This window comes from Actinocorallia sp. B10E7 (assembly GCF_039871655.1).
In the GTDB taxonomy this organism is placed as follows: domain Bacteria; phylum Actinomycetota; class Actinomycetes; order Streptosporangiales; family Streptosporangiaceae; genus Actinocorallia.
This window is the reverse complement of the sequence record NZ_JBDPLZ010000010.1, coordinates 1-57,197: the sequence shown is the minus strand read 5'-3', so window position 1 is coordinate 57,197 and position 57,197 is coordinate 1. Positions and strand designations below refer to the sequence as shown.

The following is a 57,197-nucleotide window of genomic DNA, read 5'->3' as shown; positions in this document are numbered from 1 at the left end:
GCGGGGGAAGGACTCCTCCCGCTCCGCCCGGGCGGCCCGGGGGAGCAGCTCCTTCTCGCACAGCTCGCGGGTCAGCTTCAACAGATCCTCGGCCTCAGAGCCGGGCAGCAGGCGGGTGGCGGGCATCGGTGCTCCTTTCGTCACTCGGACGATACCATTATGAGTACCAGGGAACCTGATCTGGTACCGAAAGGGCGGGGGCTGGTACCGTCCCGGGCATGGAGACGGTCACCAGAGCCAGGTCACGGCGGCGGGAGGAGCTGGTCGAACGGCTCATCGAGCTCTTTCTGGCCCGCGGATTCGCCGAGCTGGGCGTGGCCGACCTGGCGGCGCTCCTGCGCTGCTCGAAGACGACGCTGTACGCGGTGGCCGGCAGCAAGGAGCAGATCATCGTCACGGTGGTGCGGGCGTTCTTCCGTCGCGCCACCGCCCGCGTCGAGGCCAGACTCGAGCAGGAGAGCGACCCCCGCGGGCGCATCGAGGCCTATCTGCGCGCGATCTCCACCGAGCTGGCGGTCGCCTCCCCGGCGTTCTTCGCCGACCTGACCGCCTTCGCGCCCGCCCGGGAGATCTACCGCCAGAACACCAGCATCGCCGCGGCACGCGTCCGGCAGCTGGTCCTGGAGGCCGCCCCCGGACAGGACGCCGCGTTCGCGGGGGCCGTGGCGGGCCTGATCATGGAGGCCGTCCACCGCGGCGAGATCAAGGCGAGCACCGGCCTGGACGACGCGGCCGCCTACGCCGCCCTGGCCGACATGATCGTCGCCCAGACCGGCCTCACCCGCTGACAAACGGCCCGGCCAGCCGGGCTCACCCGAGGAGGATGATCGTGACCGGACCGTTGACGGGCCTGCGCGTGGTGGAACTGGCCGGTATCGGGCCCGGCCCGCACGCGGCCATGATCCTGGCAGACCTGGGCGCCGACGTCGTACGCGTCGAAAGACCGCAGGGAACACTCGACCTCACCGAAGGCGGCCCCGACCATCTGCTGCGCGGGCGCCGCTCCGTCGCGGCCGACCTCAAGACCCCCGAGGGCCGGGACCTGGTACTGCGACTGGCAGCCAAAGCCGACGTGCTCATGGAAGGGCTGCGTCCCGGTGTCGCCGAACGCCTCGGCGTCGGCCCCGAGGACTGCCGCCGGCACAACCCACGGCTGGTCTACGGACGGATGACCGGGTGGGGCCAGGACGGACCGATGGCCCGGCGCGCCGGGCACGACATCAACTACATCTCTTTGACGGGAGCCCTGCACGCCATCGGCCGTTCGGGAGAGCGCCCGGTTCCGCCGCTCAACCTGGTCGGTGACTTCGGCGGCGGCTCGATGTTCCTGCTGACCGGGATCCTCGCCGCCCTGTGGGAGCGGGAGCGCTCCGGCCAGGGCCAGGTCGTCGACGCCGCCATGGTCGACGGCACCAGCGTGCTGCTGCAGATGATGTGGACGATGCTCGGCCAGGGCACCTGGTCGAGCGAGCGCGGCACCAACCTGCTGGACGGCGGCGCCCCCTTCTACGACACCTACACCTGCCAGGACGGACGCCACGTCGCCGTCGGCGCGATCGAGCCCCAGTTCTACCGCGCCCTGCTCGTCGGTCTCGGCTTGGACGCGACCGACCTGCCCGACCAGAACGACCGCTCGGGCTGGCCCGTCCTGCGCGAGCGCATCGCCGCCGCCTTCTTCACTCGCCCGCGCGACCACTGGACGAAGGTCTTCGCCGACACCGCTGCCTGCGTCACCCCCGTCCTGGCCCCGGAGGAGGTGCCCGAGCACCCCCACCTGACCGCCCGCAACACCCTCATCCACCTGGACGGCCTGTGGCAGGCCGCTCCGGCCCCGCGCTTCTCCCGTACCGCCCCCGGCACCCCCACCCCGCCTAGACCGCCCGGCGCCGACACCAACACAGTGCTGGCCGACTGGAACGCGTGAAGGAGCACGAGAACGGCGGGGCATGAGACCCGCCGCCCGGTCCAGGAGGCAAGGGGAAACCGGTCAGCCTCCCCGGCCCACTCACCCATCACCACGCCAAGCGGTCTGGCCCGCCGCTCACGCGGCGGGCCAGAGCCCAAGATGTCATCGGTCCTTTAGGCGCCGGCTCCCACCACGCGGTAGTGGTAGCCGCTGTCGCCGAACATGGCGTCGATGGCGAGGAGGCGCTTCATGTAGTGGCCGATGGGGAGTTCGTCGGTCATGCCGATGCCGCCGTGGGTCTGCACGGCGGCTTCGGCGAGGGTACGGCCGAGTCGGCCGACCTGCGCCTTGAGGACGGACACCTCACGCCGGCCGGCCCGGCCCGCCTCGGCGAGCGCGGCCGTGTACAGGAGGGTCGCGCGGGCCTTCGTGAAAGCGATCTTCATGTCGGCCAGCCGGTGGGCGACGGTCTGGAAGGTCCCGATCGGGACGCCGAACTGCCGGCGGGTGACGGCGTACTCGGCGGTCTGGCGCAGCAGAACCCCCATCGCCCCGACCGCCTCGGCGGACAGGGCGATGATCGCGTCGTCCAGGGTCCTGGTGATCGCCTGGTGGGCGTCGGTCGTCAGGCAGTCGTCCGAGGAGAGCTCGACGGCGTCGAAGACGATGTGGGCGGCGCTCCTGCCGTCCAGCGTCGTGAAGGGGGTGATCCGCACGCCGGGTGCTCCGGGTTCGACGACCAGCAGCGCCAGTCCCTCCCGTCCGCCGGGTTCTCCCTCGACGCGCGCGGTGACGACCAGGACGTCGGTGTTCGCGCCACCGAGCACCAGCCGCTTCTCGCCGTCCAGGCGGTACCCGCCGCCCGTCGGGGTGCACCGCGCCGACACCAGCGCGGGGTCGGCCGTGCCGGCGCCCTCCTCGTGGGCGAACGCGGCGAGCGCCTCGCCGGCCATGAGCCGTCCGAGCCAGTGCTCGGCCCGCGGGCGCTCGCCGAACTCCGCCAGCGCCCGCCCTGCCAGCAGGATCGAGGACAGGTAGGGCTCGACCACCAGGTGCTCGCCGAACAGCTCGCCGACCGCGACGAGGTCGACGACCGAACCGCCGAGGCCGTCGAGGTCCTCGGGGAACGGCAGGGCGAGCAGCCCGAAGTCGGCGAAGGCCCGCCACGCCTCGGTCGAGAAGGGGCGGTCGGATCCTACGATCGCCTGGCGGTCCTCGAAGGTGTAGTTCTTCGCGAGATAACGGCCGACGCTCTCGCGCAGCATCGTCTGCTCGTCGGTGAAGGTGAAGTCCATCGTCGCTCTCCTGCGCTCAGCGGCTCATCATGAGGGAACGTGCGATCAGATCGCGCTGCACCTCGTTGGTGCCCGCGTAGATCGAGGCCGCCCGGCTGTTGAGGTAGTACGGCATGGCGATCAGGTCGAAGCCGTCGCCCAGCGGCTCCGTCCCGCTCCCGACCGTCAGGGCCTGGAGCTGGAGCGAGAGTCCCTCGAGGCCGCTCACCCGCGTCATCAGGGAGGTCAGCCGCTGGATCAGCTCGGTGTTGACGGTCTTGTTGAACGACGGAAAGGCCGGGTCGTCGGCGATGGGATGCCCGCTCATCGCGAGCTTCTCCACAGCCTCCATGGACGCGACGTCCGCCTCCAGTTCGCCGAGCTCCCGCTGGAACACCGGGTCCTCGGCGAGGGCGCCGCCGAACGGCGAGGGGCGCGTCGCGGCCGCCTCGCGGAGCATCCGGAGGAAGCGGTAGAGCCACGGGGCCTGCGACGAGCCGCCGCGCTCGTACTTGAGCAGGTGCTTGGCGACGGTCCAGCCTTCGTTCTCGGCTCCGACGCGGCCCGACTGCGGGACGCGGACGTCGTCGAAGAACACCTCGCACTGCTCGGGGAAGCCGTCGAGGCCGACGATGGGCCGGATCTCCATGCCGGGGTAGTCGACGCGGTCCAGGAGCAGGAAGGTGATGCCCTGCTGCTTCTTGCCTTCGCTGCTGGTGCGGACCAGCATGAACATCCGGTTCGAGTGGTGGGCGAGCGTCGTCCAGGTCTTGCTGCCGTTGATGATGTAGTCGTCGCCGTCGGCCGCCGCGGTGCAGTTGAGCGACGCCAGGTCCGAGCCGGCTTCCGGCTCGGAGTAGCCCTGCGTCCAGTAGTCCTCACCGGACAGCATCCTCGGCAGGTACTTCGCCTTCTGCTCCTCGGTGCCCAGGTCGATGATCAGCGGCCCGATCATCTTGAGGCAGTTGGGCAGCAGCGGCGGCAGGTTCCGCTTGCTGTACTCCTCGGCGAAGACGAAGCGCTCCTGCTCCGACCAGCCGGTGCCGCCGTACTCCACCGGCCACTCCGGCGCGGCCCAGCCCCGGTCGTTGAGGATCTTCTGCCAGGCGATGGTCTCCTCGAAGGGGGCGAAGACGCTCGTCGTCTTGCGCCCCGCCTCTCGAATGGCGTCCGTCGGCGCCGTGTCGAGGAACTCCGCGACCTCCCTGCGAAAGGCCTCGAGCTCCGGATTCGGTTCGATGTTCATCAGCGCGTCGCTCCTCTCTGGGACCGGCCGGTGAAGGCGGCGATCCGCTCGTGCATGTCAGGGCCGAACCCCTCGCTCTCGGCGACCTCCCACTGCAGGCCGGCGTCGAGCGGGCGGCCGTCGGTCGCCTCGAGCAGGCGCTTGACGGCCGTGTGGGAGAACGGCGAGTTCGCCGTGATCCGTCCGGCGAGCGCCTCGATCTCGGCGTCGAAGCGCTCGTACGGCACGGTGTACTCGGCGAGGCCGATGCGCACCGCCTCGTCGGCGTCGATCGTCTCGGCGGTGAACATGAGTCGCTTGGCGGTCGCGACGCCCACCCGGCGGGGCAGGCGCTGGCTCATCCCCCACACGGGGGTCAGCGCCCACTTGGCGTGCGTGTCGCCGAAGCGCGCGTTGTCGGCCGCGATGATGAGATCGGCGGCGAGCGCGACCTCCAGGGCTCCGGTGTAGCAGTGCCCGTGCACGGCGGCGATCACGGGCTTGGGCAGCCTCTCCAGCATCCGGAGGGTCTCGCTGTGCCAGCCGGGTGAGGGCACCTCCTCGCCCTCGGCGATGGAGGACAGGTCGTGACCGGCCGAGAAGCACCTGCCGGCTCCCCGGAGCACCACGCATCCGACGCTGTCGTCGTCACGCAGCTCGACCACATGGCGGCGCAGCTCCCCGAACATCTCCACGGTCAGCGCGTTGAGCTTGTCGGGCCGGTTCAAGGTCAGCAGGGTCCACCCCTGACGATCCGTCCGGCTCACGAGGTTCGTCATAGCAAGTCTCCTGATGATCAACTCATCGGAACAGCCTGGTCGCCGAGCACTGGCGCTTCCACTCCCGGGGGTGAGGAACCGCTCGCGCCTCTGGGTGAAGTTAACAGAACGCCATTCGGTTACCTCCGGCGAGTGCCCCCGCACGAAGCCGTGCGCTCCTCGGCCAGATGGATGGCGCGTCACGGAACACCGCGGTGCTTCGCAGAAACGGAATCGGTCATTTCCGCGAGACCTTCGGGGGGCCTTGGCCGACTGCTTCGATCCGAGGTCCGGGCCTGGGGCGTCTCAGCGCCGTCGGTGTCTGGGGGCGGAGCGCTTTTGCGGGGTTCGCTTGGGGGTGCGCTGTTGAGGGGTGCGCTGCTGGGGGGTGCGGCCGCGGGAGCTGTTGGGGGTGCGGCCGCGGACGATGCCGATCAGTTCCTCCATGAGGTCGCTCGTCGCGTTCTCGGGCCAGGCCAGGCCGATCTGGGATCGGGGGGCGTCCGTCACGGGCCGGTAGGTGAGGTCTTTGCGGTGGTGGAGGCGGGCCAGTGATTGAGGGAGCAGCAGCACGCCGGCCTCTGATGCCACCAGTTCGAGCGCGTCCGCTGTGCTCTCTGGACGGGTGAAGGCGGGCTGTCCGGGGCGGTCGGTCCAGTCCAGGACGTCGTCGAGCGGTTCGAAGACGTCTTCGTCGGCGAGGTCGGCGAGCTCCAGCTCGTCGACCGCGGCCACCGCGTGCTCTTTCGGCACCACGACGACGGTCGTCTCCACATAGAGCGGGATCACGTGCAGGCCCTCGCGGTCGGTGGGCAGACGCACGAACGCCGCTTCCGCGCCGCCGTCCCGCAGGAGGGGGACGGCTTCGGCGGCGGGCACCTGGACCAGCCGGAGCGGCACCTCCCGCACCCGCTCGGCCCAGACTCCGGCCCATTTCGCGGGTGTCACCCCTGGCGCGTAGGCCAGCCGGAACTCCGTCACCTCCCCAGCCTAACGGCGTCCGGACGGCCCTCTCGCACTGGCTACCCTTGACCTCATGAGCACGTCCAAGACGAAGACCCCGCAGACCATGAAGCCCGCGACCGCGGCCAAGAAGCTGGGGATCCTGCTGTCGGCAGCGCCCGCCGAGTTCCAGGAGGGCACCGTGTCCCGGGACGAGCTGAACGCGCTCCAGGCCGACCCGCCCTCCTGGCTCGCCGATCTCCGCCGCGAGGGCCCCCACCCCAAGCAGGTCGTCGCCGCCAAGCTCCGCGTCTCCACCTCGGGCCTGGCTCGCGGCGGCATCACGGGCCCCCTCACCACCGCCGAGATCGAGACCCTGAAGGCCGAGAAGCCCGAGTGGCTGGAGCGGGAGCAGACGACCCACACCGAGGTCCGCAAGGAGGCCCTCCGGCTCAAGCAGCAGCGCTCCGAGGCCTGAGCAGGCCACGGTCGCCATGCCCACGCCGTCGGCGGCGTGGGCGCGGTGGAACCCGATCAGGTCATGGGTGTGGGCTGGGAGTCGGGCCGCATCGCCGCGTCCGTGCCGCCGTCGACGTACAGGACCGCTCCGGTGGTGAAGCGGGCCTCGGGTTTGAGGAACTGGTGCACCCAGAAGGCGATGTCCTCGGGACGGCCGAAGATCCCCAGCGGCATCGGGGTGGGGAACTCCTCGACGTTCAGGTCCTCCTCCCTGCCGGTGGAGCCGAGCATGAGGGGGGTGAGGATCGCTCCGGGCGCGATCACGTTGAGCGTCACCCCCTGGCGCGCCCACTCGGGGGTGACGGCGGCGCGGCGGGCCCAGCGGGCGATCGCGAGCTTGGAGGAGGCGTAGGCGCCGATCGAGGGCACGATCGCGGTGATCTCGGCCGGCATCGCCGCCTGGGCGGCGTCGGCGTGCTCGCGGGCGCCCCCCTCGTCTCCGGCGAGGGCGAGTTCCACCAGCTTGTCGTCCACCAGCGGGACGGTGGAGGCCGAGTTGGAGCCGATCACCACCGCGCGTCCGGCACCCGAGGCGGCCAGAGCCGGGCGCAGCGCCTCCAGCAGGGCCACGGTGCCGAAGTAGTTGATCGACATGACCGCGGCCGCGCTCGGCAGGTTCGGACCCACGCCCGCCACCGCCGCGACACCGTCGAGCACTCCCCCGCTGAGCGCGAGGATCTTCTCGACCGCCGCGGCACGGCCCTCCGGCGTGCCCAGGTCGGCGATCACTTGCGCGTCGCGCAGGTCCACACCGATCACGGTGTGTCCCTCTCCCGTGAGCCGGGCCGCGGTCGCGGCACCCATGCCCGAAGCCGAACCGGTGACGGCGAAGACGGCCATCACGCACCTCCTCCCGATCGGCCCCGGACTCCCCAGAGGCCAATCATCATTCAATCAATGATTGGACGATGATTGCGCACGATGTGGTGCAATGACCAGATGTCCGATGAGATTTCCTCGACCCGTGACCGCCTGCTGGCCGCCGCCGAGCGGCTCTTCCTGAGCAAGGACCCCGACCAGGTCTCGATCCGCGCCATCAACGCCGAGGCCGGACTCAACCCCGGGGCGGTCCACTACCACTTCGGGTCGCGGGAAGGACTGATCGCCGCGCTGCTGGAACGCGAGCTCATCCCGGTCTGGGCCGACCACCTGGCGCCGGTGGTCCGACGCTCCGAACGCCCCGACGAGGACGGGCCGTTCTCGGTGGAAGACCTCATCACGGCAATCGTCGAGCCGTTCGAGGAACTGGTCCGCACCGAGAAGGGCCGGATGCTCTGCCACCTGCTGGCCCGCACGGCCCTGCCCCAATGGAGGATGCCGGCCTCCTCGCCCTGGTTCAGCTCGGCGCCGTTCGAGGTCATGCTCGGCCGGGCGATGCCCGAACTGCCGGTGAGCGAGATCTCCGAGCGGTGGCGGCTGGCCTTCGTCCTCCTCCTGAAGGTCTACGGCAACGCCTCCAACCGCCCTGCGATCCGTCCCGAGACCGTCATCGCCTTCCTCACCGCCGGGCTGACCGCCCCCGCCCGCTGACCGAGCCGCCGCCGTGTCCGGCCGCGGGTCAGTGGTGGGCACCGCCGTCGACGCGGATCTCGGTGCCGGTGATGAAGGCGCCGTCATCCGAGGCCACCATCGCCACCACCCCCGCGATGTGCTCGGGCTCCCCGAAGCCCCGGCCGATCGCCGCGTTGAGCTTGAGGAAGAGGTTCCAGTCGACGTCCTCGGGCACCAGCGAGGCGATGTTGTTCGTGATCCCGCTGCTGATACCGCCGGGCAGGATGTTCACCGCCCGCAACCCCTGCTTGGCGTACTCCTGCGCGATCGAGTGGGTGAACGACAGGATGCCGCCCTTACTGGCAGAGTAGGCCGCCATGTACGGGTGGCCGAACTGCGCGGCAGTGGAACTGAAGTTCACCACCACCCCCCGGCCCGACTCCAGCAGGGCGGGCAGCGCCGCGCGCGTCATCAGGAACGTGCCGGTCAGATTGATCCCGATCACCCGGTTCCACAGCTCCAGCTCGCACTCGTGGGTGTGCGCCCCGCGCAGCATCCCGGCGGCGTTCACCAGGACGTCCAGACCGCCCAGACCGGTGACGGCCGCGGCCACCCCCTCGTTCACCGCCGCCTCGTCGGAGATGTCGACCACCGCGGTGACCAACCGCTCCCCCACCCCGGCCTCCACGGCCAGCCGGACGGTCTCCTCCAGCCCCTCCTTGGCGACGTCCACCGCCACCACCCGTCCACCCTCGGCCAGCAGCCGCAGCACGACGGCCCGTCCGATGCCCGAGGCCGCACCCGTCACCAGCACCCGCCGGTCGGCGTAACGCTCCATCATGTTCTCCTCGTAGTACTTCCGTAGTGGAATCCGCCGCGGAGCGCGCCAGCCAGAACTCTCTGCGCACCCAGCACCTTCCTTTACAACGCAGATCTCTTACATCACGGGCAGGCACCGGACGTCACGGCTTCGCCGCGGCATCCTCGATGAGCAGTTTCCGTGTCGGGGCGGTCGTCCAGGACTCGAGCGGTCCGCGTCGCGACCCGTCCATTCCGAAGAGGCCCTCGGCATGAGGGCCGCCACCGGGCCGACGATTCCTACACGCATCCAGCACCCTTCCAGTCCCCCGACGCAGACGGTACGCGTCGAGACCCAGAGGGCGGCACCCTTGTCTCCCGATCAGTGGGACCCGTCTAAAGACAGAACGCGCCTGGAAGCAGGCACCGAGGTGGGACCGTGGCCGCCGACAGCGGTCTCCCGCGCCACCTGATGTCGCCCCGGTTTCACGGAATCACCCGCGAGGGGATCGGGCTCGGTGGCCAGGCCGACCGGAGGCCGCCGACGAGGGCGGACCTCCGGGGGCCTGGCCGGTGGAGGGTCAGGCGCAGTACTGGGCCTGCTTGCCGATGATGCGGTACGGGCAGTCGGCGTACTCCATCAGCCGGAGGACGGCCTCCCTGTTGACGGACGTCTGCGGGACGATCTGCTCGTCGGGCGGGTAGAAGCCGCCGCCGGAGCCCGACGGGCCCGGGTACATCTCGAACGTGTAGTTGAAGATCTTCTCCGAGCCCCACAGCCAGTCGTTGATCGAGCCGTCGGTGACGTAGAGGTCGGAGGCCTGCTGGGGCGTGTAGCCGTTGGTGGTCGCCATGTTCTGGCCGAGTGCGGCGTGCGCGTCCCGGTCGTCCTGGGTGAGACCCGGCCCTGTGTTGGCCGTCGTGTATCCGTACGGCCACAGAATGAGCTTGCTGTAGGTGTGGAAGTCGATGGCGGCCTTGATCTGCTGGACCCCGCCGACCCGGCGGCCGCGGACGAAGTCGGCGACCTTCTTCACCTCGGGCGCGGACTCCGCGGACGGTCCGCGGTAGGTCGCGCTGCTGGTGCTACCGGACGAACCGCCGCAGCAGCCCCAGAGGTAGGCCCAGTTGCGGTTCAGATCGGTGCCGACATAGCTGCTGCCCGAGTTGGGCTGGCGGTTCTTGCGCCAGCTGCGGTAGGAGCCGGTCGCGATGTCGTACTCGCCACCGTCGGGGTTGAGGTCGGGCAGCAGCCAGATCTCACGGCTGTTGACCAGGTTGGTGATGCGCGAATCCGTCCCGTAGTTCTCGAGCAGCTGGTGGAGCGTGTACAGCGCCATCTCGACGGTCAGGTGCTCGCGCGCGTGCTGGTGATGGGTGAACATCACTTCGGGCTCGTTCTCGTCGGTCGCGACATTGTCACTGATCTTGAGCAGGATGATGTCGCGCCCCTGGTAGGACGTCCCGACGCTCAGCTTCTGGACGATCGACGGGTACGTCGTCACCAGCGAATTGATCTCCGCCGTCATCTCGGCGTAGTTGTGGTAGCCCGAGTCCGACGTCGGGAAGTCGGACGTCGTCACGCTTTCCTCAGGGCGCGGACCCTCGGCGTCCGGTCCGGGCCCGGGCAGCTCGGTCACGGTGTATCCGAGCTTCTTGATGGCCTTGATCTCGCTCTTCGTGGCCGTCACGACCACGTGGTCGGGGAGCACTCCGTCGATCGCCGCGCCCGTCCTCGCGATCCGGGTCCGCTGATCCGGCGTGCTGGGCCCCTGAACCTTGTACTGCTTGTCGCCGTCGGGGTCGGCGGCTCCCGCAGTGGTGTTCCCGGTCATCGACATGGTGAGGACGAGGAGAACGAACGTGAGTGCTGCGACAAGTCTGCGTCTGGTCAACGCGAGTTCCTCCTGGGGGGTTTCGGAGGCTGTTAGCCCTCACGAGTAAGTCTCACCTTGACTGCCCGTAATACGTGAGTTTTCTTCGCGACCAACTCCGGCCACGGCTCACCAGGCACATCACGCAGGCTCCGAGGTCAGCACGACGCGGCCGGTGCCGGCGGGCAGGGTTCCCCTCGTCCGCCCCTCCACTGCCGTTCCTGACCGAGCGCGCCCATTCCCCACGGCACGGAGCGCGCCGCATCCTGGTGATCATCCGGAGGCCGAGCGGGGTCGGGTCAATTGTCGGAGCCCGACTCTACGATCAAGGCCATGAACGGCGTCGATCAGGAGGACCGAAGCGCGTCCAGGAGAGGCGGTCGCTCATCGACTGAGCTTGTCTGATGTGCCCCGTGTTGAGTGGAGTCGGATTGCTGGACTCTTGTGCCGGTCAACGGGTCGGCATCGCGGCGGAAGGTCGCGCGGTAGTCCCTTGGGCGGCGTCCGGTGTGTTCGGCGAAGAGAGCGGCGAAGGTTCCGGGGTCCCGGTATCCGACTGCGGCGGCGATGGCGGCGACGGTTCGGTCCGTGGTCTCGAGGAGGTGTCGGGCGCGACGGACACGCGACGACTGCAGGTATCGGAGCGGGCTCTGGCCGGTCTCGTCGGCGAAGCGCCTCAACAGCGTCCGAGTGCTGACATTGAACTCGGCCGACAGCGCGGCGAGGTCGTAGCGGGCGGTGAGGTTCTGGTCGAGCCACCGCATGACCTTGCGGGAGAACTCGTTTCCGGGCTGCGGGAGGAGCCGGGCGTCGACGTACGGTGTCTGGGATGACCGCGCGTCGTCGAGGAGCGCCACCCGCGCGGTCGCCCGTGCCACGCCCGCACCGCTGTGGCGGCGGATCAGTTCCAGCGCGAAGTCGTACATGGCGCTGAAGGCCGCCGTCGTCGTCACGCCCCTGTCGGTGACGACCAGACGTTCCGGCCGGACATCGGCGTCCGGGCAGCGTCGAGCCAGTTCTTCGGCGAGGAGCCATGCCGTCGTGGCCCGGCGCCCGTGGAGAAGTCCCGCCTCCGCGAGCAGGAACGCACCGACGCAGATCGAGACGACGGCGTTGCCCGCGGCGGCGTGTGCGCGAATCGCCGCGATGTCGGGGGCGAGGGGCGCGAGCTTCGCGTCCACGTCGAGGCCCGGCAGGAGCGCGAACCCCGGCACGACGAGGACGTCGACCTCGCGCAGCGGCGAGACGGACAGCGCCGCGCCACCCGATGCGACGACGCGACGGCGGGGCGAGACGACCGACACCTCGTATCCGGCGAGATCCGGGCCGGCGACGTGCGCGGCCATCGTCAGGAGGTCGGGTACGCCGAACACCTCGGACGCGAAGCAGCCCGGATAGGCCAGGACACCGACCCGCAGTGCGCTCACTCTCGCCTCCCCACCACCACACCTTTGGCGAGATCACCCTTGCATATGGCGATACGGCCTGTCGCCCGGCGTCGGCGCACAGGCCCACACTGTCGTCATGAACGCTGCCAGCGGACGCTTTGACGACGCGATCACGGACTTCTCCCGCCGCCTCGTGGACGTGGAGGGGGTGGTGAAGGCGGTGTACGTCGCGGGTTCCGGCCCCGCCGTCGTACTGATGCCGGAGATGCCTGGCATCAGCCCTGACGTCCTTCGGCTGGCGCGGTGGGTACGGGATGCGGGCTTCACCGTCCACCTCCCCTCGCTCTTCGGGACCGACGGCGCCTACCCCACGGCCGAGAGAGGCGAGGAGGTCATCCGTCGCGCGTGCGTCAGCGCCGAGTTCCGCGCCTTCGCCGGAGGTGGCACCAGCCCCGTCACGGCGTGGCTGCGCGGGCTCGCGCGCAGGGCCCACACCGAATGCGGCGGTCCGGGCGTCGGTGCGATCGGCCTGTGCTTCACCGGGAACTTCGCCCTCACCATGATGCTCGAGCCGGCCGTCATCGCGTCGGTGGTCAACCACCCGTCCCTGCCGCTGGACGACCCCGCCGGGCTCGAGATCAGCGACGAGGACGCGCACGAGGTCCGGGAGCGCATCGCCCGCGACGGGCTGAAGGTCCTCGCTTACCGCTTCGACGACGACCGCTGGTGCACCGGCCGGCGCTTCGCCGCCTACCGGGCACTCCTCGGCGACGCCTTCGACGGCCGCGTCCTTCCCGGCGGCTCGGCCAACACCGACCCGCCCCCTTTCTTCCGCAACGTCGTCGGGTCTCCCCACAGCGTGGTCACCGCCCATTTCGTCGATGAGGACGGGCATCCCACGGTGAAAGCCAGGGACGAGATCCTCGCCTTCCTGACCAGCCGCCTGATCCGGACGGACTCCGCCGAGTCGAGTGCTCACCGAGGCGGCGCAGACCGATGACCCGCTCTCCCTGGTCCGGCGGGACGGCTCCCTTGGCACTCTGCCGCTTCGTCACCCCGCGAGATGAACCCGAAGGACATCAAGGTCACCGTCCATGCGAGCTGGACGAAGAAGCCCATCGTCGGGGGGTCCATCGGTCCACCGGGATCCTGCCGGTGCAGTACGCCGACTCGCCCGACGGCGAAGAGCAATGCCGACTCAACGGGATGGCCGTGCTGGCTCGCCACATCGATGAACGCCACAGCTTCTTGGAGCGTGGCCTGGTCGACCACTACGAACCCCGCCGTACTCGGTCTCGGCCTTCCCACCGAGGCCGATGCCCTGGCCCGCCTGCGCGAGGTCGCCACCCGGACAGGCGAGAACCACTCCTGATCTTCACGTCGGAGGGCGAACCCCGTGACCCGCTGATCAAGGACTGAGCGGTGTGCCCATTGCCGGTATTTCTTGCCCCGGCCGGCGTGGTCGGCCGGGCGGACGAGCAGTCCGCATATCGTCGTACAAGGAAGAGGCTCACCGTGCGTGCGGGCCGAGATAAGCGTTGGTCATGGAAATGAACGGATGGCATCCTATGGCGGTGATCCGACCGGAAATACAGCTCAGTTTCGCTCCCGACCTGCATATTTTCGTGGACGCCCGTCGCCGGATCGGGCGCACCGTCGTGGTCACCGACGGTGTCTCCACGCTCGGTCATGTCGTCGAATCCCTCGGTGTTCCCCTCACTGAAGTGGGCAGGCTTCTGGTGGACGGTCAGACGGTGTCGACCGCTCACGTTCCGGCGGCCGGTGAGAGCGTGGAAGTCCGCCCGGTCTCCCGCCCGCAGCGGATCGAAGGCGCCCCCCTGCGCTTCCTGCTCGACGTCCATCTGGGCACCCTGGCCCGACGAATGCGGCTGCTGGGCATCGACACCGCATACGAGAGCACGGACATCGGCGACCCCGCGCTGGCCGCCCGTTCGGCCGCCGAGCGTCGCGTACTGCTCTCCCGAGACCGCGGGCTCCTGCGCCGACGCGAGCTGTGGGCCGGCGCCTACGTCTACAGCACCCGCCCCGAGCAGCAGCTGCGCGAGATACTCGAACGCTTCGCGCCGGAACTCGCCCCCTGGGAACGCTGTGTCTCCTGCAACGGCGACCTCGTCAAAACGACCAAGGAATCGGTCCGCGCCGAGCTCAAGGACGGCACGGGACACGCCTACGACGCCTTCGCCAAGTGCGCCGGCTGCGGCCAGGTCTACTGGCAGGGAGCCCACCATGCCCGCCTGGAACTGATCGTCACGCAGGCCCAGCAGATCACCGCGGCGGCGAACTCCCAGCGCTAGGACCGCGCGACCGCACCACCAGAATGCACCGCGTACCGAGACGGGCCGACCCCCTCGACTCACGAATGGCCGGCGCTCCCTCGTCCGCCGGCAGATCCGGCATCGCCAAAGGTCGGCGGCAGATCCTCCGCGATCGCTGCGGGCACCCCGCCTGTCGATTCCTGAAGTCGTCTGCACGGATTTCTGAAGCTGTCTTCACAGCCTGGATGCAGAACGTCCGCCCTCCGCGCTCCAGCGCTCCGGTCTGGTTCGCGATCTCAGGTCGACCAAGGACCGGGTTGCAACAGCCTGCTTTTCGGCTCGGCGCAGGCGGAAGCCGCCGCTGCCTCCGACTGGAGGTCTGTGCGGCTGAGCACCGGGCATCCGAGGAGTTAGGCGAGGACCTTGCGCTGCCTGTCGGTCAATCGCGGGCGCGCTACTTTGGGGAGGTGGCCGAACCGAATGCCGACCGTCCCCGAATTCCCCGGCTGGCCTGGGCGGTGCTGTCGCATCGACAGGTCCTCGCCGAGTTGGTGGGAGCGGGCTGGGTGCCGTTCGGGGCGGGTGACTGGGCGACGGCGCTGCGTTCCCCTGAGGGCGGGCTCGTCGCCCGGGTCTGCCCTTTCGACCCCGCGTATGCGGCGTTCGTGGACCTGTGCCGCGAGTGCGTCGGCAGCCGATGGCTGCCGAAGATCGAGCTGGCCGCAGATCTCGACGGCGGCGGTTCGGTGGTCTTCCTGGAGTTCGTCGCTCCCGTGGACGGCACGGCCGCCGAGCGGATCGCCGAGCAGTGGCGCCGCGGCGGCGGCGATGCCGAGTTCGAGAGGGTACGCCGGGCGGCCCGCGAGATCGACGCACGGTACCGGGCCTCGACGCCCTGGTGGGACGGGCTCGACCTGAACGACGCTCACGTACGCCGAGCCGTCGACGGGCGCCTCGTCCTGATCGACATCTTCTGCATGGACGGCGCGTCCCTGTACGGCAAGATCCTCGAGGACGTCGCTGAAGTGCACCGCCGGATCCCCCGCGACCGCATGCGCTACGCGCTGGAGATTCCCTTCATCGCCCGGGAAAGCAGCCCAGCTGAGATCCGAGCCCTCAGACAGGCCTGGACGCGATGACAGAGCCCGCCCCACGGGGCGGGCGGTCTGGTCGTCAACGTCGGCGGCACCTGGTGCGAACTCATTCTCAAAGGACGACACCCCGGGGTCAGGCCGTCGGCGGGCGTCACTCCTTGCGGGCGACGCCTCCGACGATGAGCGACTCGATGGGGCCGACCTCCGTCTCATGGCCGGAGCGGGTGGCGATGCCGGGGAAGAGCGCGAGGTCGTAGGCGGGGTCAGGCCGCCACAGGGAGGCAGGGACGACGCCGGGCGCCAGAAGCCGGAGGTCGCCGAAGTACGCGGTGATCTCCTCTGTGGTGCGGAACCAGCCGCTGCCGAGGCTCGCGACGAACTTGCGCTCCAGTTCCGCGGCCTCGGGCACGCCCCGGTGGAAGTGGCTGATCAGCAGATGGCTTCCGGACGCGGCCGGGGCCAGGTAGGCGGCGGCGATTCCGGCAGGGTCGTCGGACGCGGGAAAATGGTGGAGGATGCCGCTCATCAGAACGCCCAGCGGCTCATCGAAGTCGAGGAGTCGCACGACGTCCGGATGCGCCAGGACCGCCTCGGTGTCGCGCAGGTCGGCGGTGACCACCGCCGTCCGGCCGTCCCCCGACAGCAGCGCGGCGGCGTGCCCCCGGACCGTCGGGTCGTCGTCGACGTAGACGACCCGGACGTCCGGTGCCTCCCGCCCCGCCACCTGGTGGGTGTTGTCCCGCGTGGGCAGCCCCGAGCCGAGGTCGAGGAACTGCCGGATGCCGGCCTCACCCGCCAGGTACCGGACGGCCCGCCGCAGCAGCGCCCGGTTCAGCACCGCGACCTTTCGCGACTCCGGCATCACCGTGCCGACCCTGTCGCTGATCTCCCGGTCCACGGGGTGGTTGTCGGTCCCGCCCAGCCCGTAGTCGTAGATCCGCGCCATGCTCGGCACCGTCGGATCCACGTCTTCCAGTGCTTTCTCCGCCATGCGGCCCCTCGTCTCCGGCTCATCCCGCCGACAGGCCCCAGGGGCCGTCCTCCCCCGTCCCGGCGATGCGTCCCAGGCGGGATCACGTCATGGACATCCACGTGCGGCCGCCGCTTTCGCCGCGGGCCCAAGGCGAGGAGATATCGGTCATAGGCTGATCTCAGTCGTTCACTCTATATATACAGGATTGTCTTACTGGCTAGAAAAAGCCGATCCACCGAGGAACCGTCTCGGATACACGCCGCGACACCGGGGTCGAAGCGATGACGAGCGCTGCCCACGAGGCACTCTCGGCGATCCCGGTGGCAGGCGGACGTGGCGGCCGGGTGGTCGGCGGGGTTCGAGGCGTTCGCGGGGCGGGTTGTGGGAGCGGGCCGAGCCGTTGCCGCCCCGGCCGGTGTCGAGCGGTCGTGGCCGTCCTCGACCGGACGACCGCAAGGTGCTGTGCGAGATCTTGTTCGTGCCGTACACGGGGATCCCGTGGCCCTCGCCACCGGCATCATCTGCTCAGGAAAATCTGCGGTAACGCTATATATCGCCAGACTCTGGATATTCCCATACCGATCGGCGATACGCTCCACCGAATCGGCTGACGGCGGGAGACGCAATGCCTGATGACCTCGCAGGAGCGACGGCGGAGAAACTGGAGGAGCTGCGGCGGCGCAGGGCCCGTCTCGCCGAGCCGCAAGACCCTCGCGCGGTCGAGCGCCAGCGCGGGAAGGGGAAGCTGACGGCCCGCGAACGGATCGAGGGCCTGCTCGACCCCGGATCCTTCCGTGAGCTCGACGCACTGGCCCGTCACCGCAGCCCCGCCCTCGGCCTGGATGAGGACCGCCCCTTCGGCGACGGAGTGATCACCGGCTACGGCACCATCGATGGCCGGCGGGTCTGCGTGTTCTCCCAGGACTTCACCGTCTTCGGAGGTTCGCTGGGCGAGGTGTACGGCGAGAAGGTCGTCAAGGTGATGGACCTGGCCTTGCGCACCGGATGCCCGATCATCAGCATCAACGACTCCGGTGGCGCCCGCATCCAGGAAGGAGTGGTCTCCCTCGCCTATTACGCGGAACTGGTCAAGCGGCACGTTCGGGCGTCCGGGGTGATCCCGCAGATCTCCCTCATGGCCGGGCCCTGCGCCGGCGGCGCCGTGTACGCCCCGGCGATCACCGACTTCATCGTGATGGTCGAGGGCACCTCGCACATGTTCGTCACCGGACCCGAGGTCCTCAAGACGGTCACCGGGCACGAAGTGGACCGCGAGGAACTCGGCGGCGCGCACAGCCACAGCACGATCTCCGGCGTCGCCCACCATCTGGCGCACGATGAGAAGGCGGCCTTCGAGTACGTGCGTCTGCTCCTGAGCTACCTGCCGTCGAACAACCTGGACGAGCCGCCCGTCTACGCCGCCACCGAGCCGCGCGAGTTCACCGAGGAGGACCTGGCCCTCGACTCGCTGATCCCCGACAGCCGCAACCGGCCCTACGACATGCACAAGGTCGTCCACACCGTCCTGGACGAGGGCGAGCTGCTCGAGGTCCAGCCCCTCTTCGCTCCCAACATGATCTGCGGCTTCGGGCGGATTGACGGCCGCAGCGTAGGCGTGGTGGCCAACCAGCCCATGCACATGGCCGGCGCTCTCGACATCGACGCCAGCGAGAAGGCCGCCCGCTTCATCCGCACCTGCGACGCCTTCAACATCCCCATCCTCAGCATCGTGGACGTGCCGGGTTTCCTCCCGAGCCTCGACCAGGAGCGCGGCGGCATCATCCGCCGCGGAGCCAAGCTGATCTACGCCTACGCCGAGGCCACCGTCCCGATGGTCACCGTCGTCACCCGTAAGGCCTACGGGGGCGGCTACGGGGTGATGGGCTCCAAGCACCTGGGCACCGACATCAACTTCGCCTGGCCGACGGCCGAGATCGCCGTCATGGGCGCCGAGAGCGCCGTCACCGTCCTGCACCACCGGACCGTGAAGGCCGCCGCAGACCCGGCGGCCGAGCGCGGCCGCCTCCTGGCCGAGTACACCCGGGACTTCTGCAACCCCTACGTCTCCGCCGAACGCGGCTACGTCGACGAGGTGATCCTCCCCCACGAGACCCGCACGGCGGTCGCCGAAGCCTTCGCCGCCCTGCAGAACAAGCGCCTGCACACCCTTCCTCGCAAACACGGCAACATCCCCCTCTGAGCCCGCCGAACACCCCCATTAGGCCCAATGCAGACTTACTGCACTTCATGGCAAGGCGCACTTTTGAGCGGACGAGGATCGTCAGACGGCGGCCTCCTCGGGGGTGCGGGCACGAACCGGAGACCGTCGGCCAAGCCCCTCGACGAGACCATCATGGGCAGCAACAAGAAGTCCCACAGCGACCAGCCATATCGATCTGGTCTGGCTGGTCGCTCTAGATGTCAGAGAAGCACATCCTGTCCCGGTGACAAACGGGCGACAAGCGATCTTGGAAAAAGGTCAAGGGCCCTGAAACAGGACGTCTTGCCTACAACCGGCAGGCGGCTGCCGGGACCCTGGAAGGATGAAACCCTTTGGATTCATCGCCTCCGTGTGTCTCCCTGCCAGTTCGAGCAGGGCCACCCACCAGCCGCCTTTACGGCGTAGATTTTCTGTCGCGGCGGCCAGCAAAATCGGGCAGCCACCGCGAAGCGGCCAGTCCGCGTGGAGTTCGTTTGAACACGAAGGCCGGCCAAGGCTCTTCGACCGCGGCCACCCGGTCAGAGCTGGGATCCAGGGGCAGCGGTCGGGACCGGTCGGCACGTTCGGGGCTGCGGTCAAACGACGGTCACAAAGCCGAGAGGCCTGATCACTCTGTGAGCGATCAGGCCTCTGACCTGCTGCTTTACCGTCGGGACGACAGGATTTGAACCTGACCCAGCCCACCATCAGATACCGACCCGACCCAGTTGCGCACCAGACCCCGATGACGTCCGACCGGTCCCCCGCCGGCCACGCTCTGCCTGCGGCAGATGAGTACGTCTCGCGCCAGGCCCGAGTCGCGGTGACTGTCTGGAACCTTCGAGGTAGCCCAGGGGGCGCCTCATTCGGCCTTGTATGTTGCTCTTCTTACCGTCGATCATCGCTTTTGGGGAAGGCCATGGGTGCGAAGACAGGGCTGATCGCCTATTCGGATGTCGACCTCGTCGAGAGGCTGAGGGCGGCGCCGTCGGCCGACCCGGTCAAGACCGAGGATCTCGTGGAGCTGGTGCATCCGGGCTGGCCCCGGAGTCCAGCCGAGGGAAGCACCCTCTTCGAGGGCACCTACCCTCCAGAAGACATCGTCTACGCCGGGAGCTTCTCCGGAGTCGACGTGGTCTGCTCCCGGCACCTGATGCTCGACCGCCCCTCAGAGCTGCCCGCGCCGATCGTCGAGGCGAGCAAAGGCAGACGGCTCGTCCTGCACGCGATGCACAGCGTCGTCGACTGGCTGGCCTTCGCCGTCTGGGAGGACGGCCTGCTGATCCGGTCACTGAGCCTGTCTCCCGACAGCGGCATCATGGAGAACATCGGAGAGCCCTTCCCCTTCGAACTGCCGTACTGGGCAGGTGAACACCCGGTCGAGCCCCTTGAGGGCTGGCCCGCCCAAGGGCCCTATCCTCTGCCCTTCCACCCGCTGGAGCTGGGCGAGGACGCATTGGAGGCGTTCTTCGGCTTCGTCATCGAAGGGATGCCCGACCCCGATGAGCTCGATGCCGAGGCCGTCGAGCTCATCGGTTTCCAGGTCAGCGATCCCGACGTCGAGGCCGTCGCGGCCCGCAAGGCGGAGATGAAAGCCGCCCTGGAAGCGATGGGGCCGCCCCGCATGTTCCGACTCCAGCCCGACGGCAGCGTCAAGGAGATCAACGCCGACCAATGGTGATCACGTGTGCCTTGATGCCGGTCTCCACAGGGCGGGCCGGTACCCCGCTGAGCACTTGGCGAGCCGACCGGACCCTCAACATCACACGCGTGCTGTACACCGCCACGATTCTCATCGGGACCACCTGGGCCGTCACCGCGATCATCCACGGCCTCGTGCCCGAGTTCACCCGGGACGGCATGGCGGTGGTCGCCGTCGGGCTGGTTGAAGGCATCACTACGGTACTGACGATGGCGCTCATCCACACCCGCCACCACGCCTGGCTGATCTACCTCCCGGTGAGCTACTGGCTGTCCGCGCGCGAGCGCCTGCCCCGCGACCTGATGCGCTTCCTCGACGACGCCCACCGACTGGGCCTGCTGCGAGCCGTCGGTCCGATCTACCAGTTCCGTCACGCCGAATTCCACGACTACCTGTCCGCCCGCAACCGCATCCACGGACACTCCCACTGAGTACCGCGAGCAAAGGCCCGCGCCTGATGTTCCCCGCTTTCCGTGGAGTCCCCGATCTTCTGCCTCGATCTGAGGAATATCCGGTCGTCGGCAGAGGGACGAGGTGCGGTCAGGTGCCGGAGGCCATGTAGGCGGCGAGGATGTAGTCGGGGTGTCGGTCGAGGTTGTAGCGGGCGCGGTCGTAGCGCATGGCGGTGCGGGGGTCGGCGTGGCGTGCGGCGATCTGGACGTCGCGCAGGTCGACGCCAGCGTCCAGCATGGTGGTGACGAAGGTGTGCCGGAGCATGTGGGGGTGCATGCGCGGGGAGTCGGATGATCGACACTGCGGCCAGGCGGCGCAGGCGCCTGGTGGCGGCGTGACGATCCATCCGGGTTCCTCTGGTGTTCCGCGGGATCGGCCCGGCGGTCCGGTCGTCGACTGCGCGTTCGATGGCTCGTCCGACCGCTGGCGGTAGCGGCACCAGGACGATCCGGCTGGGAGCTGAACGGTGAGTGGCTCCAGGTTCCTCTCGGTGCACCAGGTGAGGAAGACCCGGAGGTCGGATGCGGTGTGGGCACGGGAAGTGCCCTTGTAGCGGGACAGGTAGGCGTCGGTGACCCTGCCCAGAGGATCGGTGTTCGCGGTGTTGCCACCCGCCACAAGGAGCTCATCGAAGAAGGTCATGAACCGAACGTGAACCCCGCCGGCAGGGAACGCCAGGGGCCAGCGCCCACTCAGCTCGCGGCATGAGCGGATGTTCCACCGGATGCCTGCCGTGCGGCATTACGTGTATGCGCTGCCGAGGTTCTGGGGCAAGAGAGGTCGTAGCGAAAGGCGGGAAAACGAGTGGTGAAACAGGCGAATGTCCAGAAGAGGACAGATAGCTAGAAATGGGATAAATGATGGCATGATGGAGGAGGAGTCCGCGCCCGAACTTTGTATTACTCGAGGGAAATGATTCACAGTGGGGCGAAAACAGGGGGATCTGTGCCGAGCCCGCGAGAATTGAGTGAGCTCCTGATCGTAGAGGATCTGGTCGGGGTACCCGAGGTGCCGGTAGACCTACCACTTGTTTCCAGCGGACTGCTCGCTTCATTCGATCTCGTGCGTCTCATCGTATGTATCGAGGAGCGCTACGGGATCGTTGTGGGCGCCGTTGACCTGCGCCCCGAAAACTTCGAGACATGCGAGCGCATCAGCGTGATGCTCAAGCGAAAAGCAGGGGGCGGCCGACGGTGAGCAGCCTGAAGTTCAGAGATCGGCTTCAGGAGTTCTTCTACTATCCCAAGCTGAGTCGTGAGGAAGATTCCATCACTGATGTCCCACGATTCACCAGCTATTTGGATCTACCCGCCGATGATCGGCCGGTGCTCGTATACCTCCATATTCCTTTCTGTGACTACCTCTGCCACTTCTGTCCGTTCCTGAAGACCCTGAACCAGTCGACGAGCCGCATGGAAAAGGAACTCTTCTTCGATGCTCTCGTCACCGAGATCCGCCGATACGGCCGGTCGGAGTTCTTCGACGGACGTGCCGTCGAGTGGGTGGAGTTCGGCGGCGGAACCCCCACCTCGGTGGAACCCGAGTTCATCGAGGCCGTGTTCACGGCTCTCCGAGAGTCATTCGACCTGTCCGGAAACCCACTGATCACGATGGAGGGCGACGCCCTCACTCTCAAGGACGAGGCCAAGCTCAGGACGTTCCGTGACCTCGGGGTGAACCGCGTCAGCTTCGGCGTTCAGACGTTCAAGGGGGACCTACGCCGCAAGCTGGGCCTCAAGCCGACCCCGGCCGACATCCGGGCCGCGGTGTCCGAGATAAGGCGGGCGGGGATTCCCGAGTTCGCGATCGACCTGCTCTACAACCTGCCCGACCAGACCATGGACACCCTGCGCGACGACATCGCACAGGGATGTTCGCTGGAGCCTGACTACATCGACACCTATGCGCTCACCCTGTGGGAGAACACCTGGTTCAAACGGACAGTGGAGGAGTCCGACAGATTCAGCCTCAAGCCGTCCAACGAACGCAACATCAGGATGTTCGAGGTCATGCGGGACTCACTACGCGAGCGCGGTTACGATGCGGAGCATTCCTACATGTTCGCCCGGCGCGGCGTCCCGCACCGCTACGTCGACCAGGTCAAGGGGCATCTGCTCGGCGGCGGCCACATACTCGGGCTGGGGCCCTCGTCACGCGGGTACGTGGCCGGGCGCCAGTATGTCAACACCTCGTCGATCGGCGGCTACGTGTCCGCGCTTCAAGGAGGGACGCTGCCGATCTCCGCCGGGACGGAGTGTTCCCCGCTGGAGCAGGCGCACCGGCTGATGGTCATGTTCCCCTCGCTCCTCCAGGAGATCGAGGTCGGCAGCATCCCGCATCCCGAACTCTTCGCCGCGGACATCGCCCGCATGAAGACCGCCGGTCTCCTCATCGAGGAGGACGGCCTCCTCAAGACGACCGACACGGGGATGACCTGGGCGGGCAACGTCTCCCGGATCTTCTTCAGCGCCGACCAGAAGGCGAAGATGACCCGCACTCATCTCCTCTCCCTTCGTGAACGACTGAACCCGTACAACCAGGACAGTGCCGGGGTCCCCGGTAGATGACGGGCACGCGGTTGCTCTTCGACACCCCGCTGGATCCAGCCCAGGGGGATGAATTGGGCAAATATGTCTATTTCCTCGACGAGCGAATCGAGACGTTCACCCTCGTCAAGGGGCGGGCCGGCGAGGTCCTCGGCATCGAACTGTCGGCTCCCGCCAACGCCCACGAGGAGATTCGGCGCAAGCTGCTGAGGGTCGTGTCGACGGAGATCGTCCGTCAGCTGGATGTGCCGCGGCGGACGCTCTGGGAGATCCCCGGCCGTCCCGCGCGGGACGTCCTCGACGAGCTCGTCGACTCGGGCGCGGCCTTCCGGTCGGGACCGGGCCAGGTCGCGGTCGGCGGCCCGCTGCTCAAGGCCATGCGGGCCTTCGACGCCGTTCTGCTCGGCCTGGTCGCGGGATACGGCGCGGTGGAGTACCGCTATCCGACGCTGCTGCCGATGTCGGTGATCGACCAGTGCGGTTATCTCGACGCCTTTCCCCGGTTCGCGATGTTCGTCTCAAGACTGCGCGCCGACATCGATGTCTATGCGCGGTTCGCCGAGCTGACGCCGCGCGGCCGGGACCTTCTCGCTCTCACCGACGGTGCCGCGCACTGCCTGCCACCGACGATGTGCTTCCACACCTACCATCAGTTCGCCGGTCGGCGGCTGGCCGAGACGGCCGTCGTCACCAGTCGCGGGAAGGCGTTCCGCTTCGAGTCGCGCTACGAGCACGGCCTCGACCGGCTCTGGGACTTCACGATCCGCGAGACGGTCTTTCTGGGTGACCGGACGGCGATTCGGGACCGGCAGGCGGCCCTCATGGAGGACGTCCGGGAGTTGCTGGGCGCCCTCGGGCTTCGAGCGTCCTGCGAGGTGGCCAATGACCCCTTCTTCGCCGACGCGGATCCACGCGTGATCGCCCTCCAGATCGTCGCCGAGTCCAAGCGCGAAGTCCGCATGCCGATCGGCGATGACCGTAGCGTCGCGGTCGCCTCCTTCAACTACGCGGACGACCACTTCACCCGCCGGTTCGACATCACCGCACCTGAGGGGACGCACCTTAAGTCAGCCTGCGTGGGTTTCGGCCTGGAACGTCTCGCCTACGCCTTCCTCTGCCAGTACGGCTTGGACGAACAGACCTGGCCCCCGCTCATCGGCGAGTTCCGCTCATGACCGCGCCGACCGTCGTCGGCCTCTTCCGCCACCAGGCTCGCCGCCGCCCCGACCACCCGGCGATCGTCCACCCGCTGGGCACCCTGACCTACGCCGACCTCGACCACGCGTCCGACCTCCTGGCCTGCGCTTTGATCGACCGCGGCGTCACCTCGGCCTCCCTGATCCCCGTCCTCTTCGACCGAACCCCCGCTCTCTACGTCGCCCTTCTCTCCGCCTTGAAGGCCGGCGCCGCCTACTTCCCCCTTCACCCCGCCGACCCACCCCAGCGCCTCCACCACCTTCTCAACCGGATCTCCGCCCGTTGCCTCCTCACCGACGCCCGTCCCGCCCCCTGGCTCCCCGACCCCGCAACCCCCATCCTCCGCCTCGATCCCCTGTCCGCCCTGCTGAGCAGGCCATCGTTCGACGACCGCCTGTCGGCCTCGGGCGGCAGACGGTTGTGTCGGGACGTCGTGCGGCCGGCGCCCTCGGATCTGGCGTATGTGATGCCGACGTCGGGGTCGGGTGGCAGGCCGAAGGGGGTGATGGTCGAGCATCGGGCGGTGGCCAATCTCGTGCGGTGGGCCGGGCGACGGTTCCGGATCGTGCCCGGGGACCGGGTCATGCAGAGTCATTCCGCGACGTTCGACGCCTCCGTGCAGGAGATCTTCGGCGCGCTCGCGCACGGAGCGACCCTCTGGCCCGTGGGCGACGACGTGAAGCACAGCCCGAGACGATTCCTGGAGTGGATGCGGGAGCACCGCATCACGCATGCCGATCTAACCCCCACCTACTGCCGCCTGCTGTCCCGCTGCGGCCCGGTCGACCTGCCAGATCTGAAGACGCTGATCCTGGGCGGAGAGCCCCTCCACGGACGGGACGTCCTGGCCTGGCGGAATGCCGTGAACGGCGACCATCGGCTCTTCAACCTCTATGGTCCGACCGAGGCCACAGTCACCGCGACCTGCCACGAGATCCGATCCGCCCGCCCCGACGAACCGGTGCCGATCGGCCTCCCGATCACGAACGTCGAGGCGTTCGTCCTCGACCGGAACGGCCATCGGTGTGCGGCAGGAGACATCGGTGTCCTCCACCTGGGCGGAGCGGGCATCGCTCGCGGCTACTGGCACGATCCGGAGACGCCCCTGCACGCGGACGGCGACCTCTACCGCACCGGCGACCTCGTCCATCGGGGTGAGAGCGGCGTGCTGACGTTCGTGGGACGCGAGGACGACCAGCTTGACATCCACGGCCATCGGGTCGAACCGGCGGAGGTCGAGGCCGCACTGTCGAGCTGCCTCGGCCTCATGGACGTCGCGGTGGCGAAGACATCTGACGCCCGTCTGACCTGTTGGTTCGTGCCGAACCCCGACAACCCGGTCGACGTCGCCGCCGTCCGAGCGCACGCTCGGGCCACCCTTCCCCCAGCGCTGGTCCCGCACCGCTTTCACGCTCGCGAGAATCTCCCCACCACGCCCACCGGAAAGAAAGACCGACGTGCTCTCGCCGAATCCGGCCGGTCGGCATCAGACTGACGGCTTTTCGGTGTGCATCCGCGAGGAGTCCCCGCATCGGGCCGGACGGGCGGCGGTCGTCCTGCGTGACGGACTGGCATCCGCCATGTCGCCGCGGGCAGAGAGGAACTCATCGAACGAGGTCATACGTCGAAGCCGCGCCTCCCCGCTCAGCTCGCGGCATGAGCGGGCGTCGAGATGCTCACGTGGGAAGCGTCGCGGACTGCGCGGTGATCTTGATGGCGGTGTCGTTGCCGAGTTCTGGTTCGGTCCGGGCGTGGAGGCCGAGTTCGGTGATGCGGCCGTCGTGTGGGTGCCAGGGCCGGTCGGGTGAGGTCCGACCGAGGAGGTGGCCGAGGGCATCAATGGTGGGTTTCCACACGTTGGGCCAGGAGCGGCGGGGGCCGACGCGGTAGCTGATGCGGAGCCTGACCGGGCCGTCAGGCAGCGGGATGGCATGGGCGAGCTGATCGTTGATCTGCTCTTTGAAGGCGCTCGATTCGCTCTCGCCAGCCGCGGCCGTACCCTCAGCGGAACCACCCCGGCCCTTGGCTTGGCGTACATCGCCCACACCTCAGACATGCCACAGAACCTAGCCGCGGGATCCGACAGTCTCCACGCTCGGCGACACGGCCACCTCCAAGCGGCATGAGAGTACGCCTCTCGCTGTCCAGAATCTCCGGGCTATCCGTCCCGACCGACTCGGGTCCGGCCTCACCCTAACGACAACACCACGCCTGAAACCTCGTTAACGGTGGATGATGTTCCCCCTGTCCACCGAGGGGGGGAACCTCATGATCGCGCAGCCGTGCAGATCGCATCCCACTCCAGATCCGTTTCGCCGTCCCATCGGGGCCGACCCAGGGATCTCCGTCGGACGCACCCGATACAGGGCCCTCTTCCCGCACCCGCTCCACAGGCCCAAGCCGGACACTTCCAAACCAAAAAAGCAATGAGTTCTTGACAAAGCTACATTGGCAAGGGATGGTTGCGTCATGGTGATACCAGATCTTGATGCTCTCATCGCCGAGGTCGACCGGACCTGCGGCGACGCCTACCGGGACGCGGACCAGGAACAACCCGACTGGCTGGTGCTGTTGAAAACCGGGGTGGAGACGGCCGAGCGGCTGCGCAACCTGGCGGACGACCTGGTCGAGGACTACGTCGAGCACTGCCGTCTGCACGGGTACTCATGGGCGGAGATCGGGGCGGTCCTAGGAGTGAGTCGACAGGCCGTCCAACAGCGATACCTCGTTCCCCACCGGAGGTACGAGCCGGAGGAATTGAAGGAGGAACTGCGCACCGCGATGGCGCACATGAAAGAGGTCGCCATACGCCACCGCAATAACTTCATCGGCACGGAGCACGTGCTGTGGGGACTCCTCGCGGAGGACAACAGCGCCACGCGCCTCCTTGCCGCACTCGACGCCCCGATGGACGAGCTCCGGCAGAAGATCTACGGCAGGTTGGGCCTGGGCGCGTCCCAGGCGGCCGAGCGAATCGCTTGGACGCCCTACTCCCGCAAGGCCCTCGCGACGGCCCAGGAACTCGCTGCCAAGGCAGGAGAGTCGCAGATCGGTTGCGATCACCTGCTCACCGGGCTGATCGCCATCGGCCGCGGCGCGGCCTGTGACGTCCTAGCCGAATTCTCAGTGGACCTCGCGGCCTTGTCGAAGGCCGAAGACGGCGATCAACCGGAGAGCTCCGCGATGATCCGTGAGGAGACCTGAGCTCCGGCCTCTGTACCGGGGTCGATGAGCGCGAAGTGATCAGCCGCGTCGAACAGGAGGAACTCACAGTCGTCTCCGGCCGTGCTCGCCGCCGCGCAGAACTCCGCGCTCATGCCGCAAGGCACGGTCTCGTCGCGCCTCCCGTGGACGACGATGAGCCTGGCCCCCAGCGGCAGGAGGGCCCTCGGCGAATGCGCCCGATACCGTTCCGGGACCCGGGCGTAGGTTCCGCGCATCAGTTCGGCAGCCGCGTCGTTCGAAAGGCCCATGCGGTGCGCGCCGACCAGGTCGCTCACCGGCGCGAGCGCCACGGTGAGCGCAGGCCGCACCGCGTTCGTCCGTGTGGCGAGCCACAGTGCCAGATGTCCACCGGCCGAGTGCCCGACGACCGCCACACGGGAGAGGTCCAGCCCGTGCTCGGCCGCCAGCAAGTCCAGGATCCCGAAGCCGGCTTCGACGTCGTCGAAAAGCCCCGGCCACCCACCGCCTGGAGTTCCGATCCTGCGGTACTCCAGGTTCCAGACCGAAACCCCGCCCGCAGCGAGCGAGGCCGCCAGAGGGTTCATGAGATCGAGCCTGTAGGGGGCACGCCAGTAGCCTCCGTGCAGAAGGACCGCGACAGGACGCGGCCCGGTGCCGTCGGCCTGCCACAGATGCCCGAATCGATCCTCTCCCAGGCCGTAACCGATGGTCTCGTACCGGCTCTCATCCACGAGTCGTTCGCTCACGCCGCAGCGTCCACGACGGCTCCCAGCCTGGCGAGTCCTTCGTCGAGGACGTCGAGGGGGCGCGCGTAGGTCAGCCGCAGCCCGTTGTCCGAGCCGAAGACCTCCGCCGGCATGACCAGAACGCGCTGCTCTTCCAGCAGACGTTCGGCCAACGCCTGCGAGGAGGAAGCGACGTTCACCCTGAGCCAGCCGAACGGAGTGCCCTGGGGGCGAAGCAACCGCACTGTTCCGGGCCGCTCCCCGACGAACGCCTCCAACCGGTGAAGCCCTGCCGCGACGAACTGCTCGTAGCGCTTGAGATGACGCGACCGGTTCCGCAGTGCCTCCGTCGCCATGCGCTCGGTGAGAGAGGAGTTCGCCACAGAGGTGTAACGCTTGTAGTTGGTCATCGCCTCGACGACCTCGGAAGGACCGAAAGCCCAGCCCGTTCGCAGCGACGGCAACCCGTAGACCTTGGAGAGGCTGGAGACCGAGACGGAACGCTCATAGCGGTTCACCACCGACCGGGAGAAGTCCAGAAGGTACTCCTCGTCATTCAGCACCCAGAAACCGCAGTCGTCGGCGAGCGCGAACAACTCTTCCCAGACCGGCTCGGCGATCACCGATCCGAGCGGGTTGCACGGGCTGTTGAGGACGAGCAGGCGGGTCTCCTCCCTGACGAGCCCGGCGAGCGCGCGCACGTCGAAACCGCCGTCCGCGTCCAGCTTCAGCCGCGAAACCCGGCACCCCATGTGGGCCGGAACCTCCCAGGACTGCTGCCAACCCGGAGAGGTCGTGATGACGTGGTCGCCCGGCCTCAGAAAGGTCCGGTAGAAGAGGTACAGCGCCTCCTGCGCTCCGTGCGCGACCATGACCCTGTCCGCCTCGTCACGGGAGTAGAGCGCTGCGATCTCCTCTCGGAGCGCGGTGTTCCCCCGATCCGTGCTGTAGTCCAGATCCCAGTCGGGATCTATTTCCAGATCCCGCACCGACTGGGCCTGAACCCCGCTCTCACCGAGATCGATGTCGTACCGGCCGGCGGCCCGGGCGAACAGCCAGTCCTGGATGGCGTAGGAAGGGATCACTGTCGTCACCTCTCGTTCCTGGTGAAGGTCATGACGATGACGTCCCGGGTCGCACGGCCGGGGGTTCGGGGCATGATCGGGCTGACGTAGTGGGTGACCGCGCGGTCGTCGAGCAGCAGGGTCTCGCCGGGCGCGATGGCCCGGGTGAAGATCAGTTCACCGCCGACGTCGACCAGGGACTCGCCACCGCTGACGTTATCCGTGGCCACGCACGTCACCGTGATCAGCTCGAACCCGTCGCGGTGGAATCCCTCCGGCGCGGGAAACCCCGGATTCTCTCCCTCGGCGACGATCCTGATCTGGTGGCAGCCCAGCTCGAACTCCTCGACGGCGAGCAGGTCATGGATTCGGCGGCTGCGCACGAATTCCTCCGCGAAGGACCGGGCGCTTTCACCGATCGGCGGAAATCGCCGGTCCACTCCACCCGCATAGGAATTTATGTCCCTTCCCTGTCGGAAGACGAGGTCCTCCTCCCACAGAACCGCGTTCCCCTTGACCCTGGCGCTCCCGAAGGCCCGGAACCGGAAGCAGTGCTCACTCTTGAGATACCGGTCTTCGGCAAGGCCCTCGAAACTCCTGAGAAGGTCGCCGTCGATCATTTGCAGGGAACTGAAGACCGCGTACCGCATCGCTCTGCTCCTCGCACTTCGGTCACCGATTCGCCATCATCATGGTCTGACCGGGCGCTTGGGAAGAGCTACGACAACGTCTTGAGGGATCCGCCGATTTTGGCCAGTACCGTTTCCGTCTCATGGTCGAGAACCGTCGAAATCCATTCTTCGAGGGTGAGGTCTGCGAGATCGGCCGCGGCCCGCCAGCGCTCGAAGCGCTCGGGGTCCAGCTCCAGCCCGAAGGTCTGAGCCGCCCCGGACATGGTTTCACGCTCGGCCTTCAGCCACCTGCGGAGTTCCGAGACCGACCACCGGTGACGTTCGGCCAGGTTGAGCCAGGTGTCCTGTTCGCCCTCCGACAGTGCCGCGACCTCTGCATGGTGCTGGAGGCTCAGGGTGTCCCGTCGGCGGGAAGCAGGGAATTTGCGCGCCACCCAAGCGTAATTACGCAGGGTCTTGTACTGCAGAGAGGTCTCCTCCAGCGCGCGACGGTACCTGTCGGGATATCTGTCCTGGCCGTACACGAGCCAATCGCCGAGCCACCAGGCGGAGGCATCGGAAATCACGAACAGCTCTTCACCGAGAGCCAGCCAGGAATCAAGTGAGATCGGCGAGGTGATGTGCAGGCTCACCCTCTTGGTCAGTGCCTTGGCACGGACCGAATTCAGGTCCTTACGCCTCCTCGCGTTTCCACGATCGAGCATTGCGAACACCCCTACGGCAGGACATCACGTCAGGACGGATGCAAAGCACCCTAACAGTCCCACTACTTCTCCTGGCGCGTGTCGGATCAACAACGAATCCCCCTGTTCACCATGGATTCGTCGGTGTCCAGAGATCCCCTGTCTCTACTGCCAGAGAGAGAACTTCTTGGTCAATTCATTCAGCACCTCGGCCGGCCCGAAAGTGGCCACCGCGAGCACCTGGATCTCGTCCTCGGCGCGCTGCGCGGTGAGTTCCTTCTGTACGCTCGCCCCTCCGCTGAGCATCGTGTCCAGGTAGGCGACGCAGGGCAGGCCTCGCTCGTTGAGCGTGCCGCGCAGGCTCTTCAACTGGCCGCCCCTGCCCTTGAGGACGATGAACGGGGCGTCGCTGATCCACGGGTAGACCTGCCCGTCCCTTGATATGTACTCGCCGAAGGCGAAATCCTCAGTCCTGTCGCGCAGTCCGGCCACGAGCCCCGCCGTCACATGACCCAGTCCGGAGGCCAGCCTGCTCAGCTCGTAGGAACGGTTGAGAGCGACCACGAATTTCATGCGGAGAAAATATCACGCTTCGCTCAATGACAACGGCGTGATCAAGGCTTTCGGAGACGGAAGCCGTTCGGAAGCGGAGTCATGACATGGACAACAGTTCCGCGGCCTGGCTGTCACGGATCGGCCCTAAACGTCCCGATAAGCCGGTTCTCATCGTCTTTCCGCACGCCGGAAGCGGAGCCTCGGCCTACCAGCGTTGGCGCGGCGCCGCGGTCTCCCGGGTCGAGCTGTTCGTCGTACAGCTGCCCGGCCGGGAGACGCGCAGGGCGGAGCCTTTGGTAACCGATCTCCATTCACTGGTCGACCCGATTCTCACCGCGTTCAGGAACCAGGCCGAGGGGCGTGACTTCGCCTTTCTCGGGCACAGTGTGGGGTCGTTGTCCGCCTTGGAGTGCGCACGGCGGCTGCGGGCGCTGGGCGAGCCGGGCCCCACGGCCGTGGGGGTGTCCGGCTTTCCCGCGCCCCACCTGCCGCTTCCCGACCTCCACAAGCGCACCGACGACGAGATCCTCGCCTTCCTGCAGGAACGTGAGTACCTGCCCGGCAAACTCTCGACCCAGCGGGGATTCTTGGAGATGTTCCTTCCGGTGCTCAAAGCCGATTTCAGACTCGCGGCCGGCTACCGGTCGCGCGAGGAGGACCCGCTTCCCTGCCCGCTCCGGGCCTTCGGCGGCCTGGACGACCCGTTCGCCGGCGAGAGCGACCTCGCCGAGTGGCGCAGATACGCCGCCGCGGGCTCTTTTTCGCTGACGATGTTGCCCGGCGACCATTTCTACCTCTACGAGCATGCGGCGCAGGTCATCGAGGCCGTCGTGGCGCCGCCCTCCTTTTCCGACTAATGATCGGGTGTCCCGTCAACGGGACACCCGCTGCCGCCCGCCATTCCCTTGAAGAGCCGAACAGGCCGTGGTTATCGTCTCTGCCACCACGACCTCAGCGAAACACGCCTCTAGGGGATCTGTTGCATAAATTCCCGGCAAGCCGCTCAAAGTGGCTCGTGCTGCTCGGCTGGATATTGGCGGTCATTATCACAGGCCCCCTCGGCAGCAAGATCTCCACAGTTCAGGAGAACGACCCACTGGCCAATCTTCCGGAGTCGGCCCAGTCGGTGCGCGCCGAGAACTCGCAGGCGTCCTTGTCCGGAAGGCGAACGCTTCCCGCCGTCGTCGCCTACCGGCGGACGGGGCCACTGACGTCCCAGGACCTGGTGATGATCGAATCCGACCGGACCCGCCTGGCACGCGAAGCCCCCCGTGCGGGGAGCCCCTCGGCTCCCGTGGTCTCCCCCGACGGCACGGCCGCCATGGTGACGCTGCCCATCGCCGTGCCTTCTCCGGAGCTGTCGTTCGAGCAGATCGCGGAGGTCGCCCGAACGGTGAGGAGGGTCGAGCGCCTAGTGGGGGACGGCGAGAAGGGTCTGCGAATCGCCGTGACCGGACCGGCCGCGCACACCACGACGCTGGCCGACTTCCGGCACCGGGTGCCCGCGGTTCCCCTGCTCGCGGTGTCGCTGCTGCTGCTCGTCGTCCTCGTCGTGGTGTTCCGCAGCCCGTTCCTCTGGGCCATCGTGCTCGCCACCGGCGGGATGGGAATGGTCCTGGCAGAGGCCGCCGTGTACGTCCTGGGCGAGTCGGGCGTCGCGATGCTCACCGATCTGAGCCAGGGCCTGCTGACCCTTCTGTGCCTGGGCGTCCACACCGTGTTCGCGCTGATCCTCGTCTCCGCGTTTCGGGAGGAGCTCGGCCGGCATGCGGACCGCGGCGAGGCGATGGTCGCCGCGCTCCGCAAGTCCGGGCCCGTGATCCTCAAGGCGGGCGGCATGACCGCAGCGGTCATGTTCACCCTGCTCGCAGCCTCTCTGGGGGAGAGCCGGGGCCTCGGACCGATCTGCGCGGTGGCGGTCGTGTGCGCGACGGCGACCGCGTCGACTCTGCTCCCCGTCGCCCTCGTCCTGTGCGGGCGCTGGCCGTACTTCCCGTTCATCCCCAGGCCGGGAGGACCGAAGAAGCCCACGGCCCGCACCGGGCGGCGCTCGCCGAAGGTCTCCGTGGCCGTGCTCCTCCTGCTCGTCATCCTGTCCGCCGGGCTTCTGGCGGGTCGGCCCGGGCTGGAGTCGTCCGACGTGTTCGTCGACACCCCTGAAGCCGCGACCGGCCAAACCCTGCTGACCGGCCCCTTCCCCGCCGGGGTCACGGCACCCGTGACCGTCCTCTGCGACGCCGCGCACACCGATTCCGTCCTGTCGGCGGTCCGCGGTACACGCGGCATCGCCGAGGCCGCGGTCGTCACATCGGCCGGCGGGCGAACGCTCATCTCCGCGACGTCCCAGGCCGCTCCCGGCGGTAGGGAGGCGATGGACGTCGTCCAACGACTACGCGACCGGTTGGAGGACGTACGCGGTTCCAACCCCCTCGTCGGAGGAACCGATGCGGTGGCGGCCGACACCTATGCCGGCGCGCGGCGCGACCAGCGCATCGTCCTCCCGCTGATGCTCATCGCCGTGGCCCTGGTGTTCTTGATGGTGTCACGGCGGATGACCTCGGCGGCGGCACTGACGTTCATCGTGCTTCTGACCTGCGCCGCGGCCCTCGGGGCGGGAAGGGCTCTCTTCGGACCGGTCTTCGGCTTCGAAGGCGAACCCCACTCCCTGCCGCTGCACTCGTCCGTGTATCTCGTCGTGTTCCTGCTCCTCTTCGTCATCTCGTCGTCGAGCGGAGTACCCGATCGTGTGCTGCGCGCGGCGGGAGCATCGCTCGCGGCAGCTTTCGCGGCGATCTGCGTGCTACCGCTCGTCTCGTCCGTTCAAGTCGGAATCGTCGTGGCGGCCGGTGTGCTCCTCGCGGCCTTCCTCGTGTTCCCCTCACTGGTCTCACGCATTACTCCAGGAGATGCCCATGGGTGACAGCTGGATCATGCAGATCAGCCCGGCCCGACCGGACCTGCCGACTCTCATCTGCCTCCCGCACGCGGGCGGCGGGGCGAGCGCGTACCGCAAGTGGACCGCCCTCCCCGAAGATCTGAATGTCGTCGCGGTGCAGCCGCCCGGCCGGGAGAACCGCAAGACGGAACCCTGCCTCCGGCAGATGCCGACGCTGCTGGACGGGATCGAGGAGGCCATAGCCGGGCTCACCCGGCTGCCGTACGTCCTTCTCGGGCACAGCATCGGAGCGCTCACCGCCTACGAAGTGGCTCGGCGGCAGCGGCTGAACGGCGGGCCCCCGCCCGTCTGCCTGCTGGTGTCGGCGTTCCCCCCGCCGCACACCCTCTCCCCCCAACCGCTGCACGAACTCCCCGACCAGGCGCTCCTGGGATTCCTCGACAGCCTGCAGTACTTCCCTCAGGGGACTTCCCGGAAGGACCTCGTTCGCGACTTCCTCCCGGTCTTCCGCGCCGACCTCGAGGTCGTCAGCGACTACCGCTTCACCCCGGAGCCCCGGTTCCCTTGGCCCATCCACGTCTTCGGCGGGAGCACGGACACCTTCGTCGCACCCGAGGCACTCGAGCAATGGGGGGACCACACCGACGCGGGCCACTCGCTCTCCCTGCTCCCCGGCGGTCACTTCTCTCTCTTCGACCATGGCGGACGGATATTCGAGACGGTCCGTACCGCCCTGTCCAGCAGCAGCCGTACCAGCCCTCAGGAGGTCGAGCGCTTTGCATGAGATGGTCCGACGCATCGGAGTGATAGGAGGCGGTACCGCCGGCTATCTGGCGGCACTGACCTTGCGCAAATACCTGCCGGACGCCGAGATCAGCCTGCTCGAGTCGACCAAGATCCCTGTGATCGGCGTCGGCGAGGCGACGACATCGGAGTTTCCGCCCTTCCTCTACCGAGTGCTCGACCTTGACATCGAAGATTTCTACCGGAAGGTCCAGCCGACCTGGAAGCTCGGCATACGCTTCGAATGGGGCGAACCCGGCGACTACTACTTCAACTATCCGTTCGACACCGGATCCGTGGCAGAGTCCCAGGAATACGACGGGCACATCAGGAGAGCGACCCTGGAGTCCGTCCTGATGTCCCGCGACCTCACGCCGGTCGTGCACTCGGCTCCCGGGCACCCCTTCTCCCTGCTCGCCCTCTATCCGTACGGCTACCACATCGACAACAAACGAATCCTGGCCTACCTGCGAGAACTCGCGCAGGCACGCGGGATCACCCATGTCGACTGCACCGTCGCGGAGGTCCTCCCGGGGGCAGGCGGGACGGTCGAGGCCGTCAAGGCCGACGATGGCCGGACGCACCGCTTCGACTTCTTCGTCGACTGCACCGGCTTCCGGTCGCTGCTGCTGGAGAAGACGCTCGGCTCCCCCTTCCTCTCCTACGCCTCAAGCCTCTTCACCGACTCGGCGTTCTTCGGCAACGCACCGCACGGAGGCAGGGTCCGGCCGTACACGACGGCCCGCACCATGGAGAACGGATGGGCCTGGACGATCCCCCAACGGGACGAGGACCACCACGGCTACGTCTTCTCCTCCCGCTTCACCACCGACGAGGAGGCCGAAGCGGAGTTCCGGCGCGTCTACCCGGGCCTGGAGAGCCTCCGGAAGGTCACCTTCCGATCCGGTCGGCACCGGGAGTTCGTCAAAGGGAACGTGGCCGCGATCGGCAATTCCTACGGCTTCGTCGAACCGCTGGAATCCACCGGTCTGTTCGTCATCTGCCGCCAGTCGCTCCTGCTGGCCCTGGCGCTCAGCCGTACCGGGGGAGCAGCGCTGCCGGACAAGCTCATCGACGCCGCGAACGGCGCGATCGCCGACACCTGGGACTTCATCCGCTGGTTCCTGTCGCTGCACTACCGATTCAACGGCAGATCGGACAGCGAGTTCTGGCGTGCTTGCCGCGATCAGGTGGACATCTCGGGCATCGAGCACGCGCTCCAACGGTTCACCACCCACGGCGCGCTGTCCTACTCGACCGCAGATCTCAGCGTGGGCGGCACGATCAATTTCGGCGCGTTCGGCCACGACGTGCTCCTGTTCGGCCAGCGGGTCCCGCACGGCGTCACCGGGGCGCGCGAGAGCCGGGAGGCCTACGAGCGCAGGGTTCGCGGCTATGAGGAGATCGCCGCGGACGCCCTCCCCCACCCGGACGCGTTGCGCTTCCTCGAGGCCAACCCTCAAGTACTCCGCGAACCGGTGAACAGCGAGTCGTCTTGGATGGCGAACTTCATGAACTCCGTTCTGGAGCTCTGCGAGGAGTCGCTGGACACCGGACGCTCCCGGGACACCGACCTGGCGGTGCCGTTCCCCCCTCTGGAAGGAGACAAGCGATCATGACATTGTCCGAGACGGAGCAGACCGGCGACCTGCTGGCCTCCGACACGTCCCTTCCCCAGATCGTCGCCCGGGCCGCGGCGCGATGGCCCGACGCCACCGCGGTCGTGGACGAGAACGAACGGATCAGCTACACCACCTTGGAGGAGCGTTCGGAGCTCGTCGCCCGCGTGCTCGTCCAGCACGGCGTGGGCTTGGAGTCGGTCGTCGCCGTCTGCCTTCCGCGGAGCGTGGACCTGGTCGTCACGGAACTCGCGGTGCTCAAGGCCGGGGCCTCCTACCTGCCGTTGGATCCCGCCGACCCCGCCGAGCGCAGGTCCGCGATGGCCGCTGACTCCGGGGCCCGGATCGTCGTGACGGACGATCCGGAACCGTGGGAGGCGGCGTCCGGGCTGAGCACGCTCACGCCCCGCCCGCAGGAAGCCGTCCTCGACGGACCCGCGCTGCCGCGGCCGGGGCCCGACAACGCCGCGTATGTCATCTACACCTCCGGCAGCACCGGCGCGCCCAAGGGAGTGGTGATCCCGCACCGCGGGATCGCGAACCTGGTGTCCTGGCACGTCGAGACCCATGAGATCACTCCTCAGGACCGGTGCGCGCTGCTGGCGCGGGTCGCGTTCGACGCCTCCTGCTGGGAGACGTGGACCACGCTCGCGGCGGGCGCGACCCTGGTGGCCGCGCCCGAGCGGGTCGGCTCCACGGGCGGCGACGTCGTCCTGGACTGGTTGGCCGAGGAGCGGATCACCGTGGCGTTCCTGCCGCCGCTGCTGGCCGAGCGCTTCTACAACAGCCCGATCGCCACCCGCTCCGCCCTCAGGGTGCTGCTCACGGGTTCCGACCGGGTCGCCCAGCATCCCCCGGTCACTCTCGCGGCGAAGGTCGTCAACCACTATGGACCGACCGAGTACAGCGTCATCGGCACGGCCGGGACGATTCCGCCGGGGCTGGAGGGCTCACCCACGATCGGTACGCCTATCTCCAACACCCGGGTGTACATCCTGGACGAGCAAGGCGATCCCGTTCCCGACGGAGTCACCGGGCGGATCCACCTGGCCGGCAACGGGCTGGGACGCGGCTATCTGGGCCGTCCGGCGCTGACCGCGGAGCGCTTCGTCCCCGACCCGTTCTCGGGGGTGCCGGGCACCCGGATGTACGACACCGGCGACCAGGGGCGCCGCCGTCCCGACGGCGCCATCGAGTTCGCGGGACGGACCGACCGGCAGGTCAAGATCCGCGGCTACCGCATCGAGTGCGGGGAGATAGAGACCGCCCTGCTGGCCCACCCCGACCTCGATGCGGTGGCGGTCACCGCGGTCCCCGACGACAACGGAGCCCTGCGCCTGGTCGCCTACCTGGTCCCCGTCCCCGGTGCTCAGCCCACCGAGAACGATCTGCGTTCCTTCCTCAAGCGGACGCTGCCCGACCACATGATCCCCGCGACCTACCAGAAGCTGGACGAGCTTCCCAAGAACGCCAACGGCAAGGTCGACCACGGTGCGCTGCCCGCACCGCACACCGAGAGGCCCGACCTCGGCGCTCCCTACATGGCGCCGCGCAACTCCGGGGAGGAGGCGATGGCGAGGATCTGGTCGGAGGTGCTCAACATCGGCTCCATCGGGGTCTACGACAACTTCTTCGAACTGGGCGGCCACTCGCTGCTGGCCACCGAGATCGTCGAGCGCATCGAGACGGAACTCGGCGTCAGCGGCCTCGACGCACGCGTGGTGTTCGACTACCCGACGATCGCAGAGCTGACGCTGAGCATCAGTTGACCCCGCCTGACAGGAGGATTCGATGGGCCTCATCATCGACGTCGACAGCCATTTCCAAGAACCGCCGGACTGGCTCGTGACCGTCGACGGGACACTGGCCTCCCGGGTGGATCCGGGATGGTACTTCCGAACCACGACGCGCGACCTGTTCTCGTTCTTCAGTGACAAGGCGCCCGAGGACCGCCTCGAGGCCGACGCCGAACGGCTGACCGCCTCCATCAGGGCCTCCCAGGAGTTCTTCGCCGGCTTCACCACCCTGAAGGAGGCGGCCGAGGCCGCGCGGAACAGCCGGTTCCGCGGCATGGCCTATCCCTGGGGCGGTTACCTGCCGGAGGAGCGCCTGGAATGGATGGACAAGAACGAGATCGACCTCCAGCTCATCAACCCGGCCTCCGCCCTGGTCACCGTCGACCGGATCGCGACCTACCTGGAGCCGCAGGACGTCCCCAGGGCCATCCGGGCCTACAACGACTGGGCTGCCTCGGTCGTGGCCGGGCACACCGACCGGCTGATGACGACCGCGTTGTTGTGGTGGGAGGACGTCGACTGGTGCGTCCGGGAGCTCCACCGGACGCGCGAGCTCGGCAGCCGGGCCTTCCTTCTGCCGGGACGGCCGCCCGCAGGCAAGTCGCACGCGCACAGCGACTTCGAGCCGATCTGGCGGGCCGCGAGCGAGCTCGGCATGTCCGGGGTCCTGCACTTCGGATTCCTGGGCGGTCCCGAGGTCGCGTCCGGCTGGTACCGGACCGGCCGGCAGGAGCTCGGCGACGTCGGTTACGCGCTGGCCAGCGTGGCCGCGACCAACCCGCAGCTGCTCACCGCCTCGCTGATCGCCTCCGGCGTGTTCGAGCGGAACCCGGGTTTCACCCTGATGCTGCAGGAGTATCAGGCCACGGGCTGGGTGCCCGCCTGGGTGCGCCAGCTCGACTACCTGTTGACGCTCCCGATCCTGCGCAACATCACCGGCCGGTGGAAGCTGCCGCTGAAACCCAGCGAATACTTCCGCCGCCAGGTCCTGGTCGTCGCTCAGCCGGGCGACAGGATCCGGGACGCGCTCGCCGCTCTCGATGGGGAATGCGTGGTGTTCTCCTCCGACTTCCCCCACCCCGAGGGCTCCTCCACCCCGACGGCCGACTTCCGGACCCTCATCGACCGCGAGCCCCTCCCCCGAGAGCACAGCGACGCCTTCTTCGGGGGCACGATGAGGCGCGTGCTGTCGGTCCCGGCATGAAGTTCAGATTCGGGATCCAGTTCACCCGTACGGGTTCGCTCGCCGACTGGCTGGACACCGCCAGGAAAGCGGAGGACTCCGGCTTCTCGACGCTTCTGGTCCCCGACCACCTCGGGGACCAGTTCGCGCCGTTCCCCGCTCTCACGGCCGCCGCGGGAGTCACCAGCACGCTGCGTCTGGGGACGCTGGTGCTGGCCAACGACTTCCGCCACCCGGTCCTCCTCGCCCAAGAGGCGGCGACGCTGGACCTGCTCAGCGGAGGGCGTCTGGAACTCGGGCTGGGCGCGGGATGGATGCGTTCGGAATACGAGTCCGCCGGACTGCCGTTCGATTCCTCCGGAACCAGGGTCGAACGGCTCGGGGAGTCCCTCGAGCTGCTGCGTCTGCTCTGGGAGGGCGGGCCCGTCTCGTTCGAGGGACGGCACTACCGAACCGAGGGCCATGTCGGCCTGCCCTCTCCGGTCCAGTCCAGGCTCCCTCTCCTGGTCGGCGGCGGCTCCCCGCGAATCCTGCGGACGGCGGGACGACACGCCGACATCGTCGGCGTCCACCACGACCTGCGAAGCGGTGCCGCCGGGGCGCTCGACACCACGCCGGACATGACGGCCAGGAAGCTCCAATGGGTCCGCCAGGGTGCGGGTGACCGCTTCGCCGACCTGGAGCTGCAGGTCGGTGTGGGGATCCTCTGGGTCACGGCTCGTCCCGCCAACGTCCTGGACGGGCTCGGCCGGCGCCTGGGCCTGCCCGCCGACACAGTCGCCGAACTGCCCAACGTGCTGGTGGGCGACACCGGCCAGATCATCGAGCGGCTCATCGAACGCCGTGACCGCTACGGCTTCAGCTACGTCGTCTTCCAGGGCCGCGACCTGGAAGACGCCCTTCCCGTCGTCGCGGCGCTCGCCGGCTGCTGACCTCAGCCGGCGAGGCCGTCGACGGCGACCGCGGAGAACAGCAGAGCCAGGTAGGCGTTGGACAGGTGGAAGAAACGCATCGGCCGGGCCGCCCGGGTCCGCAGGAAACGGATGGCCCCGCCGATCAGCGCCGTTCCCAGGAGCAGGGCTGCCGCCCCGTACCAGACTCCCATTCCCGCCACCGGCCACAGCGCCAACGAGCAGGCCACCGTCAGCACGCTGTAGACCAGGATCTCCCATCCCACCCGGCGCGCGGACGCGACCACGGGAAGCATCGGCACTCCGGCCGCCGCATAGTCGTCCCGGTAACGGGTGGCCAGGCTCCAGGTGTGCGGCGGCGTCCACAGGAACACCACGCCGAACAGGACCAAGGGTGTGAGATCCAGGCCGCCGGTCACCGCCGACCACCCGATCAGCACGGGCATGCAGCCGGCGGCGCCGCCCCAGACCACGTTGTGCCGGGACCGCCGCTTCAGCAGCAGGGAGTACACCAGGACGTAGTAGAGGATCGCCGCGACCGACAGCGCCGCGGCCACCGCGTTCACCGTCACCGCGAAACCGGCGGTCGAGACCGCGGCCAGGACCAGGCCGAACCCCAGGGCGGCGCCCGGGGAGACCTGCGCGCGGGCCAGCGGTCTTCGCCTGGTGCGCCTCATGAGGGCGTCGATGTCCCGGTCGAGGTAGCAGTTGATCGCGTTGGCGGCGCCGGCGGACATGGTCCCGAACACCAGCGTGGCCGCCGCCGTGGTGAGCGGCGGCACCTCGCGCCGGGCGAGGAACATCGCGGGCAGCGTCGTGATCAGCAGCAGTTCGATGACCCGCGGTTTGGTCAGCGCCAGATAGGCCCTCAGGATGCCGCGTCGTCCACGGGGTGAGGTGCGCCGTGCAGGGACTCGTAGGTCGAGAACGCCTCTTTGCGCGCGCGATCCCAGAGCCATCCGGCCTCCTCCGTCGCCTCCGCCAGTCCGATGAGTTCCATCCTGCGCAGGAGCGTGCGCCGGGCGCCCGCGTACCGGCGCTCGTGCTGCGCGGCGATCACCGCCCTCATGGGAGGGAGCGACGTGCCGGGAAGCCGCCGTTCGGGCGCCACCAGCGCGGGCACGACCTGCGGCACCGCGTCGAGGATCGCCTGCAGCACCGCCTGGCGGTGTCCCGTGTTCACCCCTTCACGGGCGGCGTACATACCGAACGCCATGTGCCGGGACTCGTCCCGTATGACGTTGCGCAGCCCGGTGTCCAGGACGGCGAGCCTGCCGCGCAACTGCCTCACCATCGAGAGCATCGAGCCGAGCACCGACATGGCCAGCACCCCCTCGGCCATCAGGTGGTAGAAGGTGACCGCCGTGTACCAGGCCCGGCGATCGTCCGGGGCCTCGCGGAGCCGTCCGGTGCGCAGCCGGAGCCCCTCGTCGAAGATGGAGCTGACCGCGTCGGCCGACCCGCTCCACGCCTCGGCGATCACCTCCTCCCTGCTCTCCTCGCCGCCGCGCACCTGGCTCAGGTAGTCGGCGAAAAAACGGGTGTGCCGCGCCTCGTCGGCGATCTGCGTGCACAGGTACTGCTGGGCGTCGAGGCTTGGAGCGGCGTCGGCCAGCGGCGACAGGGTCGCGCTGACGGCGGCCTCGCCGAAGACGAACCCGCTGATCATCGTCTCGAGTTCGCCGCGGCCGTATCCGCCCATCGCCTGCCAGTCCGCCCGGTCGTCGGCCGGGCGGAGGTCGGACAGGCGCCATTGCTGCTGCTCCCACTTGCGGAAGAGATCCGCAGGAGAGATGACCTTCTCCTCCTCGGCCTCCATCTGCTCAACCGTCATCTCCGGCTCCTTCCGTGACTGTGAGCGAGTCGTACACGGTGACCCCGCCGATCGATCCGTCCGCCAGGTCCCGGAACATGGCACGGCGCATCGGCTTTCCACTGGAAGTGCGTCGCATGGCGTCCCGTGTGACGGAGAGCACCAGGATCCGAGCGGCACCGACGGCGGACCTGAGCGTTCTCACCACCTTCTCGGCCCATGGCCCAGGTGCCCTCACCACGAGGACGGCGGCGGTGTCACGGCCGTCGAGCGCGCCGAGGAGCACCGTGCAACGGCTCACTCCGAGTGCTCCGGACCGGGCGATCAAGGACTCCAGGTCTTCGGCGAACACCTGGACGCCCCGGACCTTCATCCCGTCGCCGAGGCGCCCGACCACGTACAGCCCGCCGTTCCAGACGAAGCCCGCGTCACCGGTGCGGAAGCGCTTCCAGCGTGCGCCGGTGACGCCCCTGTACCCGTCGGCCAGGGCCCGCCCGCCGACCACGATCTCACCGAGCACGCCGGGCTCCACCGGGTCGCCGTGCTCGTCGTGCACCGAGACCTCCGCTCCGGGGAGCGCCGAGCCGCACGAGACCAGTTCCAGGAATGATCCGTCGGCGAGGATCTCGGTCTCCGCGACCGCCTTGTCGCCCAGCCTCAACCTGGACCGGTCGACGCGCACCCGCTCGTCGGCGATGCCCGGGAGCTTTCCGGTGACCGCGAGCGTGGCCTCGGCGAGCCCGTAGGCGGGCAGGAGCGCCTCCCGCCGAAGCCCGAAGGGGGCAAGGAACTCCGCCGTCGCGTCCAGCAGACCGGGGTCGATCGGCTCGGCGCCGACCACGAGCGCCTCCAGAGCGGAGAAGTCGCACCCTTCGAGATCACGGGCGCGCACCCGGCGCAGGATGTGCGCCAGAGCGAAAGGCGGCACGGCCGTGATCTGGAACCTTCCGGAGCCGAGGACCCGCAGCCACCGCGCAGCACCCTGGATGAACTGCGGCGGCTGCATCACCTGCAGATCCGAGCCCGTGACGACGCTGGGCAGGGTGTTCCCCACCAGGCCCATGTCGTGGTGGATCGGCAGCCAGGTGGACACGCCCCGGTCCGGTCCGTACCCCAGCCAGCGCCCCAGCAGCTCCAGCTGGGCCTCGAGAGCCGAGCGGGAGACCTCCACGCCCTTCGGTGCCGCGGACGACCCGGAGGTGAACTGGAGCAGGCAAGTGCTCGCCGGGTCCACGGCCACGATCTCGGCCAGGGGGCCGGTCCGGGGTACGCGCCCGGGCACGAGAGGCGGACTGCCGGTCCGCGCCAGGACGAGGGGTTCGAGCACATGCAGCATGCTCTCCTCCACGACGACGGCGCGCGGCGCCGCCACGTCCAGGATCGCGCTCACGTGCTCCTCGTAGCTCGTCTTGTTCTGGAAGAGCCCCGGGGGTACGACCGGGGAGGGGATCGCCCCGAGGGCCAGCGCTCCGAAGAACACCTCCACGAAGCCCGGACCGTTGCGGTGGACGATGGACACGACCTCACCGGCCGTCACCCCCGCCTCGGCCAGGGAGGCGGCCATCGTCCGGGTCCGGAACGCGAGCTCGGTATAAGGGGTGCGCCGCCACCGGCCCTCGTCGTCGAGCAGCGTGACCCCGCGGTCGGCACGCGGCGCCTCGAGCCAGTCCAGGATGCCGGGGAAGTCCAGATCGACGCGGCTCATCCGAGGCCTCCCGGGTGGTCGGCGATCACGTTGACCGCGTGCACGATCCGCACGAGCTCGATGACCGCGAAGACGGAGAGCAGCCGCGTGCCGATCCACGACGTCACGCGTGACCTCCAGATCCGCACCGGGGTCCGCCACCGGTCCCGGCCGACCGTCGCCAGGACGGCCGCCACGAGCATGATGATCCCCGGCGGAAGGAGGCTGATGTGGATGACCGCGGGGAGCACCAGCAGGATCGGCGTCCACAGCTTCCAGGTCGGCTCGCCGGCGAGGAAGCCCCCGTCCATCAGCCGTTCCGCGGTCCAGGCGAGCAGCCAGCCGAAGAGACCGGGGAGGACGATGAAGACCGGCACCGTCAGGTACAGGGGTTCGACCGCGTAGAAGTCCACCCCGTCGGTCCTGATGAACATCGCCCCGCCGATCAGGGCACCGAAGACACCGGTCATCGCGGGGCGGTGCCGTTCGGCCAGCCAGGGGCGCACGAGCATGTAGAGGGCTCCGACCTGGGCGCCCATCGCGATCCCGACCTCGAGCAGCTCGAAGGTCTTCAGGCTCCACTCGCCGATCGTGGAGTCCGCGTCGGTGGTCAGCCCCATCGACGCCTGCGGCGAGGTCAGCCTCAGCACGAACATCGCGAGGCGCCCGAGGACCCCGCCGACGAGCAGGCCGACGAACGCTCCCGCGACGACGCCGACCGCGTAGGCGCGCATGGCGGGGCCGTCGGCCGGTGAATCGGTGGTTCCCTGCCCTTCGGGCTTGGTGATCGTCATCTGTGTCTTGGCCTTCCTCATCGCGGGATCGGGGAGTCCGGATCGAGAAGCCCGGATGCCAGGACCGAGTGGAACCGGTCCGCCAGCTCACGGACCAGCCGATCGGGCACCCTGGGCGAGTAGCCGACGCCCAGTCGGCGGCCGTGCGGCGATTCGTGCAGTGATACGTGCAGGTCCGAGGTGAAACCCGCTCCCTCCATCCCGTAGGACAGGGGGTGGAGCAGACGTTCGCTCCCCTCGGAGGCCTCGTCCTCGTGGAACGCCTGGTAGACGATGTCGACGGCGGAGGTCCCGTCCCGCCGCAGCCGCCGCATGGCGGGACTGCCCATGAGCCGGTGGTAGGGGACGGTTCCGCGTCCCATCGCCGACAGGACGGTGTCGCGGGCCCCGCGCAACCGGGCCCGGAAGGTGTCCCCGCCGGGAACGCTCACCGGCACCGTGCTGATGAAGGGCCCGAGCGCGGTGCGCAGCAGGCTGGACCGGCGTGTGCTCACCTCCAGCGCCACCAGGGTCTCCGACTGCCCCGACATGGCCTGGAGCGCGGCCCCGAGCGCGGCGAGGCCCGCCATGAAGGGGCTGACCCGTTCGGCGGTCAGCAGCGACCGCAGCGCGCCGTCGTCGATCTCGTCCAGGTCGAAGGAGCGTGCCCTGCCCTCGCCCGGGGGACCTCCCCTGGCCTCGACCCCCGGTAGCACCGGAGGCGTGGCCCGGCTCAGCTCGGCGGCGGCCTCCTGCACGAGGTCGGCGAGCCGGCCGTCGTAGGTGTCCCGTTGCCAGGCCGCGTAGTCGGCGTACCCGAGGGGGTCCGGGGGCGCCGGTGCTCCGCCGAGCGCGGTGAGGATCCGCCGTTCGATCTCGTCGAGAGTCACGGCGTCCGCCACCGCGTGGTGCACCACGGTCGCCAGTACGTGGCCGCCGTCCTGGACCGGGATGACCGCCGACCTGAAGACCGGGCCCCGATAGGGGTCGAGAGGCTGCCTGACGAACTCGCCGGCCGTCGCGGCCGCGCCCGGCCAGGAGTCCTCGCCAGGCCGGAGAGAGAGGATCTCGGGCGCCACCGCCGGATTGTCCGACCGCTGCATGAAGGCGCCGTTACGCCGTTCGAAGGTGGTGCGCAGGATGTCGTTGGCGGCCACCGATTCCAGAGCCGAGATGAGCCGTTCTCTCTCGACACCGGATTCCGCCCTGTACAACCGCGGCATGTTGAACGTACCGGTCCTCCGCATACGCGCGAGGTAGAGCATCCACTCCTGCTCGTAGGAGGCGGGCGCGTCGGTCCTGCCGACGGCGAAATCCTGGAGTCTCCGACCGCGGTTCACCGCGAAGGCACCTCTCTGGGCTCGTACAGCCGGTTGCGCGCCTCGATGAGTTCGGGGAACAGCCGTTCGTCGAGCTGGAGCCTCAGGTAGTCGGCCGAGTGCCCTCCGGTGCCCTTCATGTCGCCGATCTGGCGCCTGGCCAGTCGCCAGTGCCGACCCATCCAGTCAGCGAACGCGTCGTCGAAGTCCACCAGGAGCTCCGCGGCGTCCCGCAGGCCGCCGGGTCTGCGGTACACCTCGCCGAGACCGCCCTTCTGGGCGGCGAGCCGACCGAAGGCCTCCCGCAGGCATGGACCGGGCCCGCGGCAGGCCTGGACGAGCGCGGCGTACTGGCGCGACTGTATCGCCGAGGCCCGGCCCAGTTCCTCTCGGAACTCGGCGAACTCCGTCGGGAGCATCATGCCGAGCACGTCCAGGGCCGACGACAGCTGTGACATGACCCGCACCGCCACCCGCAGATGCCGGATCGCGCCGGGGACGTCCGCGTCCGACAGCCGGAACGTGACCGCGGGCAACTCGCGCAGGAGCGTGGCCAGCCACAGCTCCGACACCTGGTGCACCGTGATGAACAGGCCCTCGGCCGGCACGTCGGTACGGGGGACGTGCAGAGCGAGCAGTTCACGAACGCGCACGTAGGCCTCGTAGGGATTGGGGTCCGCGCTCACGGCGCTCCTTCCGGGTCGTCGATCGAGTAGGCCTCGGACTGCGCCTGGTAGAGACGCGCATAGCGGCCGCCGGCCGCGAGGAGTTCCTCGTGCGTGCCGGTCTCGGTGACCGCGCCCTCGGCGAGGACGACGATCCGGTCGGCGAACCGCACCGAGCCGAGCCGGTGGGTGACCAGGACGACCAGCCCCCGCCCGGTCCGCCTGGCCTCCTTCGCGGCCCGGGCGTAGTGGAGGAAGAGGCGGTGCTCGGTCTCCGGGTCGAGGGATGCCGTCGGCTCGTCCAGGACGAGGACCCGGGGTTCCTCCCGCATCATCGAGCGCGCCACGGCGAGCTTCTGCCACTGGCCGGTCGAGAGCTCGGCTCCGCCGGTGAAGGAACGCCCCAAGGGCGTGTCCAACCCCAGAGGGAGCCCTTCGTCGAAGGACGCGCCGTCGGCGCGGGCCAGCGCGCCGCGGATCGCCTCGCGGTCACCGAGCCGGGGAAGGTCGCCCAGCCCGACCGCCTCACCCGCCAGGACCTCGGGGCGCAGGAAGTCCTGGTAGGCCGCCGACACCCGGTTCCGCCAGTGTTCGGCGCCGAATCCGCGGAGATCCGCGCCGTTCCACTCCACCCGTCCTTCAGTCGGGTCGTACAGCCGGCACAGCAGCTTGGCCAGCGTGGACTTCCCCGCGCCGTTCTCGCCCACCACTGCGATCGTCTGCCCTTCCTCGAGGTCCAGATCGATATTCCGCAGCGCCGGCTTCTCGGAGCCCGAATAGGTGAATCCCACGTTCCGCAGGACGAGACCGCCGGCCACCGCGTCGGGTTCAGGCCCGTCCGGCGACCCCGTGCCCCTTGCGAGGCCCAGCAAGGACAGGAAGCGTTCTGCGGTCCTACCGGAGCGGGCGAGCTGCGTCACGGAGTCCGCGGCCATCGCGACCTGGGCCGTGACCTGGACGGCGAGCGTGACGGTCAACAACACGTCACCGACCCCGGATCTGCCGTCGACCGCCAGGAGCACCGCGACGACCACCGCGGCGACATAAGCCATCGCGAACGCCCCGACCGCGTCCGCCTGTATGCGGAACGCACGGTAGGCGCCGGTCTCACGATGATCCTGCGCGACCTTCGACAGCCGGTCGTGGAAAGACGCCAAGTCCTCCTGCGCGCCCAGCACGGCGAGCTCCGCCGCGTGTCCTGGGTCGACCGACACCTCGTACAACGCGCGCGCCCGGCTCTCCTCGGGCATGGCCCGCTGCACGCTCTCCTGGCGCCAGGTCTCCCCGCGCCGCCCTGCCCAGACCGGCAGCAGGCCGAGGACGGGCAGGAGCAGCAGCCACGGCTCGGTCCCCCCGAGCACCACGACCGCGAACGTCAGCTGGCCGACGGCTCCGGCCAGCGTCAGCAGGAAGATGACGATCTGAGCGAGCCGGTTGACGTCCCGCTCGACCAGAGCGATCTTCTCGACCACGGCAGGGTCCTCGTGGTGGGCGATGCTCCAGGGCGTCATGCACGCCCGGGCCAGCTCCATCTCGACCGCGTGCCGTGTCTTCTCCTCGAACACCGTCCGCAGGCCGAAGGTGAACCAGAGCAGCACCAGCCACGAGCCGACGGCGCCCGCCAGGACCAGGCCCCAGAGCGAGGCGTCTGAGGTGCGGCCGGCCACGACCGCGTCGGTCACCGCCCTGATCAGCAGGGCCACGACGACGGGATGCGCGGCGATGACCAGCGTCATGAACGTCGCACCTGCGGCCCGCACGGGGTCGGCGCGCCAGGCGATCCCGATCATCGGCCGGAGCCACGCGCCCCTCATGCGCCGGCCTCCCCGGGAGCGGCGACGAACGCGGACGCCTGGGCGAGAAACATCTCGCGGTACCTTCCTCCGGCCCGCATGAGTTCGTCGTGCGATCCGTCCTCGATCACCCTGCCCCCCTCGATCACCAGAATCCGGCCGACCCTGCGAACGGTCGAGAAGCGGTGGGACACCACGATCCGCAGCAGCCCCTCGGTCTCGGCGAGAAGGCCGTCGAAGAACTCCGCCTCGCCGGCGGGGTCGATGTTGGCGGTGGGTTCGTCGACCAGCAGGACCCGGGCGCCCGCGCTGATCGTGAAGAACGCTCTGGCCAGCGCGAGACGCTGCCACTGGCCGCCGGACAGTTCGGCTCCCCCGGGCAGATCGCGACCGAGGAGCGTGTCCATCCCCTGCGGCAAGGAGGCGATCTTCTTCGCCAGCCCCACCCGTTCCAGGCATTCCATGACGGTCCTGCGCGTCGCCTCGTCGACGGGATCCGCCCGGAACACGTGGACGTTCTCGGCGACCGTCAGCGGCAACCGGACGAAGTCCTGGAACACCATGGCCAACTGCGCGCGCCACTGCCGCCTGTCCAGTTCCGTGAGCGGGACCCCGTCGACGAGCACCTGCCCGGAGTCCGGGTCGAGCAGGCCCGCGATCTGCTTGAGCAGCGTGCTCTTTCCCGCTCCGTTGGCACCGACCAGCGCCACCGAGTCGCCCATCTCCATGCGCACCGAGACCCCGTCGAGCACCGGGCGTCCTCCGTCGTAGGCGAATCTCAGCTCGCGGAGCTCGAGCGCCCCGCGCGGCATGCCCCCGGCCGTGGCGGGCGGTGGCGGGACGGCGTGCTCGGCCTTGCGCTCTTCGAGTCTGCGCACCGCCGCCACCGGGGCCAGCGCGACGTCCAGCCCGTACTGGGCGGTCCCGCCGGAGATCGCGGACGCGCCGATGAGCGCCTGGAGGAACACCGCGAAGGCACCGACCTCCAGGTCGCCTCGCGAGGCCGCGTTCACCAGCGCGCCGAAGACCACTGCGTAGATGACGACGAGCAGCCCGGTGAGCAGGGCGACCTTGACGTCCCCTCCCCTGCGCGACCGCCACGTCGGAGAGATCGCGGCACGCCACTCGTCGTCCAGTCTCCCGAGCACCCACGGGGCAAGCCCGAAGACCCGGATCTCCTTCGCGGCCCGGCCGTCGACGGCGAGTCTGCGGAAGTAGTCCGCGCGGCGGAGCGCGGCCGCCTGGCCGAAGAGCAGTTCCAGGCGCCTGGCGTTCTCCTTTCCGGCCACGGCGCGCACCCCGATCCAGGCCGCCGCGACGAGCACGCCCGCCCACACCTGGAAGAACATGAGAAGCACGACGGGACCGACCGCGGCCAACAGCGCGGTGGCGACCTCCGCGAATCCGGCGAAGGCCCGCTCCAGCGGCAGTCCTCCGGCGACACCCGACACCAGGGCCAGGTCGTCCCGGGTCTTCTCGTCCCTCAGGTGGTCGGTGCCCTGGTCGATGGCGCACGCGCGCAGGGCGCGTTCACGCAGCACGATCTCGGCGCGCTGTCCGAGAACCTCCGCGACCGTGAAGCGGATCTTGCCGGCGACCTGGGTGACCAGGAAGACGGCGCCCGCCGCGGCCACCGGTCCCAGGACCTTCCTCGCCCCGTCGGCGAACTCCATCTCCACGGCCTCGGGGATCCTGCCGATCGCCGCACCGGTGAGGATCATGAACAGCGCCGGGCCGATCCCGCCGATCGCCATCGTCGCGGCCACCATCACGGTGGAGACCCTGTCGGCGCGCCAGGCGAGCCGCAGCAGGTCCCCCTTGCCGCTCGGCCTCGCGGGAGCCGGGGCCCGTTCGCTCATGTGGCCTCCGTGCCGGGGAGGAGCGCCCCCTGCTCCGCCAGGCCCGCCACCAGGTCGGCGACGTCTCCCGCGGTGGCCACGTCGGCGGTCTCCTCGCTCGGGAGTGTCGGCAGGCCGAAGCGTTCCTCCAAGGCGAACGCCAGTTCGGCCAGGGCGAGGGAGTCGTATCCCAGGTCCTCCCTCAGCAGGGTCTTCTCGTCCACCGCGACGGACCCGGCGATGTCGGGCGGCGCGAACCTCACGACGATCTCCAGGACCGCCTCACGCAGGGGTCCGACCTCTGTTTCCGGCATGAATCCTCCTCGTTAGGCGGCGAAGGCCGTCGGCGCGGCGCCCGACGGCGATCGGAGAAACGCGAGCATGCGGGAAGCCTCCTCGCGTGTGAGTTCGTCCGGCGCGAACCGTCCGAACTTGTTGAACAGCACCTTCTCGGTGAGCTCCGAGGAGTAGCCGAGGGAGGCCAGGCGCTGTTCGAGCCCGCGCAGCTGGGCCGGCGAGGCCGCGGGATCGACCGCGGTGATCGTCTCCCAGGACGCCCGGGCGCCGGGCCTGTACAGGAAGTTCCCGTTGAGCCTGATCAGGTCGTACCGCTCGGTCTCCCTGTCCAGGGGGAAGAGGAACAGGGGGAGTTCCGGCTCCAGGCCCTGACGTCGGTGCAGGTCGCGGAACACCGCCTGCATCCTCCGGTACTTGTCCTCCCTGGAGGCGTAGTCGTGGTTGAAGGCCTCGAGCACCTCGTCGATGACCTCACGCTGCGCCGCGTCCGGCTCCGCGCCCGGCGCGATCCCCGCGAAGGGCTCCGCCACCGCCTGCAGGTACTGGTCGGCGAGGAAGTTCTCCACCGACAGGAACCGGCTGTAGGGGTTGCGCCCGAAACGGATGTTGAACGAGGCGCCGAGGTCGAGGTAGTCGAGGTAGTGCCAGAGCAGCGGCGGGATGTATATCGCGTCGGTCGGGTGGATCACGGTCGTCGCGCCGCCGGCGGCCTCCACGAACGCGCTCCGTTCGTCCTCGTCCATCGCCTGGAGGCACACCGACCCGAAGTTCCCGAAGGGGTGCAGCCACGGGGAGGAGGACGGGGAGAACAGCGTGACCTTCTTGCTTCCGAAGACCTGCGCCAGGAGAACGTGCCTCTGGTCCATATCGAAGTGGACATGCGCCCAATTGGCCGGTCCGGCCAGGAACATGTGCACGAACAGACTGTGCGCCGGCGTCTTCGGACGGCAGAACTCCGGAAGGGTGAACAGCGAGAGCAGCACGGCGGGGACGTCCCACTCGGTGACGACCTTCCGGCTCTTGCGCAGGTCGCCGAAACCGTCGAGATATTCGGCGAGCGTGCCCAGCACCGGTTCCGGGGGCTGCTCGCCGACCGCTGGGCCGGACTCCCGCAGATAGTCGATCTGCCGGGTGTACTCGTCCTGGATGAGCACCGGCATGGAGCCCAGCAGGCGCCGGGCGCCGTCGAGGGTGGCGGCCTCGGCCAGCGGTTGGTCCGCGTAGATCCCGCGGATCACGACCGGCCTGCGCGGCAGGACGTACCGGTCCCAGAATCCGGCGGTGTCGTCGGCGGTGATCTCGTCGATCTGCAACCTCGCCACTTTCTCTCCTCCTTTTCGTTGACGACGGCGCCGCTTCAGCCGCGTGCCACGGCCGAACGCCTGCGGGAGGCCGCGACGAACTCGGCGATGGTCGGGTGGGCGAGGACGGAGTCGGGGTCCACTTCCGTCTGGAGCCTGGCCGTCAACCGCCGCGCCACCTCCACGGCGGCGGAGGTGTCACCGCCCAGATCCGAGAAGCCGTCGTAGACACCCACCGAGGGCCTGCCCAGGACGTCCGCCCAGATCTGAGCGATCATCCGTTCCGCCGGGTTGCGGGGGGCGGTGTACCCCGGACCGGCGGGAGGCGTGGCGGCCCGCCGTCCCTCGAGTTCGAGCGTCCCGTCCGAGCGCCATCGTCCGCGCCGTCCGGTGCGGAACATCCGAGAGCCCGGCGCCGCGGCGAACGGGTCGGGGACGAAGCGCTCCGCCGTGCGGGCGGGCAGGTCGGGATAGCCGTGGGCCAGCCCCTCACCGGTGAGGTGGATCCAGCCCATGACGCCGACCGGAGTCGGGCGGCCGAGGTCGTCCAGCACGTAGACGCCGGCCCCGGCGATCGGCACCCCGGCCGCGAGACGCGGCCGGTCGACGTGACCCGCCTGCAGGATCGTCGGCTGCTCGGCCTCGATCGTTCCGGCGACCGCCATTCCGCCGTATTCGGGGACGCCGTAACCCGCGAGCACCGTCGCCGCGAACCGCGTCGACGGCGGTTCGAGAAGCGGATCCGCCTCGGTCACCACCAGCCTGAGCCCTTCGCAGACCGAAGAGTGGTACAGCTTCTCGGCCTGAGCGAGCGGCATCGCCGCCACGGTGATCCGGTTCTCGGTGAGCCACTTCGCGAGGTCGTGCTCGTCGGGCGAGGACGGCGCCTGGACCAGGACGGAGCCCGCGGAGAGCGCCGCCCACCGCAGCCCGACGGCGGTCGTGGCAGCGGTCTCCGGCAGGATGGCGCACCTGTCGCCGGGGTCCAGACCCTGTTCGCGTGCGAACCAGGTCGCCGCGTTCACGCAGGCCGCGTGCGAGAGCATGACCGGCCCCTCGGAGGCCGGAAGGACATAAGCGGCGTCCTGCGGGGCGACCGGCAGGCCGGGCACCGGGGGTCCCGACGGCGGTGCCGACACCTCCACGATCACACCGCCGGGCTTCGGCGCGTCGGTCGCGGTCTCCACGACGGTCAGGGCGGTGGGCACCTGGAGGCCTGGTGGCGACACGGCCGCACCGGTCATCAGAACCGCGAGCTCCGCGACGATCTGTTCGGGGTCGTCCTGGAGCGAGACGCCCACGAGCACCCCGGGTGCCGCGCCCGCCTCCCGGAGCGCCGAGGCCAGGACCCCGGCCCGTTCCTGCAGTTCCCCGTAGGTCAGGCCCGCGCCCGGCGCCTCCACCGCGAGTCCGTCCGGCGATCGTTCCGCGACGATCTCCGGCAGGGACGGTCCGGTGAGGGGCGCGCGGGAGGCCGAAGCACTCTTGGTCAGGAGCCTTCGCTCGGGCTCCGTGAGCAGGTCCAGTTGCGACAGCCGGATCGACGGATCCGCCGCGACCTGTTCGAGAACGCGTACGTAGCCGTCCCACAGCCGGGCCATGGTGGCGTCGTCGAACAGATCGGTCGAGTAGACCAGCAGGCCCGTCCAGCGCCCGTCGTCGTGCTCGACCAAGTGCATCTCGACGTCGGCCCGGGTGGTCACCAGATCGAGGTGGAAGTGCTCCGCCTCCACGTCCCGCAGGCGCAGGCTCGCCTGGGCCGCCGAGCCCGTGTCGTGTGGCTGCACCACCTGGAACAGGATCTGGGTGAGGGGATTCCGGCTCAGATCACGCCGGGGAGCCAACTCCTCCACCAGACGCTCGAACGGCAGATCCTGATGATCGAAAGCCCCCAACGCATCACCACGCACCCGCCCCAACAGATCCCTGAAACTCGGATCACCCGAACAATCAGTACGCAAAACCAACGTATTAACAAAAAACCCGACCAACGACTCCCACTCACGATGCGAACGGCCCGCCACCGGCACCCCGACCGCCACATCCTCCTGCCCCGACCACCGCACCAGCAGACCATCGAAAGCAGCCAGCAACACCATGAACAACGTCGCCGACTCATCCCGCGCCAACCGCTGCAGACCATCCACCAGACCCGACGGCATCTCGAAATCCAACCGATGCCCCGAAAAACTCAACAAAGCCGGACGCGCCCGATCAGCCGGCAACTCCAACGGAACCAGACCCGCCAGCCGACCACGCCAATAACCCAGCAACCCCTCCAGAACCTCACCCGACAGAAACTCCCGCTGCCAACCAGCAAAATCCACAAACCTCACACCAAAATCAGCAAGCCCACCACCCCCATACAAAACCCCCAACTCACGACACAACAACGACATCGACCACCCATCCGCCACGATGTGGTGGGTGGCGACGACCAGGACGTGGTCCTCTTCGGAAAGGCGGTGGAGCCGCGCGCGGAAGAGGAGGTCGCCGCCGAGGTCGAAGCGGGAGCGGCCGAATTCCTCGGCGAGCCTCCGCGCTTCGTCGGCGTCCGCGACGTCGACGTACGACAGTCCCGCGGAGGCGGCCGGAGCGATCTGGGGAACGGGCGTTCCGCCGGTGCTCGGGAAGGTGGTGCGCAGCATCTCGTGGCGTTCCACGAGCGCGTCGAGGGCAGCGCCGAGCCGGTCGACGTCGAGCGGCCCACGCAACCGGAAGGCCATGGCCATGTTGTAGAACGGTTCACCGGGAACCAGTTCGCTCAAGAACCAGATGCGCTGCTGACCGAAGGACATGGGCAGGTCGGCGCGGCCCACCAGGTCGCCGTCGTACCTGTGCAGGACAGGGCCTGCCGCTACCTCCCCGGCCTCCCCGACACGCTCGGCGAGCTCCCGGATCGTGGGGCTCTGCAGCAGAGCCGACAGCTCGAGCTCGGCGCCGCACTCCTCCCGCAGCCGGGCCACGACCTGTCCCGCCAGCAGGGAATGGCCGCCCAGCTCGAAGAAGTCGTCGTCCAGCCCGATCCCGTCCAGACCCAGGACCTCGCTCCAGATCCGGGCGACCACCCGTTCCACAGGCGTCCCCTCCACCTCCGCCGGCGCAGCGGACGGCCCTGTCGCCGCGGGATCCGGCAGGGCACGGCGATCGACCTTGCCGCTGGAGGTCTTCGGCAGGGCCGGGAGCGTCACGACCGCCGAGGGCACCATGTAGTCGGGAACCAGCCTGCGCATCCGGGCCCGCACCTCGGTCTCCTGGAGCGCGGTCTCGCCCTGGACCACGTACGCGGTCAGCCGCTGGTCCCCGGGACGGTCCTCGCGGACGACGACGGCGGCCTCGCGCACCTCCTGGATCGACAGGAGCCGGGCTTCGACCTCACCGCACTCCACCCGGAACCCGCGAATCTTCACCTGGCCGTCCGCGCGCCCGAGGAACTCGATCTCCCCCGACGCCGTCCGGCGCCCGAGGTCCCCGGTCCGGTACAGACGCGAGCCCGGCACGTCGGAGAACGGGTCCGGCACGAACCGCTCCGCGGTCAGCCCAGGACGCTTCACGTAGCCGCGCGCCACCCCGGCGCCGCCGACGAAGATCTCCCCTCTCACGCCGTCCGGCACCGGTCTCATCAGCTCGTCCAGGACGTGGACGGTCGTGTTCTCGATCGGGCTTCCGATCGGCAGTGTGACGGGGGTGTCGGAAGAGTCCAGCCCGCTCGGCGCGAAGAGCGCCTCCGTGGAGATGACGGCCGACTCCGTCAGCCCGTACACATGGTGCACGGCGTTGACCAGACCGTCCCAGCGCCGGATCAGCTCCGCGGGAAGGGGTTCACCGCCGATCACCAGCCTGCGCAACCTGGTGCCCGACGCCGGGTCGAGCGTGGACCACAGCGCGGGGACCGTCTGCATCACGTCGATGCCATGGTCGCGGATGAACCTCTCCAGACCCCGGCCCGAGACGTCATCGGCCATGGCGAGGTGCAATTCCGCCCCCGACGCCAGCGCCGCGAAGACGTCGAGCACCGACACGTCGAACACCTGCGAGACCGCCTGAGCGACACGGGTGCCGGGGCCGATCCCCCACGACGCGGCGGAGGACGCCACGACGTTGGTCAGGCCCCGGTGCGGGACGACGACGCCCTTGGGCATACCGGTAGAGCCGGAGGTGTAGATGACGTAGGCGGCGGCTTCCGCGCTCGCCACGACGGGGTCCGGCTCCCGAGGCGGCAGCTCGGAGAGCCTGCCCGGGGTCAGCACGACGCACTCCGCCTCGTCCGCCCACCCGCACTGCTCCTCGTCCTCCGCGAGAACGACGCGGGCTCCGGAGTCGGCGACCATATGGGCCAGGCGGTCACCGGGATCGCCTGGCGCGAGCGGCAGGAACGCCCCGCCCGCCTTGAGTACCGCCAGCTGGGCGACCACCAGCTCGACGCCCCGGGGCAGGCACAGGCCCACGACGGACTCCGGTCCCACCCCCGATTCCTGCAGCCGAGCGGCGAGCAGGACTGAGCGCTCCTCCAGTTCGCGGTAGGTCAGCGACTCGTCCCCCGCCACGACCGCGATCGCGCCGGGCCATCGCCGGGAGCGCTCCGAGACCAGCTCGTGCATCAGGGGGGTGTCGTTCTCGTCCACTGCGGAAACCTCCTTCGCGTGTGCCGCGGGACCCCGCGGATCCGTACGGAGATCCAGCCCGGAGAGGCGAATCGACGGATCGGTGACGACCTGTTCCAGAACGCTCAGGTACGACTGGACGAACCGGCTCATGGTCGATTCCTCGAAAAGGTCGGTCGAATAGACGACCTGGCCGCGCCAGCGGCCGCTCGCTTCCTGGGCGACCTGCATCTCCAGGTCGAGGCGGGCCGTCAGCACCTCGACGGGCACCGGAGCGACCTCGATCCCGTCGAGGTGCAGGCCTCCCGCTCCCGCCTCTTTCGCGCCTGCGACATGGAACAGGATCTGGGTGAGGGGATTCCGGCTCAGATCACGCCGGGGAGCCAACTCCTCCACCAGACGCTCGAACGGCAGATCCTGATGATCGAAAGCCCCCAACGCATCACCACGCACCCGCCCCA

Annotated in this window: 51 protein-coding genes (1 of these 51 running past the window's edge); 23 read left to right on the top strand and 28 right to left on the bottom strand. The window is 68.9% G+C overall.

The window, feature by feature from the left end:
* Positions 1-126 carry the 5' portion of an acyl-CoA dehydrogenase family protein gene (locus ABGB12_RS28240; protein WP_347682509.1) on the bottom strand. The gene continues 1,017 nt to the left of window position 1, outside the view, so the window shows 126 of its 1,143 coding nt (coding positions 1-126); it begins with the start codon at positions 124-126; its stop codon lies off the left edge, out of view.
* 92 nt (positions 127-218) lie between these two features.
* Here ABGB12_RS28240 and ABGB12_RS28235 point away from each other — a divergent pair, with 92 nt between their 5' ends.
* Complete coding sequence (locus tag ABGB12_RS28235; RefSeq protein ID WP_347682508.1) at positions 219-788, top strand: TetR/AcrR family transcriptional regulator; 570 nt, start codon at positions 219-221, stop codon at positions 786-788.
* Positions 789-823: 35 nt separating this feature from the next.
* Positions 824-1,924 (top strand): CaiB/BaiF CoA-transferase family protein, encoded by a 1,101-nt coding sequence (locus ABGB12_RS28230; protein WP_347682507.1) that lies wholly within the window; start codon positions 824-826, stop codon positions 1,922-1,924.
* A 155-nt stretch (positions 1,925-2,079) separates the two neighbouring features.
* Here the strand turns inward: ABGB12_RS28230 and ABGB12_RS28225 are convergent, their stop codons facing one another.
* The 4 genes from ABGB12_RS28225 to ABGB12_RS28210 all read right to left on the bottom strand — a co-directional run bounded on the left by ABGB12_RS28225 (position 2,080) and on the right by ABGB12_RS28210 (position 6,144).
* On the bottom strand, positions 2,080-3,201 hold the full coding sequence (locus tag ABGB12_RS28225) for an acyl-CoA dehydrogenase family protein (protein ID WP_347682506.1): 1,122 nt from the start codon (positions 3,199-3,201) through the stop codon (positions 2,080-2,082).
* Positions 3,202-3,217: 16 nt separating this feature from the next.
* Positions 3,218-4,426: an acyl-CoA dehydrogenase family protein gene (locus ABGB12_RS28220; protein WP_347682505.1), complete on the bottom strand. Its 1,209-nt coding sequence runs from the start codon at positions 4,424-4,426 to the stop codon at positions 3,218-3,220.
* Complete coding sequence (locus tag ABGB12_RS28215; RefSeq protein WP_347682504.1) at positions 4,426-5,184, bottom strand: enoyl-CoA hydratase/isomerase family protein; 759 nt, start codon at positions 5,182-5,184, stop codon at positions 4,426-4,428. The genes ABGB12_RS28220 and ABGB12_RS28215 overlap by 1 nt, the downstream gene beginning before the upstream one ends.
* 285 nt (positions 5,185-5,469) lie before the next feature.
* Entirely contained in the window at positions 5,470-6,144 is a 675-nt protein-coding gene (locus ABGB12_RS28210) for a LysR family substrate-binding domain-containing protein (protein ID WP_347682503.1), read from the bottom strand.
* 55 nt (positions 6,145-6,199) lie between these two features.
* On the opposite strand from ABGB12_RS28210, the gene ABGB12_RS28205 reads away from it, so the two are divergent.
* Positions 6,200-6,583 (top strand): DUF5997 family protein, encoded by a 384-nt coding sequence (locus tag ABGB12_RS28205; protein WP_347682502.1) that lies wholly within the window; start codon positions 6,200-6,202, stop codon positions 6,581-6,583.
* Between the two features lie 56 nt (positions 6,584-6,639).
* Here ABGB12_RS28205 and ABGB12_RS28200 read toward each other — a convergent pair whose 3' ends face one another.
* A complete protein-coding gene (locus tag ABGB12_RS28200; protein ID WP_347682501.1) occupies positions 6,640-7,464 on the bottom strand; it encodes an SDR family oxidoreductase in 825 nt (274 codons plus the stop codon).
* 99 nt (positions 7,465-7,563) lie between these two features.
* Between ABGB12_RS28200 and ABGB12_RS28195 the strand changes: the two genes are divergently transcribed.
* A complete protein-coding gene (locus ABGB12_RS28195; RefSeq protein ID WP_347682500.1) occupies positions 7,564-8,154 on the top strand; it encodes a helix-turn-helix domain-containing protein in 591 nt (196 codons plus the stop codon).
* Between the two features lie 28 nt (positions 8,155-8,182).
* Here ABGB12_RS28195 and ABGB12_RS28190 read toward each other — a convergent pair whose 3' ends face one another.
* The 3 genes from ABGB12_RS28190 to ABGB12_RS28180 form a co-directional block, all read right to left on the bottom strand.
* On the bottom strand, positions 8,183-8,953 hold the full coding sequence (locus ABGB12_RS28190) for an SDR family oxidoreductase (protein WP_347682499.1): 771 nt from the start codon (positions 8,951-8,953) through the stop codon (positions 8,183-8,185).
* Positions 8,954-9,494: 541 nt separating this feature from the next.
* Positions 9,495-10,808, bottom strand: coding sequence for a M14 family metallopeptidase (locus ABGB12_RS28185; protein ID WP_347682498.1), 1,314 nt, complete (start codon positions 10,806-10,808; stop codon positions 9,495-9,497).
* A gap of 326 nt (positions 10,809-11,134) precedes the next feature.
* Positions 11,135-12,214, bottom strand: a complete 1,080-nt coding sequence (locus ABGB12_RS28180; RefSeq protein WP_347682497.1) for a helix-turn-helix domain-containing protein — start codon at positions 12,212-12,214, stop codon at positions 11,135-11,137.
* Positions 12,215-12,311: 97 nt separating this feature from the next.
* Here ABGB12_RS28180 and ABGB12_RS28175 point away from each other — a divergent pair, with 97 nt between their 5' ends.
* The 3 genes from ABGB12_RS28175 (at position 12,312) to ABGB12_RS28165 (ending at position 15,590) form a co-directional block, all read left to right on the top strand.
* Entirely contained in the window at positions 12,312-13,175 is an 864-nt protein-coding gene (locus ABGB12_RS28175) for a dienelactone hydrolase family protein (protein WP_347682496.1), read from the top strand.
* A 568-nt stretch (positions 13,176-13,743) separates the two neighbouring features.
* The gene (locus ABGB12_RS28170) at positions 13,744-14,490 is read left to right on the top strand and encodes a Mut7-C RNAse domain-containing protein (RefSeq protein WP_347682495.1); all 747 of its coding nucleotides are present in this window, start codon (positions 13,744-13,746) and stop codon (positions 14,488-14,490) included.
* Positions 14,491-14,918: 428 nt separating this feature from the next.
* A complete protein-coding gene (locus ABGB12_RS28165) occupies positions 14,919-15,590 on the top strand; it encodes a hypothetical protein (RefSeq protein WP_347682494.1) in 672 nt (223 codons plus the stop codon).
* A 106-nt stretch (positions 15,591-15,696) separates the two neighbouring features.
* Here the strand turns inward: ABGB12_RS28165 and ABGB12_RS28160 are convergent, their stop codons facing one another.
* The gene (locus ABGB12_RS28160) at positions 15,697-16,536 is read right to left on the bottom strand and encodes an SAM-dependent methyltransferase (RefSeq protein WP_347682493.1); all 840 of its coding nucleotides are present in this window, start codon (positions 16,534-16,536) and stop codon (positions 15,697-15,699) included.
* Between the two features lie 607 nt (positions 16,537-17,143).
* Between ABGB12_RS28160 and ABGB12_RS28155 the strand changes: the two genes are divergently transcribed.
* The 3 genes from ABGB12_RS28155 (at position 17,144) to ABGB12_RS28145 (ending at position 20,851) form a co-directional block, all read left to right on the top strand.
* Positions 17,144-18,718 carry an acyl-CoA carboxylase subunit beta gene (locus ABGB12_RS28155; RefSeq protein ID WP_347682492.1) on the top strand — a complete coding sequence of 525 codons (1,575 nt, stop codon included), beginning with the start codon at positions 17,144-17,146 and terminating at the stop codon, positions 18,716-18,718.
* 919 nt (positions 18,719-19,637) lie between these two features.
* Positions 19,638-20,399, top strand: coding sequence for a hypothetical protein (locus tag ABGB12_RS28150; protein WP_347682491.1), 762 nt, complete (start codon positions 19,638-19,640; stop codon positions 20,397-20,399).
* Between the two features lie 89 nt (positions 20,400-20,488).
* Positions 20,489-20,851, top strand: a complete 363-nt coding sequence (locus tag ABGB12_RS28145) for a hypothetical protein (RefSeq protein ID WP_347682490.1) — start codon at positions 20,489-20,491, stop codon at positions 20,849-20,851.
* Between the two features lie 109 nt (positions 20,852-20,960).
* Here the strand turns inward: ABGB12_RS28145 and ABGB12_RS28140 are convergent, their stop codons facing one another.
* Positions 20,961-21,515, bottom strand: coding sequence for a site-specific integrase (locus ABGB12_RS28140; RefSeq protein WP_347682489.1), 555 nt, complete (start codon positions 21,513-21,515; stop codon positions 20,961-20,963).
* A gap of 321 nt (positions 21,516-21,836) precedes the next feature.
* Between ABGB12_RS28140 and ABGB12_RS28135 the strand changes: the two genes are divergently transcribed.
* From ABGB12_RS28135 to ABGB12_RS28120, 4 genes are read left to right on the top strand one after another with little or no spacing between them, the layout of a single operon-like run.
* Positions 21,837-22,070 (top strand): hypothetical protein, encoded by a 234-nt coding sequence (locus ABGB12_RS28135; protein ID WP_347682651.1) that lies wholly within the window; start codon positions 21,837-21,839, stop codon positions 22,068-22,070.
* Complete coding sequence (locus tag ABGB12_RS28130) at positions 22,016-23,440, top strand: radical SAM protein (RefSeq protein ID WP_347682488.1); 1,425 nt, start codon at positions 22,016-22,018, stop codon at positions 23,438-23,440. The genes ABGB12_RS28135 and ABGB12_RS28130 overlap by 55 nt, the downstream gene beginning before the upstream one ends.
* A gap of 53 nt (positions 23,441-23,493) precedes the next feature.
* Positions 23,494-24,594: a hypothetical protein gene (locus tag ABGB12_RS28125; protein WP_347682487.1), complete on the top strand. Its 1,101-nt coding sequence runs from the start codon at positions 23,494-23,496 to the stop codon at positions 24,592-24,594.
* Positions 24,591-26,111 (top strand): amino acid adenylation domain-containing protein, encoded by a 1,521-nt coding sequence (locus ABGB12_RS28120; RefSeq protein ID WP_347682486.1) that lies wholly within the window; start codon positions 24,591-24,593, stop codon positions 26,109-26,111. Before ABGB12_RS28125 ends, ABGB12_RS28120 begins: the two co-directional genes overlap by 4 nt.
* A gap of 181 nt (positions 26,112-26,292) precedes the next feature.
* On the opposite strand, the gene ABGB12_RS28115 is transcribed toward ABGB12_RS28120, so the two are convergent.
* Positions 26,293-26,661, bottom strand: coding sequence for a hypothetical protein (locus tag ABGB12_RS28115; RefSeq protein WP_347682485.1), 369 nt, complete (start codon positions 26,659-26,661; stop codon positions 26,293-26,295).
* 424 nt (positions 26,662-27,085) lie between these two features.
* On the opposite strand from ABGB12_RS28115, the gene ABGB12_RS28110 reads away from it, so the two are divergent.
* On the top strand, positions 27,086-27,820 hold the full coding sequence (locus ABGB12_RS28110; RefSeq protein WP_347682484.1) for a Clp protease N-terminal domain-containing protein: 735 nt from the start codon (positions 27,086-27,088) through the stop codon (positions 27,818-27,820).
* Here ABGB12_RS28110 and ABGB12_RS28105 read toward each other — a convergent pair.
* The 5 genes from ABGB12_RS28105 to ABGB12_RS28085 all read right to left on the bottom strand — a co-directional run bounded on the left by ABGB12_RS28105 (position 27,781) and on the right by ABGB12_RS28085 (position 31,479).
* Positions 27,781-28,548, bottom strand: coding sequence for an alpha/beta hydrolase (locus ABGB12_RS28105; RefSeq protein WP_347682483.1), 768 nt, complete (start codon positions 28,546-28,548; stop codon positions 27,781-27,783). The genes ABGB12_RS28110 and ABGB12_RS28105 overlap by 40 nt on opposite strands.
* Positions 28,545-29,621: a pyridoxal phosphate-dependent aminotransferase gene (locus tag ABGB12_RS28100; protein ID WP_347682482.1), complete on the bottom strand. Its 1,077-nt coding sequence runs from the start codon at positions 29,619-29,621 to the stop codon at positions 28,545-28,547. The genes ABGB12_RS28105 and ABGB12_RS28100 overlap by 4 nt, the downstream gene beginning before the upstream one ends.
* Positions 29,618-30,241 carry a 2OG-Fe dioxygenase family protein gene (locus ABGB12_RS28095; RefSeq protein ID WP_347682481.1) on the bottom strand — a complete coding sequence of 208 codons (624 nt, stop codon included), beginning with the start codon at positions 30,239-30,241 and terminating at the stop codon, positions 29,618-29,620. The genes ABGB12_RS28100 and ABGB12_RS28095 overlap by 4 nt, the downstream gene beginning before the upstream one ends.
* Before the next feature lie 68 nt (positions 30,242-30,309).
* Positions 30,310-30,855, bottom strand: coding sequence for an LmbU family transcriptional regulator (locus tag ABGB12_RS28090; protein ID WP_347682480.1), 546 nt, complete (start codon positions 30,853-30,855; stop codon positions 30,310-30,312).
* A gap of 216 nt (positions 30,856-31,071) precedes the next feature.
* Positions 31,072-31,479 carry a DUF2000 domain-containing protein gene (locus ABGB12_RS28085; protein WP_347682479.1) on the bottom strand — a complete coding sequence of 136 codons (408 nt, stop codon included), beginning with the start codon at positions 31,477-31,479 and terminating at the stop codon, positions 31,072-31,074.
* 86 nt (positions 31,480-31,565) lie between these two features.
* Between ABGB12_RS28085 and ABGB12_RS28080 the strand changes: the two genes are divergently transcribed.
* The 7 genes from ABGB12_RS28080 to ABGB12_RS28050 are packed head-to-tail and all read left to right on the top strand — an operon-like array spanning position 31,566 to position 40,670.
* Positions 31,566-32,318, top strand: a complete 753-nt coding sequence (locus ABGB12_RS28080; protein WP_347682478.1) for an alpha/beta fold hydrolase — start codon at positions 31,566-31,568, stop codon at positions 32,316-32,318.
* Positions 32,318-34,381, top strand: coding sequence for an MMPL family transporter (locus ABGB12_RS28075; RefSeq protein WP_347682477.1), 2,064 nt, complete (start codon positions 32,318-32,320; stop codon positions 34,379-34,381). Before ABGB12_RS28080 ends, ABGB12_RS28075 begins: the two co-directional genes overlap by 1 nt.
* Positions 34,374-35,141 (top strand): alpha/beta fold hydrolase, encoded by a 768-nt coding sequence (locus ABGB12_RS28070; RefSeq protein ID WP_347682476.1) that lies wholly within the window; start codon positions 34,374-34,376, stop codon positions 35,139-35,141. The genes ABGB12_RS28075 and ABGB12_RS28070 overlap by 8 nt, the downstream gene beginning before the upstream one ends.
* A 1-nt stretch (position 35,142) precedes the next feature.
* Entirely contained in the window at positions 35,143-36,759 is a 1,617-nt protein-coding gene (locus tag ABGB12_RS28065; RefSeq protein WP_347682475.1) for a tryptophan halogenase family protein, read from the top strand.
* Complete coding sequence (locus ABGB12_RS28060) at positions 36,756-38,528, top strand: non-ribosomal peptide synthetase (RefSeq protein WP_347682474.1); 1,773 nt, start codon at positions 36,756-36,758, stop codon at positions 38,526-38,528. Before ABGB12_RS28065 ends, ABGB12_RS28060 begins: the two co-directional genes overlap by 4 nt.
* A gap of 22 nt (positions 38,529-38,550) precedes the next feature.
* A complete protein-coding gene (locus ABGB12_RS28055) occupies positions 38,551-39,759 on the top strand; it encodes an amidohydrolase family protein (protein ID WP_347682473.1) in 1,209 nt (402 codons plus the stop codon).
* The gene (locus tag ABGB12_RS28050; RefSeq protein ID WP_347682472.1) at positions 39,756-40,670 is read left to right on the top strand and encodes a TIGR03621 family F420-dependent LLM class oxidoreductase; all 915 of its coding nucleotides are present in this window, start codon (positions 39,756-39,758) and stop codon (positions 40,668-40,670) included. Before ABGB12_RS28055 ends, ABGB12_RS28050 begins: the two co-directional genes overlap by 4 nt.
* 2 nt (positions 40,671-40,672) lie before the next feature.
* On the opposite strand, the gene ABGB12_RS28045 is transcribed toward ABGB12_RS28050, so the two are convergent.
* From ABGB12_RS28045 to ABGB12_RS27995, 11 genes are read right to left on the bottom strand one after another with little or no spacing between them, the layout of a single operon-like run.
* Positions 40,673-41,608, bottom strand: coding sequence for a heme o synthase (locus ABGB12_RS28045; protein WP_347682471.1), 936 nt, complete (start codon positions 41,606-41,608; stop codon positions 40,673-40,675).
* Positions 41,518-42,483, bottom strand: a complete 966-nt coding sequence (locus tag ABGB12_RS28040; protein ID WP_347682470.1) for a ribonucleotide-diphosphate reductase subunit beta — start codon at positions 42,481-42,483, stop codon at positions 41,518-41,520. Before ABGB12_RS28040 ends, ABGB12_RS28045 begins: the two co-directional genes overlap by 91 nt.
* Positions 42,473-44,167, bottom strand: coding sequence for an AMP-binding protein (locus ABGB12_RS28035; RefSeq protein WP_347682469.1), 1,695 nt, complete (start codon positions 44,165-44,167; stop codon positions 42,473-42,475). Before ABGB12_RS28035 ends, ABGB12_RS28040 begins: the two co-directional genes overlap by 11 nt.
* Positions 44,164-44,940, bottom strand: coding sequence for a hypothetical protein (locus ABGB12_RS28030; protein WP_347682468.1), 777 nt, complete (start codon positions 44,938-44,940; stop codon positions 44,164-44,166). The genes ABGB12_RS28035 and ABGB12_RS28030 overlap by 4 nt, the downstream gene beginning before the upstream one ends.
* Positions 44,941-44,957: 17 nt before the next feature.
* Complete coding sequence (locus ABGB12_RS28025) at positions 44,958-46,259, bottom strand: condensation domain-containing protein (RefSeq protein ID WP_347682467.1); 1,302 nt, start codon at positions 46,257-46,259, stop codon at positions 44,958-44,960.
* Positions 46,256-46,924: a tryptophan 2,3-dioxygenase family protein gene (locus ABGB12_RS28020; RefSeq protein ID WP_347682466.1), complete on the bottom strand. Its 669-nt coding sequence runs from the start codon at positions 46,922-46,924 to the stop codon at positions 46,256-46,258. The genes ABGB12_RS28025 and ABGB12_RS28020 overlap by 4 nt, the downstream gene beginning before the upstream one ends.
* Entirely contained in the window at positions 46,921-48,717 is a 1,797-nt protein-coding gene (locus ABGB12_RS28015; protein ID WP_347682465.1) for an ABC transporter ATP-binding protein, read from the bottom strand. Before ABGB12_RS28015 ends, ABGB12_RS28020 begins: the two co-directional genes overlap by 4 nt.
* On the bottom strand, positions 48,714-50,555 hold the full coding sequence (locus ABGB12_RS28010; RefSeq protein ID WP_347682464.1) for an ABC transporter ATP-binding protein: 1,842 nt from the start codon (positions 50,553-50,555) through the stop codon (positions 48,714-48,716). The genes ABGB12_RS28015 and ABGB12_RS28010 overlap by 4 nt, the downstream gene beginning before the upstream one ends.
* The gene (locus tag ABGB12_RS28005) at positions 50,552-50,848 is read right to left on the bottom strand and encodes a phosphopantetheine-binding protein (RefSeq protein ID WP_347682463.1); all 297 of its coding nucleotides are present in this window, start codon (positions 50,846-50,848) and stop codon (positions 50,552-50,554) included. The genes ABGB12_RS28010 and ABGB12_RS28005 overlap by 4 nt, the downstream gene beginning before the upstream one ends.
* A 12-nt stretch (positions 50,849-50,860) precedes the next feature.
* Complete coding sequence (locus ABGB12_RS28000; RefSeq protein ID WP_347682462.1) at positions 50,861-52,153, bottom strand: cupin-like domain-containing protein; 1,293 nt, start codon at positions 52,151-52,153, stop codon at positions 50,861-50,863.
* Positions 52,154-52,188: 35 nt separating this feature from the next.
* On the bottom strand, positions 52,189-56,757 hold the full coding sequence (locus ABGB12_RS27995; protein WP_347682461.1) for an amino acid adenylation domain-containing protein: 4,569 nt from the start codon (positions 56,755-56,757) through the stop codon (positions 52,189-52,191).
* A gap of 18 nt (positions 56,758-56,775) precedes the next feature.
* On the opposite strand from ABGB12_RS27995, the gene ABGB12_RS27990 reads away from it, so the two are divergent.
* A partial coding sequence (locus ABGB12_RS27990; RefSeq protein ID WP_347682460.1) for a hypothetical protein occupies positions 56,776-57,197 on the top strand: 422 nt, incomplete at its 3' end.

Coding starts and splice junctions, on each gene's coding strand:
- ABGB12_RS28195 (WP_347682500.1), top strand. CDS start 7,564: ATGTCCGATGAGATTTCCTCGACCCGTGACCGCCTGCTGGCCGCCGCC.
- ABGB12_RS28175 (WP_347682496.1), top strand. CDS start 12,312: ATGAACGCTGCCAGCGGACGCTTTGACGACGCGATCACGGACTTCTCC.
- ABGB12_RS28230 (WP_347682507.1), top strand. CDS start 824: ATGATCGTGACCGGACCGTTGACGGGCCTGCGCGTGGTGGAACTGGCC.
- ABGB12_RS28225 (WP_347682506.1), bottom strand. CDS start 3,201: ATGGACTTCACCTTCACCGACGAGCAGACGATGCTGCGCGAGAGCGTC.
- ABGB12_RS28205 (WP_347682502.1), top strand. CDS start 6,200: ATGAGCACGTCCAAGACGAAGACCCCGCAGACCATGAAGCCCGCGACC.
- ABGB12_RS28220 (WP_347682505.1), bottom strand. CDS start 4,426: ATGAACATCGAACCGAATCCGGAGCTCGAGGCCTTTCGCAGGGAGGTC.
- ABGB12_RS28070 (WP_347682476.1), top strand. CDS start 34,374: ATGGGTGACAGCTGGATCATGCAGATCAGCCCGGCCCGACCGGACCTG.
- ABGB12_RS28045 (WP_347682471.1), bottom strand. CDS start 41,608: ATGGCTCTGGGATCGCGCGCGCAAAGAGGCGTTCTCGACCTACGAGTC.
- ABGB12_RS28095 (WP_347682481.1), bottom strand. CDS start 30,241: ATGCGGTACGCGGTCTTCAGTTCCCTGCAAATGATCGACGGCGACCTT.
- ABGB12_RS28235 (WP_347682508.1), top strand. CDS start 219: ATGGAGACGGTCACCAGAGCCAGGTCACGGCGGCGGGAGGAGCTGGTC.
- ABGB12_RS28010 (WP_347682464.1), bottom strand. CDS start 50,555: ATGAGCGAACGGGCCCCGGCTCCCGCGAGGCCGAGCGGCAAGGGGGAC.
- ABGB12_RS28155 (WP_347682492.1), top strand. CDS start 17,144: ATGCCTGATGACCTCGCAGGAGCGACGGCGGAGAAACTGGAGGAGCTG.
- ABGB12_RS28130 (WP_347682488.1), top strand. CDS start 22,016: ATGCGAGCGCATCAGCGTGATGCTCAAGCGAAAAGCAGGGGGCGGCCG.
- ABGB12_RS28030 (WP_347682468.1), bottom strand. CDS start 44,940: ATGACGATCACCAAGCCCGAAGGGCAGGGAACCACCGATTCACCGGCC.
- ABGB12_RS28050 (WP_347682472.1), top strand. CDS start 39,756: ATGAAGTTCAGATTCGGGATCCAGTTCACCCGTACGGGTTCGCTCGCC.
- ABGB12_RS28005 (WP_347682463.1), bottom strand. CDS start 50,848: ATGCCGGAAACAGAGGTCGGACCCCTGCGTGAGGCGGTCCTGGAGATC.
- ABGB12_RS28040 (WP_347682470.1), bottom strand. CDS start 42,483: ATGACGGTTGAGCAGATGGAGGCCGAGGAGGAGAAGGTCATCTCTCCT.
- ABGB12_RS28170 (WP_347682495.1), top strand. CDS start 13,744: ATGGCGGTGATCCGACCGGAAATACAGCTCAGTTTCGCTCCCGACCTG.
- ABGB12_RS28060 (WP_347682474.1), top strand. CDS start 36,756: ATGACATTGTCCGAGACGGAGCAGACCGGCGACCTGCTGGCCTCCGAC.
- ABGB12_RS28140 (WP_347682489.1), bottom strand. CDS start 21,515: ATGACCTTCTTCGATGAGCTCCTTGTGGCGGGTGGCAACACCGCGAAC.
- ABGB12_RS28065 (WP_347682475.1), top strand. CDS start 35,143: ATGGTCCGACGCATCGGAGTGATAGGAGGCGGTACCGCCGGCTATCTG.
- ABGB12_RS28055 (WP_347682473.1), top strand. CDS start 38,551: ATGGGCCTCATCATCGACGTCGACAGCCATTTCCAAGAACCGCCGGAC.
- ABGB12_RS28075 (WP_347682477.1), top strand. CDS start 32,318: ATGATCGGGTGTCCCGTCAACGGGACACCCGCTGCCGCCCGCCATTCC.
- ABGB12_RS28085 (WP_347682479.1), bottom strand. CDS start 31,479: ATGAAATTCGTGGTCGCTCTCAACCGTTCCTACGAGCTGAGCAGGCTG.
- ABGB12_RS28215 (WP_347682504.1), bottom strand. CDS start 5,184: ATGACGAACCTCGTGAGCCGGACGGATCGTCAGGGGTGGACCCTGCTG.
- ABGB12_RS28120 (WP_347682486.1), top strand. CDS start 24,591: ATGACCGCGCCGACCGTCGTCGGCCTCTTCCGCCACCAGGCTCGCCGC.
- ABGB12_RS28110 (WP_347682484.1), top strand. CDS start 27,086: ATGGTGATACCAGATCTTGATGCTCTCATCGCCGAGGTCGACCGGACC.
- ABGB12_RS28190 (WP_347682499.1), bottom strand. CDS start 8,953: ATGGAGCGTTACGCCGACCGGCGGGTGCTGGTGACGGGTGCGGCCTCG.
- ABGB12_RS28015 (WP_347682465.1), bottom strand. CDS start 48,717: ATGAGGGGCGCGTGGCTCCGGCCGATGATCGGGATCGCCTGGCGCGCC.
- ABGB12_RS28150 (WP_347682491.1), top strand. CDS start 19,638: ATGGGTGCGAAGACAGGGCTGATCGCCTATTCGGATGTCGACCTCGTC.
- ABGB12_RS28035 (WP_347682469.1), bottom strand. CDS start 44,167: ATGAGCCGCGTCGATCTGGACTTCCCCGGCATCCTGGACTGGCTCGAG.
- ABGB12_RS28160 (WP_347682493.1), bottom strand. CDS start 16,536: ATGGCGGAGAAAGCACTGGAAGACGTGGATCCGACGGTGCCGAGCATG.
- ABGB12_RS28080 (WP_347682478.1), top strand. CDS start 31,566: ATGGACAACAGTTCCGCGGCCTGGCTGTCACGGATCGGCCCTAAACGT.
- ABGB12_RS28200 (WP_347682501.1), bottom strand. CDS start 7,464: ATGGCCGTCTTCGCCGTCACCGGTTCGGCTTCGGGCATGGGTGCCGCG.